This window comes from Microvirga yunnanensis (assembly GCF_025460875.1).
Window position 1 is genome coordinate 1 of sequence record NZ_JAMXFI010000037.1, and the last position, 57,671, is coordinate 57,671.

General features: G+C 59.4%; 51 protein-coding genes and 1 pseudogene (1 of these 52 running past the window's edge). 32 read left to right on the plus strand and 20 right to left on the minus strand.

Features of this window, described 5'->3' with window-relative positions:
* Positions 1 to 212: 212 nt before the first annotated feature.
* Positions 213 to 395 (minus strand): hypothetical protein, encoded by a 183-nt coding sequence (locus NF876_RS18810; protein ID WP_262270249.1) that lies wholly within the window; start codon positions 393 to 395, stop codon positions 213 to 215.
* A 42-nt stretch (positions 396 to 437) separates the two neighbouring features.
* On the opposite strand from NF876_RS18810, the gene NF876_RS18815 reads away from it, so the two are divergent.
* On the plus strand, positions 438 to 725 hold the full coding sequence (locus NF876_RS18815; RefSeq protein ID WP_262270245.1) for a peptidoglycan-binding domain-containing protein: 288 nt from the start codon (positions 438 to 440) through the stop codon (positions 723 to 725).
* Between the two features lie 53 nt (positions 726 to 778).
* Here NF876_RS18815 and vapC read toward each other — a convergent pair whose 3' ends face one another.
* A complete protein-coding gene (gene vapC, locus NF876_RS18820) occupies positions 779 to 1,192 on the minus strand; it encodes a type II toxin-antitoxin system tRNA(fMet)-specific endonuclease VapC (protein ID WP_262270192.1) in 414 nt (137 codons plus the stop codon).
* Entirely contained in the window at positions 1,192 to 1,410 is a 219-nt protein-coding gene (locus NF876_RS18825) for an antitoxin (protein ID WP_262270193.1), read from the minus strand. The genes vapC and NF876_RS18825 overlap by 1 nt, the downstream gene beginning before the upstream one ends.
* 170 nt (positions 1,411 to 1,580) lie before the next feature.
* On the opposite strand from NF876_RS18825, the gene NF876_RS18830 reads away from it, so the two are divergent.
* The 3 genes from NF876_RS18830 to NF876_RS18840 all read left to right on the plus strand — a co-directional run bounded on the left by NF876_RS18830 (position 1,581) and on the right by NF876_RS18840 (position 5,068).
* Positions 1,581 to 2,132 carry a calcium-binding protein gene (locus NF876_RS18830; protein ID WP_262270194.1) on the plus strand — a complete coding sequence of 184 codons (552 nt, stop codon included), beginning with the start codon at positions 1,581 to 1,583 and terminating at the stop codon, positions 2,130 to 2,132.
* Between the two features lie 263 nt (positions 2,133 to 2,395).
* A complete protein-coding gene (locus tag NF876_RS18835; RefSeq protein ID WP_262270195.1) occupies positions 2,396 to 3,763 on the plus strand; it encodes a calcium-binding protein in 1,368 nt (455 codons plus the stop codon).
* 630 nt (positions 3,764 to 4,393) lie between these two features.
* A complete protein-coding gene (locus NF876_RS18840; protein ID WP_262270196.1) occupies positions 4,394 to 5,068 on the plus strand; it encodes an NUDIX hydrolase in 675 nt (224 codons plus the stop codon).
* On the opposite strand, the gene NF876_RS18845 is transcribed toward NF876_RS18840, so the two are convergent.
* Positions 5,037 to 6,458 (minus strand): mannose-1-phosphate guanylyltransferase/mannose-6-phosphate isomerase, encoded by a 1,422-nt coding sequence (locus NF876_RS18845; RefSeq protein ID WP_262270246.1) that lies wholly within the window; start codon positions 6,456 to 6,458, stop codon positions 5,037 to 5,039. The two genes, NF876_RS18840 and NF876_RS18845, sit on opposite strands and share 32 nt — an antisense overlap.
* A gap of 328 nt (positions 6,459 to 6,786) precedes the next feature.
* Here NF876_RS18845 and NF876_RS18850 point away from each other — a divergent pair, with 328 nt between their 5' ends.
* The 5 genes from NF876_RS18850 (at position 6,787) to NF876_RS18870 (ending at position 12,518) form a co-directional block, all read left to right on the plus strand.
* Positions 6,787 to 7,887: a glycosyltransferase family 4 protein gene (locus tag NF876_RS18850; protein WP_262270197.1), complete on the plus strand. Its 1,101-nt coding sequence runs from the start codon at positions 6,787 to 6,789 to the stop codon at positions 7,885 to 7,887.
* Between the two features lie 107 nt (positions 7,888 to 7,994).
* Positions 7,995 to 9,401 carry a glycosyltransferase family 4 protein gene (locus NF876_RS18855; protein WP_262270198.1) on the plus strand — a complete coding sequence of 469 codons (1,407 nt, stop codon included), beginning with the start codon at positions 7,995 to 7,997 and terminating at the stop codon, positions 9,399 to 9,401.
* Between the two features lie 181 nt (positions 9,402 to 9,582).
* Positions 9,583 to 10,431 (plus strand): ABC transporter permease, encoded by an 849-nt coding sequence (locus NF876_RS18860; protein WP_262270199.1) that lies wholly within the window; start codon positions 9,583 to 9,585, stop codon positions 10,429 to 10,431.
* Between the two features lie 5 nt (positions 10,432 to 10,436).
* A complete protein-coding gene (locus NF876_RS18865) occupies positions 10,437 to 11,243 on the plus strand; it encodes an ABC transporter ATP-binding protein (RefSeq protein WP_262270200.1) in 807 nt (268 codons plus the stop codon).
* 273 nt (positions 11,244 to 11,516) lie between these two features.
* Entirely contained in the window at positions 11,517 to 12,518 is a 1,002-nt protein-coding gene (locus NF876_RS18870; RefSeq protein WP_262270201.1) for a glycosyltransferase family 4 protein, read from the plus strand.
* Positions 12,519 to 12,636: 118 nt separating this feature from the next.
* On the opposite strand, the gene NF876_RS18875 is transcribed toward NF876_RS18870, so the two are convergent.
* Genes NF876_RS18875 through gmd form a run of 4 tightly spaced genes read right to left on the minus strand, consistent with a single transcriptional unit; the run spans position 12,637 to position 18,559 of the window.
* A complete protein-coding gene (locus NF876_RS18875; RefSeq protein WP_262270202.1) occupies positions 12,637 to 15,939 on the minus strand; it encodes a glycosyltransferase family 4 protein in 3,303 nt (1,100 codons plus the stop codon).
* Positions 15,940 to 15,956: 17 nt separating this feature from the next.
* Positions 15,957 to 16,541, minus strand: a complete 585-nt coding sequence (locus tag NF876_RS18880) for a hypothetical protein (protein ID WP_262270203.1) — start codon at positions 16,539 to 16,541, stop codon at positions 15,957 to 15,959.
* 36 nt (positions 16,542 to 16,577) lie between these two features.
* Positions 16,578 to 17,573, minus strand: a complete 996-nt coding sequence (locus NF876_RS18885) for an NAD-dependent epimerase/dehydratase family protein (protein ID WP_262270204.1) — start codon at positions 17,571 to 17,573, stop codon at positions 16,578 to 16,580.
* Complete coding sequence (gene gmd / locus NF876_RS18890; protein ID WP_262270205.1) at positions 17,570 to 18,559, minus strand: GDP-mannose 4,6-dehydratase; 990 nt, start codon at positions 18,557 to 18,559, stop codon at positions 17,570 to 17,572. The genes NF876_RS18885 and gmd overlap by 4 nt, the downstream gene beginning before the upstream one ends.
* Positions 18,560 to 18,925: 366 nt before the next feature.
* Between gmd and NF876_RS18895 the strand changes: the two genes are divergently transcribed.
* From NF876_RS18895 to rfbA, 7 genes are all read left to right on the plus strand, one after another.
* The gene (locus NF876_RS18895; protein WP_262270206.1) at positions 18,926 to 20,341 is read left to right on the plus strand and encodes an FkbM family methyltransferase; all 1,416 of its coding nucleotides are present in this window, start codon (positions 18,926 to 18,928) and stop codon (positions 20,339 to 20,341) included.
* Positions 20,338 to 20,961, plus strand: a complete 624-nt coding sequence (locus NF876_RS18900) for an acetyltransferase (RefSeq protein WP_262270207.1) — start codon at positions 20,338 to 20,340, stop codon at positions 20,959 to 20,961. Before NF876_RS18895 ends, NF876_RS18900 begins: the two co-directional genes overlap by 4 nt.
* A gap of 19 nt (positions 20,962 to 20,980) precedes the next feature.
* Positions 20,981 to 22,081: a DegT/DnrJ/EryC1/StrS family aminotransferase gene (locus tag NF876_RS18905; protein WP_262270208.1), complete on the plus strand. Its 1,101-nt coding sequence runs from the start codon at positions 20,981 to 20,983 to the stop codon at positions 22,079 to 22,081.
* Positions 22,082 to 22,084: 3 nt separating this feature from the next.
* On the plus strand, positions 22,085 to 23,119 hold the full coding sequence (locus NF876_RS18910; protein ID WP_262270209.1) for a glycosyltransferase family 4 protein: 1,035 nt from the start codon (positions 22,085 to 22,087) through the stop codon (positions 23,117 to 23,119).
* On the plus strand, positions 23,116 to 24,153 hold the full coding sequence (locus NF876_RS18915) for a glycosyltransferase family 4 protein (protein ID WP_262270210.1): 1,038 nt from the start codon (positions 23,116 to 23,118) through the stop codon (positions 24,151 to 24,153). Before NF876_RS18910 ends, NF876_RS18915 begins: the two co-directional genes overlap by 4 nt.
* Before the next feature lie 47 nt (positions 24,154 to 24,200).
* Positions 24,201 to 25,475: a glycosyltransferase family 4 protein gene (locus tag NF876_RS18920; RefSeq protein WP_262270211.1), complete on the plus strand. Its 1,275-nt coding sequence runs from the start codon at positions 24,201 to 24,203 to the stop codon at positions 25,473 to 25,475.
* 143 nt (positions 25,476 to 25,618) lie between these two features.
* Positions 25,619 to 26,500, plus strand: coding sequence for a glucose-1-phosphate thymidylyltransferase RfbA (gene rfbA / locus NF876_RS18925; protein WP_262270212.1), 882 nt, complete (start codon positions 25,619 to 25,621; stop codon positions 26,498 to 26,500).
* Between the two features lie 371 nt (positions 26,501 to 26,871).
* On the opposite strand, the gene NF876_RS43485 is transcribed toward rfbA, so the two are convergent.
* From NF876_RS43485 to NF876_RS18945, 5 genes are all read right to left on the minus strand, one after another.
* Positions 26,872 to 27,210 carry a GtrA family protein gene (locus tag NF876_RS43485; RefSeq protein ID WP_373696686.1) on the minus strand — a complete coding sequence of 113 codons (339 nt, stop codon included), beginning with the start codon at positions 27,208 to 27,210 and terminating at the stop codon, positions 26,872 to 26,874.
* A 44-nt stretch (positions 27,211 to 27,254) separates the two neighbouring features.
* Positions 27,255 to 28,190, minus strand: coding sequence for a WxcM-like domain-containing protein (locus NF876_RS18930; RefSeq protein WP_262270213.1), 936 nt, complete (start codon positions 28,188 to 28,190; stop codon positions 27,255 to 27,257).
* Complete coding sequence (locus NF876_RS18935; RefSeq protein WP_262270214.1) at positions 28,187 to 29,170, minus strand: glycosyltransferase family 2 protein; 984 nt, start codon at positions 29,168 to 29,170, stop codon at positions 28,187 to 28,189. The genes NF876_RS18930 and NF876_RS18935 overlap by 4 nt, the downstream gene beginning before the upstream one ends.
* A 4-nt stretch (positions 29,171 to 29,174) precedes the next feature.
* Complete coding sequence (locus NF876_RS18940; protein ID WP_262270215.1) at positions 29,175 to 30,272, minus strand: DegT/DnrJ/EryC1/StrS family aminotransferase; 1,098 nt, start codon at positions 30,270 to 30,272, stop codon at positions 29,175 to 29,177.
* Positions 30,273 to 30,359: 87 nt separating this feature from the next.
* Positions 30,360 to 32,333, minus strand: a complete 1,974-nt coding sequence (locus NF876_RS18945; RefSeq protein WP_262270216.1) for a hypothetical protein — start codon at positions 32,331 to 32,333, stop codon at positions 30,360 to 30,362.
* A gap of 1,267 nt (positions 32,334 to 33,600) precedes the next feature.
* Here NF876_RS18945 and NF876_RS18950 point away from each other — a divergent pair.
* Both NF876_RS18950 and NF876_RS18955 read left to right on the plus strand, forming a co-directional pair.
* A complete protein-coding gene (locus NF876_RS18950; RefSeq protein ID WP_262270217.1) occupies positions 33,601 to 34,275 on the plus strand; it encodes a hypothetical protein in 675 nt (224 codons plus the stop codon).
* Positions 34,276 to 34,784: 509 nt separating this feature from the next.
* Positions 34,785 to 36,111: pseudogene (locus tag NF876_RS18955) on the plus strand (IS5 family transposase).
* A 385-nt stretch (positions 36,112 to 36,496) separates the two neighbouring features.
* On the opposite strand, the gene NF876_RS18960 reads toward NF876_RS18955, so the two are convergent.
* Entirely contained in the window at positions 36,497 to 36,622 is a 126-nt protein-coding gene (locus tag NF876_RS18960) for a hypothetical protein (protein ID WP_262270218.1), read from the minus strand.
* A 477-nt stretch (positions 36,623 to 37,099) separates the two neighbouring features.
* Between NF876_RS18960 and NF876_RS18965 the strand changes: the two genes are divergently transcribed.
* The 4 genes from NF876_RS18965 to NF876_RS18980 all read left to right on the plus strand — a co-directional run bounded on the left by NF876_RS18965 (position 37,100) and on the right by NF876_RS18980 (position 40,891).
* A protein-coding gene (locus NF876_RS18965; RefSeq protein WP_262270247.1) for an IS5 family transposase occupies positions 37,100 to 37,809 on the plus strand; the annotation gives its coding sequence in 2 pieces (ribosomal slippage) (positions 37,100 to 37,379 and positions 37,379 to 37,809; 711 coding nt in all).
* Between the two features lie 320 nt (positions 37,810 to 38,129).
* On the plus strand, positions 38,130 to 39,095 hold the full coding sequence (locus NF876_RS18970; protein WP_262270219.1) for an FkbM family methyltransferase: 966 nt from the start codon (positions 38,130 to 38,132) through the stop codon (positions 39,093 to 39,095).
* Between the two features lie 148 nt (positions 39,096 to 39,243).
* Entirely contained in the window at positions 39,244 to 40,602 is a 1,359-nt protein-coding gene (locus NF876_RS18975; RefSeq protein ID WP_262270220.1) for an FAD-dependent oxidoreductase, read from the plus strand.
* Positions 40,603 to 40,651: 49 nt separating this feature from the next.
* Complete coding sequence (locus NF876_RS18980) at positions 40,652 to 40,891, plus strand: hypothetical protein (protein WP_262270221.1); 240 nt, start codon at positions 40,652 to 40,654, stop codon at positions 40,889 to 40,891.
* Here NF876_RS18980 and NF876_RS18985 read toward each other — a convergent pair.
* The 3 genes from NF876_RS18985 to rfbB form a co-directional block, all read right to left on the minus strand.
* Positions 40,852 to 41,832 (minus strand): FkbM family methyltransferase, encoded by a 981-nt coding sequence (locus tag NF876_RS18985; RefSeq protein WP_262270222.1) that lies wholly within the window; start codon positions 41,830 to 41,832, stop codon positions 40,852 to 40,854. The genes NF876_RS18980 and NF876_RS18985 overlap by 40 nt on opposite strands.
* A 195-nt stretch (positions 41,833 to 42,027) precedes the next feature.
* Entirely contained in the window at positions 42,028 to 42,585 is a 558-nt protein-coding gene (rfbC, locus tag NF876_RS18990) for a dTDP-4-dehydrorhamnose 3,5-epimerase (RefSeq protein ID WP_262270223.1), read from the minus strand.
* A 20-nt stretch (positions 42,586 to 42,605) separates the two neighbouring features.
* On the minus strand, positions 42,606 to 43,667 hold the full coding sequence (gene rfbB / locus NF876_RS18995; protein ID WP_262270224.1) for a dTDP-glucose 4,6-dehydratase: 1,062 nt from the start codon (positions 43,665 to 43,667) through the stop codon (positions 42,606 to 42,608).
* A 285-nt stretch (positions 43,668 to 43,952) separates the two neighbouring features.
* Between rfbB and NF876_RS19000 the strand changes: the two genes are divergently transcribed.
* Together NF876_RS19000 and NF876_RS19005 are read left to right on the plus strand one after the other, a co-directional pair.
* A complete protein-coding gene (locus NF876_RS19000) occupies positions 43,953 to 45,314 on the plus strand; it encodes a nucleotide sugar dehydrogenase (RefSeq protein WP_315975051.1) in 1,362 nt (453 codons plus the stop codon).
* Between the two features lie 493 nt (positions 45,315 to 45,807).
* A complete protein-coding gene (locus NF876_RS19005) occupies positions 45,808 to 46,227 on the plus strand; it encodes a hypothetical protein (RefSeq protein WP_262270225.1) in 420 nt (139 codons plus the stop codon).
* A gap of 225 nt (positions 46,228 to 46,452) precedes the next feature.
* Here the strand turns inward: NF876_RS19005 and NF876_RS19010 are convergent, their stop codons facing one another.
* From NF876_RS19010 to NF876_RS19020, 3 genes are all read right to left on the minus strand, one after another.
* Positions 46,453 to 47,910, minus strand: a complete 1,458-nt coding sequence (locus NF876_RS19010; RefSeq protein WP_262270226.1) for a phosphomannomutase — start codon at positions 47,908 to 47,910, stop codon at positions 46,453 to 46,455.
* Positions 47,911 to 48,203: 293 nt separating this feature from the next.
* On the minus strand, positions 48,204 to 49,217 hold the full coding sequence (locus NF876_RS19015; RefSeq protein WP_262270227.1) for a Gfo/Idh/MocA family protein: 1,014 nt from the start codon (positions 49,215 to 49,217) through the stop codon (positions 48,204 to 48,206).
* A gap of 40 nt (positions 49,218 to 49,257) precedes the next feature.
* Positions 49,258 to 50,328, minus strand: coding sequence for a LacI family DNA-binding transcriptional regulator (locus NF876_RS19020; RefSeq protein ID WP_262270228.1), 1,071 nt, complete (start codon positions 50,326 to 50,328; stop codon positions 49,258 to 49,260).
* A gap of 162 nt (positions 50,329 to 50,490) precedes the next feature.
* Here NF876_RS19020 and NF876_RS19025 point away from each other — a divergent pair, with 162 nt between their 5' ends.
* From NF876_RS19025 to NF876_RS19060, 8 genes are all read left to right on the plus strand, one after another.
* Positions 50,491 to 51,726, plus strand: a complete 1,236-nt coding sequence (locus tag NF876_RS19025; protein WP_262270229.1) for an ABC transporter substrate-binding protein — start codon at positions 50,491 to 50,493, stop codon at positions 51,724 to 51,726.
* A 118-nt stretch (positions 51,727 to 51,844) separates the two neighbouring features.
* Complete coding sequence (locus NF876_RS19030) at positions 51,845 to 52,765, plus strand: carbohydrate ABC transporter permease (protein WP_373696687.1); 921 nt, start codon at positions 51,845 to 51,847, stop codon at positions 52,763 to 52,765.
* The gene (locus tag NF876_RS19035) at positions 52,762 to 53,646 is read left to right on the plus strand and encodes a carbohydrate ABC transporter permease (RefSeq protein WP_262270231.1); all 885 of its coding nucleotides are present in this window, start codon (positions 52,762 to 52,764) and stop codon (positions 53,644 to 53,646) included. Before NF876_RS19030 ends, NF876_RS19035 begins: the two co-directional genes overlap by 4 nt.
* Positions 53,647 to 53,649: 3 nt before the next feature.
* Positions 53,650 to 54,729, plus strand: a complete 1,080-nt coding sequence (locus NF876_RS19040; RefSeq protein ID WP_262270232.1) for an ABC transporter ATP-binding protein — start codon at positions 53,650 to 53,652, stop codon at positions 54,727 to 54,729.
* 69 nt (positions 54,730 to 54,798) lie between these two features.
* Positions 54,799 to 55,566, plus strand: coding sequence for a sugar phosphate isomerase/epimerase family protein (locus NF876_RS19045; RefSeq protein WP_262270233.1), 768 nt, complete (start codon positions 54,799 to 54,801; stop codon positions 55,564 to 55,566).
* Between the two features lie 5 nt (positions 55,567 to 55,571).
* Entirely contained in the window at positions 55,572 to 56,747 is a 1,176-nt protein-coding gene (locus NF876_RS19050; RefSeq protein WP_262270234.1) for a Gfo/Idh/MocA family protein, read from the plus strand.
* 30 nt (positions 56,748 to 56,777) lie between these two features.
* Positions 56,778 to 57,422: a ThuA domain-containing protein gene (locus tag NF876_RS19055; protein WP_262270235.1), complete on the plus strand. Its 645-nt coding sequence runs from the start codon at positions 56,778 to 56,780 to the stop codon at positions 57,420 to 57,422.
* Between the two features lie 104 nt (positions 57,423 to 57,526).
* Positions 57,527 to 57,671 carry the 5' end (the start) of a ketopantoate reductase family protein gene (locus NF876_RS19060; RefSeq protein WP_262270236.1) on the plus strand. Its footprint extends 845 nt past the window's final position, so the window shows 145 of its 990 coding nt (coding positions 1–145); it begins with the start codon at positions 57,527 to 57,529; its stop codon lies off the right edge, out of view.

A 57,671-nucleotide genomic window follows, 5' to 3' on the forward strand; every position in this document is an offset into this window, starting at 1 on the left:
GTCAGTTGCTGATCTACACCGTCTGGCCCGACGTGAATTCTGTCGCTTGCAAGGTCAACCCGAGATGATTGTCAGCTTCTTTCGCCACGCAGGCCTCTCTGTTGCAGGCCTTCCGTGAAGATCATTAGTAAGATGAGACCGAGGCCAGCGTGACGAACCGTCTGATCATAGCCGCGGCGGTGGCAGGGTGGGTTCTCTTCGGCTATTCGGTCCTAGGGCCGGGATCCTCTGGCGCTGATGTGCAGACTGAGATTGGACGTCTGCGTCATGCTGCTGAAACGAACACCGCAGACCGTGATGCTCTTGCTGCCGAACTGGAGAGGTTCAAGGATGAGTACAAGGATCTGCAGCACATTCAAAGGCAGGTCGCTGCTGCCATCCAGGAACTGAAGCATCTTGAGTATCTTCGAGCTCGCGTCAGCGGCGAGATCGATACGATGCGCCCTCAGCCTTCAAGAGCGACATCCCAAGCATCACCCCCAGTCGAGGCACCCGAACCTCCTGCTGTAGAGAGCCTCCCTCTGACAAAGGAGGACATCAGCAACGCGCAGGAGGCGCTGACAAGGCTAGGATACGGGGTCTTGAAGGCGGATGGCGTACTTGGGCTTGGGACACGCCGAGCCATCGAAGCCTTCCAGCAAAGGCGGGGGTTACCCGTGACGGGACGGCTTGGGGCCGATACTCTGAGAGCAATCAGAGACAACCGAGCGTCCGCGCAGCCATGATCTCCGGAATGGTCCGGTTGGCTTAACTGGCTCTTGCCGAGCCATCGTTTGGACTAAGGCTGTGCCCAGTTCTCGATCGTGAGCCCCTCCACACGCCTGAATTCGCGCTCGTTGTTAGTAACAAGTGTCAGTCCGAGGCTTTGCGCGTGGGCAGCGATCCAGAGATCATTGTTTCCGATCAACTCGCCTCGGGCAGCCAAGTCCGATCGGATGGTGCCGTAGGACTGCGCCACTTCAATCGCCATAGGGATAACCGGGATCAAGGCTGTCAGCTCGTCCAAAATCAATATGGCACTGTGTCGGTCAGGGCTCTTATGAACGCCATAGGCCAACTCACCGTAGGTGATAACCGAAATGGCAGTCGAGCCTGGAGGCAGAAGCTTAAAGCGGTCCAGCACGGTTTGAGGACGCTGGCGGCGGATGTAGATGCAGATATTCGTGTCGAGGAGATACCTGGGCTGGTCCATCAGAGTCCCTCGCGCTCCTGCGGCGGACCATCCTCGCGCTCAATGTCTGGGAGATCACATAGGAGTTCAAATGCCCGGGCCAGCGTCTTGGGCTTCTCTCGCAACACAATCTCATCGCCGCGGCGGAAGATCTCGACCTCGTCACTGTTGAGGCGAAACTGCTTGGGCAGTCGGACGGCCTGGCTGTTGCCAGACCGAAAAACTTTGGCAGTGGCCATCGCGCCCTCCGTATATACTAGATTGTATATACGATACCCGCCTCAGACTTCAAGTCGGATCACCGTTAGTGGGAGGCCAACAGAGCTTGGCCCCACTGCTCTCGATTGTCTCCTTTTTGGGACGCCTCCATGCGGGACAACACTGCACATTAGGGACACGTCTCACGGCCGTGACACTCTACCGTGAAGGCGAGAATGACCGGATCTACGGAGACGATGGGAATGATGCCATCGGCGGGAATGACGGCCATGACAGGATTGACGGCGGATTAGGCAATGATCGGATCTATGGAGACGCCGGCAAGGATCAACTCCGCGGGAACGAGGGTAAGGACCAGATCAGCAGCCTTGCTGACAATGATCGCCTGTATGGCGGTGCAGGAAACCACGTGTTGAGCGGCGACTCCGGCAGGGATTTGTTCTACTTCACGGAGGCACTTGACGGACGCAGGAATGTTGATCGTATCTCCGACTTCAACGTGGCGGACGATACGGTCAGGCTCGACGATGCCGTGCTGACGGGTTTCGCCCGGGGCGTGTTAAGCGCGGACGCCTTCACGAGCGGCGGCCAAGCAACGGATGCCGCCGATCGGATCATCCACGACAGTCGGTCGGTCAATCTCTACTACGACAGCGATGGCGCCGGATCCGCAGCCCAGATCCGCTTCGCGAACCTTGGAGCGCACGTCCAGCTGACGAACAGCGACTTCGACATCGTTTGATCGGGCCAGTCCCAAGCTGAGCGGAATGGGCGGACGAGGCTCCGGCCATTCTTCTTCAGGTCCGATCTCTGTCCCTTTCGTCTCCTGCATGACCGGATCGGGCTCCATGCGCCGGATGCGCCTCCTGGCTCCGGATCCGCTCAGTTCAACCCCCGGGATGCCGATGGGCGCTCGGGTGACGGCGGGTCGCACGCGGAACATCATTGAACCCACTACGTTTTCGTCCTGCAACCGTCCAGCCACGGCTCACTTGGAGCACATCCATGCCAACAATCATCGCAATCGAGTCGACCGAAGCAACGGCTCGGGGTGTAGCGACACCCTTCCAGCACCTCTATCTGGTCAAGCGTGTCACGGACGACGCCGGCAATGTCGTCGAAGAGAAAGTCATTCGTGGCGGGCCGGGGTCGGGCGATCAACTGGTCACGATCGCGGATGTCGATCTGGCAAGGTCGCCGGATGCCCGCGGTTCGGACACCTTGGCTCAGCGGCATCATACCGTGCTCGACTTGCAGGGCCGGGATCCTGATGCGGTTTGGAACCTGATGGTGCAGCATGCCAACAACATCAACCGGGCCGATCTCGATTACAGCTTCGACATCATCGACGCCGTGAGTGGACCGGATCTCAACAGCAACACCGTGGTGGCTTCGGCCCTCCATACCATCGGCATCGATCTGGCGACCAATCTTCCGGACAACGTCTCGAGGCGGGAGGTCCCCCTGTATGATCAGGTCCGCGACATGCGCGTCGATGACCTCCTCGTGGGCGGGAGCCAACCCGATGTCATCTACGGAGGCGCCGGCCGAGATCGGATAGAGGCCGGGGACGGCGACAACCGCCTCTTCGGCGAGGCCGACAACGATGTGCTCATCGGCGGGTCCGGAAATGATGTTCTGGACGGCGGGAGCGGCACCGACCGCATGAAGGGCGGTCTCGGCGACGACCGCTATTACGTCGATGTGAGCACCGATAGGGTGATCGAAAAGGACGTCTCCCTGGCCGGCGGGATTGACCGTGTGGTGAGCGCCATCGGTCTAAACCTTCTTAAGATCGCGGATCTGGCCGGCGTGGAGCAGCTCGCCCTGCGCGGATCCGACGACGTCGATGGGCGCGGAAACCTTCTTGATAACACTCTCATCGGCAACCGAGGCGACAACGTTTTGTCCGGCAATGCCGGCGACGACATCCTGTCAGCCCACGCCGGCAATGACGATCTGCGGGGCGGCGACGGCAATGACAACCTTCGCGGCGGAGACGGGAAGGATATCCTCAACGGCGGCGGCGGCCGGGACATCCTGTCAGGGGATGCCGGCCGGGACACGTTCGTGTTCGCAAACGTTTCCGACAGCCGACCCGGTCCTGTCTCGAGCGATGTCATCCTTGATTTCAGCACCGCCGACACCATCGATCTGCATGGGATCGATGCCAGCACGGCGGCGTCCGGAAACCAGGCCTTCGCGTTCATAGGGTCCGCCGCCTTTTCGGGGGCAGGTCAGCTTCGCTACGAGCTCGATGGATTCGGCAACACGATCGTCCAAGCCGACGTGAACGGAGACCTCACAGCGGACTTCCAGGTCGTTCTGCAGGGTTATACCCGGCCGCTCTCGGGCGGCGACTTCATCCTGTGATCCTGGCCGCCTCTGGTCTGATCAGATCCACCCATCGGCTTCCGATGAGGTCGTTCTGATCAGACACCCGGAATAGCACGATCGTCGTTGCTGGGTTGAAATGCCGTTGCATCGACTGCCCGCTTGAGCGCTCCATCGGTCGAGCAAGGGCGGTTGATTCATATTCTTTGACCAGAGGTGTGATGCGAGGCGGATGCTGGATTGCCGCCAACGTTTGCCTTATCGAGCCGAGGGCGCGGATGCTCAAGCAGAACGGTGACGACCCGAGGAGCCCTCGCTCCGCCCAGCAACCGGATGATGGCGACCGAGCCGACAGGGCCGTGCGGCAGAACACCGACCCCATCGCCGTTCATGGCTCCACGCCCCACGACCGTAAGGGAAAGTAAGATCCTGAAGGGGTCTGACGTCGGATGGGATCGCTTGCGGCTGGAAGGGTTCCGTATCCGATCGGCTCGGCGACCGTGCCCTGGTGGTTTGAACGTCCGCTCGTCCATGTCCTCATGGCTGACGTAGACACACGAGCGTGACCTTGGAATGGATTCGCGTCTTGTGTTGATCGCACGGTTGACGCTAAGCCTTTCAGTCATTTGCCCCGCTGAAAGACAGCCTTCAACCTTCGAGGCGACAGCCATGAAATGGACGGTAACCCGGTCCCGCAGAATCCTTCACGATCGGTGGATATCGCTTCGGGCGGACGACTGCGTCACGCCTTCAGGCGTCGAGATCGCACCGTTCTACGTGCTTGAATACCCGGATTGGGTTCATGTCGTGGCGATCGATGCCGAGGATCACGTCCTTCTCGTACGGCAATATCGGCACGGCTATGGCGATTCCACCCTCGAGCTTCCCGGCGGCGTGATGGACGCGGCCGACAAGGATCCGGTCACGGCGGCCGCTCGCGAGCTGATGGAGGAAACCGGCTACAGCGCTGAGAACCTCCGGCTTCTGGCGAGCCTCTCGCCGAACCCTGCGACCCACACGAACCGCGTTCACGTTGTTCTGGCGCAACCTGCTCGTCATGTCGGACCGGCGACCCCGGAGCCCAGCGAGAATATCACTCTCGTCCGCGTCCCCGCGGCCGAGGCGGCCGCAATGGCCCTACGAGGGGAACTTGGCCCATGCCCAGCATGTGGGGCTCCTGCTCATCGCGTTGCAAGCGGCCGATCTGCTCTAGCGACTCGCCTGCGACCGCCCCCGCGACGAAAAGCAAGGCGCCACCGCGCTTCCAGCTCCGCACGGACATCTGCGCGGAGCTGCCAACAGCGCAATCGTGCTATCGCCCGTAGACGTCTTCAACGCGGATGATATCGTCCTCGCCCGTGTAGCTGCCGACCTGAACTTCGATGAGCTCGAGCGGAATGCGGCCCGGGTTTGTGAGACGGTGGACCGCGCCGATCGGGATGTACACGGACTCGTTTTCGTGGAGCATCACCACATCCTGATTGACCACGACTTCGGCGGTGCCGCGCACCACCACCCAGTGCTCGGCGCGATGATGATGCTTCTGCAGCGACAGGCGTCCGCCGGGCTGAACCATGATGCGTTTGACCTGGAAGCGGTCCCCCCTGTCGATTCGCTGATACCATCCCCAAGGGCGGTACATGCGGATGTGCTCGGATGCCTCCGGACGCTGCTTGGCGCGCATGGAGACAACCAGCTCCTTCACCATCTCCGAGCGGTTGCGGGAGGTGACGAGCACAGCATCAGGCTTCGCGACTACGACAATGTCATCGATCCCGACCACGGTCGTGAGAATGTCGTCGCTGTGCACGAGGCTGTTGCGCGCCTCAACCACTTCCACATTCCCCCGCAGAGCATTTCCCGCCTCATCCCGCGGCGAAGCGTCCCACAGAGCTCCCCACGAGCCGATATCGGACCAGGAGAACGAAACCGGCAGGACCCCTGCTCGCTCGGTACGCTCCATGACCGCATAGTCGATCGAAGTCTTAGGGGCCCGCTTGAATGCTTCTTCGTTCAGACGGACGAAGTCGAGGTCGGTGGCTGCGCTCTCGAGTGCCTGCCGCGCGGCCGCCAGGATATCCGGCTGGAAGCGCTCCAGCTCCTCGAGCATGACGTCTGCCCTGAACATGAAGTTTCCACTGTTCCAGAGGAAACCTTGGTCGATATAGCTCTGTGCCGTTTCCGAGTTCGGCTTTTCGACAAAGCGGTCGACCCGGAATGCCTCAGTGCCCTTGAGGGCCTTGCCGGGCTGGATGTACCCATAGCTCGTTGCAGGGTACTGAGGGACTACGCCCAGGGTCATGATATAGCCTTGGCGAGCTGGCTCGAAGGCGGCCCGGCAGGACGCCGCGAAGGCGGCCGGATCGTCGATGACGTGATCGGCCGCGATGACCAGAACGACCGTCTCCGGATGGATCCGTGCTGCATGGCAGGCCGCAACCGCGATAGCGGCCGCTGAATCCCGCTGAATGGGCTCAAGAATGATGTCGGCTTTAGCGCCAATCTGCGCCAGCTGCTCGGCGGCAATGAACCGGACGTCGTTGCTGGAGACGATGGCGGGGCGAAGGAAAAGATCCGGGGAGGTCACCCGCTCAACAGCAGTCTGGAAGGTGGAGTGCTCCCCCAGCAGGTTGATGAACTGCTTGGGCATGCTGTCGCGCGACGCCGGCCACAGCCGCGTTCCGGAGCCACCGCACATAATTACGGGTAGGATGTGATTGCTGCCCTCGCTCATCGTTAGTCCTTCTTCCTGCATATTGCGCCTCCTAAACAGCCGGTGCGCTGGCGTCAACTCGGCAGATACGCTATTGCAGATTTGGTCGCAGGGGATCGGAAGCTCCTCGTGAGCCTCGAGTAAAACCCCATGGAAGGAAGATACAGCCCATTGAGGGCCGTCACTCTGGGAAATACCATTTTACCATAGAAGCGCGAGGAGAATTCTACTTGCCAATTACTTGCTATAGGATTGTGATCTCAATAATGTTGATTGTATTCTTCCTGAGAGCTCTCACTGTACAATGATGAATAAGTCTCAAAGCATATCTCCTAAGACGGATTTTAGAGTGGCTCTTCATTACTGGGGCCGCCGGGGAGGAGGATCACAAGTAACGTTACATCTTGCTCGCCACCTTGTTTCGCGGACATCTGACCTTAAAGTCTTCCTAGCACTAGCGCAGCACAACAGTGAGATGAACAGATTCAGAGCGAGCGGGCTTCACATTTTAAGCTTCTCGCGCCCGGATCTGCGCAATCTTTGGCGGAAGGCCTGGGCTCTGCCGCGGGAGTTAAGTCGCCAGGCCGACGCAATGGCAGCGCTCAAGCCGGATGCGGTGATCATGACGATGAACTCGCCTTTCGCATGGCCCTTCATCCACCTACTGCGGAGGCGACAGCTCAGAGTAATCTATGTCGCTCATGACGCCGAACCCCATCCGGGCGACTACGCCCAGCTCTGGCAGCGCGTGACGCAGGCCCTGCTGATCAAAAATGCCGACCGGGTTGTCGCCCTGTCGGGCAATGTCTCGCGACGCCTTGCGGAGAGGGATCCGGCGTCGGCGAGCAAGACGTCCACGATCCCGCTTGAAGCCTTCTATCCCACCAGACGATCCCTGCTGTCGGAGCGGCGATCGACCGAGGGACCCGTGCGTCTCCTTTTTTATGGCCGCCTCCTCCCATACAAGGGCCTAGACCTGCTCATCCAAGCGTTGGGTCCTTTGAAAGGCGATTCTCGGTGGCGATTAACCCTTGCCGGCTCCGGCCCTCTGGAGTCCGAGGTGAGACGAGCGTTCGCCGAATGGCCTCAGGTTGATCTGGAGCTTGGGTGGATCCCAGACCAGCGAATGGACGAACTCTTCTCAAGCCATCATCTGCTGCTCTGCCCTTATAAAGAGGCCAGCCAGTCGGGGGTCATCGCCGAAGCCCTGTCCTGGGCCTTACCAAGCCTTGTCATGCCGGCAGGTGCCTTGCCTGAACAAATCGGCTATGGAATTGCCGGGCTCGTCGCGCGGACCGGGGACGCAGAGGGCTTCCGTGACGCCCTAACGTCTGTTCTTGACGCACCGGAGGTGCTGGCTCCCCTATCCCAAGGGTCCGTCGCGCTTCTGGCTGAGCGCCAGAGCCAGGACGATTGGCTCAAGCTGATCAAAGCCACTGCTCATCGATAAACATCGTCCGGGGGCGCCGTTCGACTGACGCGGAGCCGCGGCCTGGAGCCGGGGGCCCGCAGATCAGCTCGATAAAGGCGATGGCGCTCCGGATGCTCATACGATAGATGACCGGAAATATTCAACGAAATGGCTTGAGCGGGATTTGGAAGCATATGGCGGGACAGGGCGTACTAATCGACGGTTCACAGTTTCTCAGCAAGACCGCCACCGGAATTGGTTCCTATGGGCGGACACTGACCCGAACTTTACGGACGCTGGGCATGCCTGTGACCGTGCTCTATGGTCGGAGCACACATGTGTCACGCCGAGCTTCGCCGCAAAACCTTGCTACCCAAGTCTTCGGAAGCGAGCTGCCCCCTGAGCGGCGATTGATCCGGGCGCTTCGGAATGCGCCGTTTCTTGCCCGTTCCCTTGTCGGGCTGACCCGAGCCGTCCGCCCGGATAGGGTTTCGACTGAGGGCGTCGATCTCGAGGCCTTTGAGCCCCCCCTGCCGACGGTTGACCATGTTCTCAATGCCTCCCGGATCTATGATCGTGCACATCTGCACTTCACGCTGAAGGAGCGACTTCTGGAAGTGGTGGCACCGGGAGGAATCGAGCTGGCCCATTGGACGGGGCCGATGGCGCTGAAAGCCAAGGGCATACCCAACGTCTACACGCTGCACGACCTCATTCCGATCCAGTTCCCCTATTTCATTGTCGACCGGGGCGGTCTCTCTTATCGGCTTCACACCGCCATTGCACGGGAAGCCGACCACATTATTACGGTGTCAGAGGCTTCCAAGCACCATATCGTCGACCTGCTAAAAATCCCGGAAGATCGTGTGAGCGTGACCTACCAGCCGGCTCCAAGTCTGGCCAGGCTTGAAAGGCCCGATGCAGAACGTTTGGTCGAGACGATCTATGGGGCCGAGCCCGGCAACTATGCTCTCTTCCTGGGAGCGATCGAGCCCAAGAAGAACCTGAAGCGCCTGATTGAGGCGTTCCTGATGGCCAATCCGGGCATCCCGCTGCTCCTTGCAGGACCAAAAGGCTGGCTCAACAAGGACGACTTAGAGCTTATTCAAACCGTCAGTGCTCGCCAGTCACTGGTGCGGCAGCTCGGCTATCTGCCGAGACGGCACGTGACAGCCTTGTTGCAATGTGCACGGTTTTTCGCCTTTCCTTCCATTTACGAAGGCTTTGGGCTACCGGTGCTGGAGGCTATGCAGCTTGGCGTTCCAGTGCTGACCTCCAACACGAGCTCGCTTCCTGAAGTCGCGGGTGACGCGGCAGTGCTGGTCAATCCACTGGACATCAATCAGCTGACGAAGGGCATCCGTGCCCTGAGCAACGACCCGGACCTGCGAAGCGAGCTCACGTTACGCGGTCCACAGCAAGCCGCTAAATTCTCCGACGAGATATACCGACATAGATTGACTGAGGCTTACAGAAAAGTTGGCATTTCCCTGCCCCGAACGGCGCAACAGCCCCAAGTTGTGCAATCGGCGGGGGCGCACGTCCCCGTCTGAGGTACGGTGTATGATCCTACGGCAGGCATGAGGCGGGTGGTTAGTGTTCCTGTTTCGAACTCCGGTGAGTCAACATTTTGGGGAACCATTCCAACACCGCTGCGACCATTTTATGGTTGACTCCGGAACGTGAGGGGGCGCATCTGCGGCCCCTACAGACCCGAAATTCAGCCCTGAGACAATGAGCGCCAATCCGGCCCTACGAATGATGGACAAAACAGTTGCAGGCCCGGCCGCCGGTCGGACAATGGGGCAGCGTGCTCTCGACGACCTGATGATTGGGATTAAAAGCTGGTGGCTCTGGAACACCATGGCCTGGCAAGACATCCGGCAGGCCTATCGTGGATCCGTCCTCGGCCCCTTCTGGCTCACGATCAGCATGGGCATCATGGTGGGTGCTCTTGGCGTTCTCTATTCCGCCATCTTCAAGATGGAGATCACGATATTCCTGCCCTATCTCGCCCTTGGCTTTCTGTTTTGGGGCCTGATCTCATCTCTCATCACGGACGGGACGTCAGCGTTCGTGAAAGCCGAGGGCATCCTCCTCCAGGTGCGGATGCCCATGACGGTGCATGTGCTTCGGAGCGTGGCGCGGAACTTCATCATCTTCCTGCACAACTGCATCATTGGTTTCGCAGTCTTACTTCTCTTCTCTGTACCTCAATCACTTTATAGTTTTGTCAGCCTCGTCGGGTTAGCTTTCATCCTACTGAACGGCTTCTGGGTCACGCTGCTCTTTGGAATGTTCTGCACCCGATTCCGAGACATCGGGCCGATCGTCTCAAGCCTCGTCCAGATTGTTTTCTTCATGACCCCTATCATCTGGATGCCGGAAGCCTTGGGTGAGTACTTCTGGGTGATGTACCTGAATCCGGCTTACGCCTTTATCGAGATTGCCCGCGGCCCCCTGCTCGGCCACACGGTACCTCTGCCGGTTTGGGCAATGGCGGTTGGCGTCACGCTGCTCGGCTACCTCGTCACATTCTTGTTCTTTGCCCGGTTCCGTGCTCGTATTCCGTTCTGGGTCTAACCACAATGTCCTCCATCACCCTCTCGAATGTCAGTCTGCAGTTCCCGCTCTACCGCGACAGTAGCCGCTCGTTGAAGCGCAGCCTGCTCGCAGCCGGAAGGGCCATGTCGCGGGCGCGGAACATTTCCACCGAAGGGTCCCATGCCGTCATCAAGGCATTGAGCAATGTATCCTGCCGTATTGAGCACGGAGAGCGGATTGGTCTGATTGGCACCAATGGTGCCGGAAAGAGCACTCTCCTGCGGTTGCTTGCTGGGATCTATGAACCTACTGAGGGCAGTGTCGAGATCGACGGGCGCGTGAACGCTCTGCTGAATATCGGGATCGGCTCGGACCTGGACGCCACAGGCTATGAGAACATCCTCTTGCGTGGCCTCTACATGGGTCTATCCCCTGCCGAAACCAGGAAACTCGCGCCGTCGATTGCAGAGTTCACCGAACTGGGGGACTTTTTGCACGTTCCAGTTCGCACCTACTCGGCCGGCATGGCCATGCGACTGTCCTTCGCAATTGCAACGGCGTCTCACCCGGACATCCTGCTTATGGACGAGTGGATTATGGCAGGCGACAAGCGCTTTCTCGACAAGGCTCGGGAGCGGATCGACAGCTTTGTATCCCGCTCGCAGATCCTCGTTCTTGCCTCCCACTCGCCAGCCATCCTTGCCCAATGGTGCACTCGTCTGATCTGGATGGACAGCGGATCCATCGTCATGGAAGGAGAAACGGACGCAGTTCTGAAGCGGTACGAGATGGAAGAAGCGCCCGCTTCTGCTCAGCCAGACCTGCAATCCGCTGAACCGTTGGTCTCTTAGCTCGCTTGGAGTGATCAAGACGCACCTCTTCCTGCGGTAAGTGGAGTACGGATGCGAAATCCCCTCTTGCGCTTCGCCCATCGCCAGATCTGGCAACGCCTGCCGCGGAGCACGAGGCGGGCGGCCCTGGTGCAGGGATCGAAATGGCTCGCGCCGAGGATCACGCCACAAGCCAAGCCTGGGGCGCCCATCATCGTGGTCGGCCCTCTGCGAGCCGCCTCGGGCTTGGGAGAAGGCGCACGAGTATGCCATGAGGCTATCCGGATGGCAGGGTTGCCCGTCTACGGCATTGATCTGTCCCGCGCACTTCTCAACGATGTGGCCTACAAGGACTTTGCCTTTGAGGACGGGCGAAAGGTTCTTGGCTCCGGCACGATCTTCCTCCATGTGGGCGGGCCGTTCGTACCACTCGCCCTTCTTCATCTCGGTCGGAAACTGATCAGAGACAAATGGATCGTGGCCCACTGGGTTTGGGAATTGCCCCAAGTCCCTTCTGAATGGCGCCAGGGTCTACCGTTCGTGCATGAGTTATGGGCTCCAAGCCGGTTTGCCGCCGAAGCCTTTCGAACGATTGCGAGCGACCGCCCTATTCACGTGCTTCACCATCCTATGAACCCTCCTCCCAGGTGGCCCCGCAACCCGGATCCGGACGGAAAGTCTCCTTTCACGGTACTTGTCATCCTCAACATAGCTTCGAGCTTTGAGCGTAAGAACCCCTGCGCCGCGATCAAGGCCTTCCGACGAGCATTCGGCGACGACCCGGGAGCACATCTTATTGTAAAGTACGTAAATTCCTTCGCTTATCCTGAAGCCGTCGACCTCATGAACCAGGCGGCAGAGGGCGCGGAGAACATCACCTTCCTGGGCGCCACGCTGGATGCAGCCGGAGTCGACGATCTGTACGCCCAGGCCGACGTCGTGCTGTCCCTGCATCGCGCGGAGGGATTCGGACTGGTCGTAGCCGAGGGCATGTTAAGAGGAATCCCCGTCGTTGCGACCGACTGGTCAGGCAGCACGGATTTTCTGACCCCTGACACCGGCATGCCAGTGGGCTACACATTGGTCCCTGCACATGATCCTCAGGATACCTATGAGTATCCCGGGATCCACTGGGCAGACGCCGATATTGGCCAAGCCGCCGAGGCTCTCAAGGCGCTGCGGGCGGATCCTGATCTCCGTTTCCGCCTCGGGATGGCTGCACGATCTCGTGCGATAAAGCTTTTTTCCCCCAAGAGTTATGCCGAGCGAGCGAAGAAGCTCCTCGCGTTGAGGTAATCTGGGATCGCAAACAAGCCGCTCGCGCATGACCCTGCGAGCCTCGAATATTCCACGCATAGAGCCGCAGTAGCGGAGTAGTCCGTGCCTCGCTTCGCGACTGAGTGGATCAACGGGACTAGGCCCGGGCTTCAGTACGCACCTGATGGTGACTTGGATCCTGCTCACTCGTCCTTTGGGTGCCCACAGGTCTCCTCTCGTCAGGCCAAGACGCGTACCAGTTCCGCCGCACCAGAAGATCCTTCAAGCCCTCGGCACTTTGAGCCCAGGTGAGCCACGGCATCTCATCGGATCGCGGGTGGCGGCTCTCACGGTATAAAACAAGCCAAGCCTTCACGGCACCAGCAAGGTCGCCCGGCTCACGTCCGGCGAAATAGCTCGCATGCTCGCCGGCCACTTCATGGAACACCGGGATATCCCGCGCCAGGATGGGAATCCGGTGCCGCGCAGCCTCGATCAGGGGAAGGCCGAAGCCCTCGCCCTCTGAGGCGGCAATCAAACAGGCCGAAGCAGCGTAGATCTTCTCCAGATACTCATCGCTGATACCATCCAGCCACAGCAACCGCTTGTTGAACTCAGGGTGCCCTCGCAGTGCCGCGGCAGTCTCGTCGACATTCCATCCCTGTTTTCCGACAATGGTCAGGTTGACGTCTGCCCCATCTCTCCAGAGCTGATCGAATGCTTTCAAGAGTTGAACGTAACCCTTCCGCGGCTCGACAGTGCCAACCGAGAGGAAACTGGGACGTGCAGCGAGTGAGGCGAGAACCTCGTCGCCCCGCTCCGGAATACCTCGGGTTGGAACACTCATGTCGATGTCGGCTCCGAGGTGGAACCAACCTATGCGTAATGGGCGCATGCGCGATGCCGCGCCATTTGCGTTCAACCACTCGACCAGTTCATCGGCGACAGAACGAGATATGCAGATGATGCCGTCCGAATGCCTCGCCAGAACCGATAGCCACCGGGTGTGCTGCTCCAGCGTCGATTTGGGGAATGCATGTGGGAGGAAAATCGGCAACAGATCATAGATGACGAAGTAGACCGTACCTCCGATCCTTCGCAGAGAAGAATAGAAATCCTGCTGACCGGCAGCGACGTCTCGCTGCAGATCAAGGCCGAGAAAGATATCGCCCGGTCTTGTCTCCACGACCGCATCATCTAAATGCTCAGTTGTCCGATTGAGGAACCGCAAGGTAAATTTTCTAGCGTAGCGATATCCGGGCTTGTTCGGGTAGGCGTATACCGGTTCCACCCGGTACCCGTTCGGCGGATTTGTCAGCAACTCCTTTAAGATGCTGCGTGTCACGCGCTGAATGCCAGTGCCCACGTCGCGCTGAACCAATTCTGAGATGTCAACGAGTATACGGCGTGTGCGGTCTGAAGATGGCGTGTTGTGGGCGATGGCCCGAGCGGCAGACAGCCAGTCTCTCTCGCTTTCGTAATCAGGATCGACGGCAGTGATCGCAGCTACAGCCCGGAGTCTGAGTGCTTCGACGCTGCTCCTTGCGAAAGACTCGATGGCCGCAAAGTATCGATCAGCTCGTTCCGGCGGCGCTATGGAACAATTCGTCTCTCCCGACCCGCTCTCGGCGGGAATGACTACCCACCCATCGGCAAGATGGTCGCCAAGGTACTGACGTGCCTGTTTCATGGTCTCGTCAGTGCAGCAGATGACTCCGATCGCATTCCGGAAAACCGAGACGCCAATTGGATGCTTCCATGGGAGGCGGGACGCCTCGATGGTTTGAGCCTCGTCACTCAGCGCCGTATAGCCGCGCGCGTAGTAGAGGTCCTCCTCAGGATATTGCGGATGGGCATCATTCGGACGCTGATCTTCGGGCGTTTCGGCACGCCAACAATCATGCAGAGCGATAACACCCGGATGCCGGAGTGCCAGATCGATGATCTGAGCATAAGCCTGGGGATCTCCGAAGTCATAGAGGATCCGATCGTACTGGCCTGCATTCTTGTCGAACCAACCCATGCTTCTGATCGGGCCATTCTCCTCGACCCAGGGGGGGGCACCGCCTGGTTGATCTGTCACGACATCGATCTCGTAATGACGAGCCAGGCCAGCCACGAGGTCGGAGTTCCGATTGTGACCTTCCTTCTCAGCGAGCGAAGGCGACACATAGGCAAGACGCAGCCGCTTCAGATCCGGCGTTTCCGAGACGCCCCTCCTCTCGGCACCTTCTTGACTGGCATTCCTTCGATCATACGCGGCTTCAAAAGCATCCCACGTCCGGCTGGCGCATTCCCTCCAGGTGAACTTCTGCGCCTGTGTCAGCCCATGCCCCGAAAGGCTTCTGCGATAGTCTTCGTCGGTGAGGGCCTGATGCAGCCGGCCGGCGAGATCCCTCTCGTCCCTGGGATCGAACAGCGCATCGGAGCGGCCGATGATCTCGGATATACCCGGCAGGTTGGCGCCCACTGTCGCAGTGCCACACTGCATTGCCTCTAGCCCGGCCATCCCGAAACCGGAGCTCAGCCCAGGAAGGCAGAATGCGCTGGCGAGATTGTACAGTTCACAGAGATCGCTATTCCGAACAAGCGGTGCAACAACAATGGAGTCGTGGGCCAGACCCAGTTGCTCCATCTGCTGGCGCAATTGCAGGGATATCTCGTTCCGACTGATGCCAGTGACCAGGACCTGGTAGGAACGGCGCACTGCCTCATCCAACCTGGCATATGCCTTCAACAACGTTTCCAGCCCCTCTTGGGACGCAGCCGATCCCGCGCATAATAGGAACTGGCGGGTCACACCATACTGGTGGCGGACTGCCGGAGCGCGATTCTCGCTCAATCGCATTGGACGCAGATACTCTGGCGCCGCCATGGAAATGTTGACGACAGACTCCGAGGGCAGCGAAAGCCAACTCGCGCACTGCCGACGCGAGGCCTCCGATGGAGCAAGCCAGAGCCCCGCCTGACGGACAAAGCTCAACCTCGACTCAAGCCAGGCTTTGCGGTTCGTCTCGAGACCAGCCTGTTCATAAAATGGAACCACATCATGAAGCGCGAGAGCAGTGACAGGACTATCCGTCCGTGAAGCACCAGACACGATGACATCGTCATCGTAGCCCTGCATGAGGCTGGGTACGTACACCATGTCGGCCTTCAGTCCTGAGAGGAATGTCTCCCGCAGGATCTCTCCAGCTTTGTGTCGCCAACCATTCGCTGGGTCCATTTCAGCCATCGGGGTCGGAGCCTCCCAGACGACGATCTGCTCTTGCGGGAGCAAGCTGTCGAATGTCGCACGCAAAGCTTCGATAGTGTCCGGAAAAGCGCCGCTAAGTGCAATCAGAACCTCATGATCGCCGCCGCGTCGCACCAGGGCCTCAGTCATAGCCAGTGCATTACGACCGATTTCGCTGTGCTGGCTCGCGCCCTGTGCCACTTGCAAATCGATGACGAGCTTCATGCAAATTGCCTCACAACTTACCTGTTTTCCAAAGCCTGTTTACGGGCTCGCGTAAACTGCCGGTAAATGCGCTGCACCAGCTCCGGCTCCTCACTCGTGTTCAATTGATCAACGACAACCAGCTTTGTCATGACTGGGGCAACGCTTTTGGGCGAAGGTTTGCCCTCTATGGACGAGTACAGCGGCGAATGGCCTTCGACCGATTGCTGAAGGACCGACAATGATCCATTATCGCTGCTGGCGCGGCGTGAATGTTGCGAGCTGGCTGCATGTCCGTTTTTGGACCTCCTCGACCAAAGGTTGCTCAGATGCTCGATCGCCGAGCGCAACGGGGCAGTGAGTCTCCATGAACTGGAGGCGTAAATGGCCTCCAGCTCCAGCTTGAGAGACTTGATCTCCAGCTCTCGCGAAGCGATGATCTGCTGTTGAGCAGCGATTTCACGCGTGAGTGCGGCAGCAGTTCTCTCCCACTCACTCGCAGCTTGTGCAAACTCTCGATGCCGTGTTGCCGCACTGGCCTGTGTCGCCTCTAGGAGCTGTGACAACCGGGCAAGTTCTTCGAACTGCGCAGACCGTTCAGGCGGAAAGGGGTCTATAGTCATCACAGGCATCCCTTCAGGTTTCGAAGCGGAACCGGGTCATGATCCTTGCTTGCAATGTTCGAGTATCTGAGTTCGCGCGTCACTGAGGACCGCTCCCAGCGTATCCTCAAAGCTATGCTCCGGTACCCATCCCAAGCGCTCCCGTGCGCGCCCAGCATCACCAATCACTCGTGGCAGGTCGCTTGGGCGAAGACGTTCCGGATCCCTCTCGATCGTAATCCTGACGTTGCTCTGAGCCAGAAGCCAGGCCAGAATGTCTTCCATCTTCCGGGGCGTTCCAGACGCAATGTTGAGAATCATCCCTGGATCGAGGGTCGCTGAGGTCTGCACGGCTAAAGCGTAGGCATTTGCGACGTCCCGAACATCAAGAAAATCGCGCTCTGCATCAAGGTTACCCACCCTGACGACGGGCGGAGAGAAGCCTTCCTCGATCCTTGCAATTTGCTTCGCGAAAGCCGGAACCGCAAATGCATCTGTCTGCCCGGCTCCTGTGTGATTGAAGGGCCGGAATCGAACGCTTTTCAGCCCTCGGCGGGTGAGTGCACCAAGCGCGAGATCAGCCGCCGCCTTTGTCACGGAGTACTCATCCACCGGACACAGCAGGGTTTCCTCGTTCAGGGGAAGTCCCAGCTTTGCACTCTCCCCATAGACGAGCCCCGATCCTACGTTGAGGAGCCAGCAATCCGGCGCGCGCTCCAGAACTGCATGTGCCAAGTTTAGGGGCCCCTGCACATGGACCCGCCAAGACATTTGCGGATCAGTGCTCGCCGCAGAAGGCGATGCAATTCCGGCCAAATGAATGACATGGGTCGGAGAATGATGGGCAATGGCAGTGGCGACAGCCGCTCGGTCCGTTACGTCAAGCGCCTCGACTGAACCCAAAATCGGGTGCTCGCCAGCCTCCTTGGCAGTCAGGATCAGCTTGACATTCGCACCGAGTCTGTGGCGCAGCGCCTCAGCGACGTAGGGGCCGACAAAGCCCCGCGCCCCTGTGATCAAGACCCGCATATCGACCTGACCAGCTGCCGTCAAAGGTGCTCGTGCTGCTTGAGTCGCGCTAGGTCTGCTTCGACCATCTCGGCAACCAGCTGCTCCAACGTGGTTTCAGCTGTCCAGCCAAGCTTGTCTTTGGCTTTGGCAGGATCGCCGAGAAGCACGTCGACTTCGGCCGGGCGAAGGTAGCGCTCATCAACAGTAACGTGGCTTTCCATATCGAGGCCGACATGCTCGAAGGCGAGCTTGCAGAAATCGCGCACGGAAACGGTGCGGCCGGTCGCGACAACGTAGTCGTCCGGTGTTTCCTGCTGCAGCATCAGCCACATGGCCTTAACGTAATCACGCGCGTGTCCCCAATCGCGCTTCGCATCCATGTTACCAAGCGCAAGGGTCTCCTGCATACCGAGTTTGATGCGTGCCACGCCGTCGGTGATTTTCCGCGTTACGAATTCGATGCCACGCAGCGGCGACTCGTGGTTGAACAGAATGCCGCTGGAGGCATGGAGCCCAAAGCTTTCACGGTAATTGACTGTCATCCAATGCGCATAAAGCTTGGCCGCCGCGTAGGGCGAACGCGGGTAGAAGGGCGTTTTCTCGGATTGGACCGGCTCCTGAATGAGACCGTACATTTCCGATGAGGATGCTTGGTAGAAGCGCGCCTCCGGACAGACAATGCGAACGGCCTCGAGCATGTTCGCGGCACCAAGACCCGTGACAGTGCCCGTCAGGAGCGGCTGCTGCCACGAAGATTTCACAAAGGACTGGGCGGCAAGGTTGTAGACCTCACTTGGCCTGACCTCTTGAAGAACCCTGATCAACCCGGAAAGGTCCGTGAGGTTGCCGTCATGGAGATTGATCTGGCCGGCAACGCCGATCCACTTCAAGCGTGTGCCAATGACATCCGCGGAGGCACTTCGACGGAGCAGTCCATGAACTTCATAGCCCTTGTCGAGGAGGAACTTCGAAAGGTAGGCACCATCCTGCCCGGTCACTCCAGTAATCAGTGCGCGCTTCGAACTCATAATAAGGTACATCTCCAGTTGTAGCATCACGATTGAGCCGTGAGCACACATCAGCCAGGCTTGAAGAACCAGTCCTGCAATCGACAATGGTCACAGATAGGCGACAATTTGGCTCAATCGGAGAACCATGTTTATCAGCAAAACGATTACCGCCGTCGGAGACCGGGACCCAAATACAATGTCGCGTTGAGTTCCGTCAACGGCTTAAGACGAGCAAAAACCGCTTACCCATAGTAAGGGACGTACCCCCACGCCCACCCCTCAAGGAGACGAGGTAAAATGCCTCTGGACGCCCTCCGTCACTCAGATATAACACCACACCCAAGGGTGGGGGCAACCTTCAGCTGATCGAGCTTGCAGAAACTGATGGACAAAATCTACAGAAACTCCGTTAGCGTTGATGTGGCCCTTTCCTCATCGGCCAAAATATTAGCCGGCAAAGCCATCAACATTGCCAACCCCAGGAGTTCAGCTGAGGCCCCCCTTTACCAGGATGAGGCTCACGAACCCTCAGTTGGATTGAACAAGCCGAAAGCACTCGCTCGGCCATTTGCGAGATTTATATTTCGTTTGTCCAAACCATTCCTCAAGCCATTTGCTTTCAGATTGAGACAGTACATGGCACGGACCCTGGTCGAGGAGCTTGAAACAGCCAGGCAATCACTTAAACATGATATCATGAGCGCGAACGCAGAGGCTCAGCAGACACTCAAGCATGTGTCGCGATCTCTGCTGACACTGGAGCGCCTGTCGATATCGTTGAGGGAAGAGGTACGGGAAGCGCGGGAGGTGCTGAACCAGGCGACGGCGCGCGTTTCCGAGGAAGCGCGAGAAGAGCGGGAACTGCTGAACCAAGCGGCGGCGCGCGTTTCCGAGGAAGCGCGAGAAGCGCGGGAATTGCTGAACCAGGCGACGGCGCACGTATCGAGAGCACGACCTATTCTGGAACGGGTCGAACAATACAGTTTGGCAGCGGCACGCCGGTTTGCCGTTCCTTGCGGCGACGGCGAGACCTTGGTTCGAACCAGCGTAGGCTACGTTCTCTGCCCTTCCACTGATCACGCACTACTGGCGCAACTTATAGATACAGGCGAACTTGAGCCAGGAACACGCCAGATCATCCAGCGCTTTCTGAGCCCCGGCGACATGTTTGTTGATGTCGGCGCAAATGTAGGCCTCCATACTATTGCAGCCGCGAGGGCGATGCACGGCGCTGGAAAGATTGTCGCGTTTGAACCTTTCGAAGGGACAAAACGCCTGCTTGAGAAAACAGTCTGGATCAATGGATTCTCGGACATAGTGAAGATTCATCAGGCTGCCGTATCTTGGCGGAGCGGGGATGAAGACTTCTTCTTAGGGGCGACCAGTGGCCATCACTCTCTCCTCTTCTCGGGAGGTTTAGATGGGTCTCCATCCGTCCGCGTATCGACTGTCAAGCTCGATGATGTGATCGACAAGGATGAAGCTGTCAGCTTGTTGAAGATCGATGTCGAAGGCGCCGAACTGGATGTTGTCAAAGGCGCTGCCGAACTCATCAAGACCAATCGCGACCTCGCTCTGATCATGGAGTTTGGAGCCTCACATCTGGAGCACAGTGGCCATTCTCCCCATGAGTGGATCTCGGCACTGACAGATCTTGGATTCGTCTACCGTGCAATAAACGAGGTTACAGGAGTTCTGGAAGACATCACACTCGACCAGCTGGAACGCGTGGAGTCGGTGAATATTTTCTTTGCGCGTCCCGAATCGCAATCCTGGAGCAAAGCGGGAAGCCATCAATGACCGACGGAATTATTGTCGTCGGCGCCGGGGGCCACGCGAAAGTTTGTATTGAGTTGCTCGAAGCGAACAATGAACACGTCGCATATTGTGTGGGTGGGCAGGATAGTCCCAATGAATGTGTAGGCATCCCTGTTCTCAAAGGCGACGAGAACCTTGAACGATTGCGGGACGCCGGTTATTCCCGGATTTTCGTCGCAATAGGCTCGAATCCGCTCAGGCAAAGGTTGGCGGCCACTGCCATTGAATTGGGCTTTCGGCTCGTCAACGCGATCAGCCCGCAAGCTATTATTTCCCCCACTGCCCGCTTAGGGACAGGCATCGCCGTCATGGCGGGTGCAACGATCAACGCGGAGGCGACAATTGCCGATCTGGCCATTATCAATACCGGCGCGACGGTGGACCATGACTGCAAGATCGGCCATGCCGCTCACATCGCACCACAATGCGGCTTAGCGGGAGGCGTCACCGTCGGCGCTCTAAGTTTCTTGGGTATTGGCTCTAAGGTCATACCCGAAATTACGATCGGAGATCACGTGACCGTCGGGGCTGGCGGGGTTGTAATCAGCAACATCGGTCACGGAGCGACTGCGGTTGGCATGCCAGCCCGCGTAATCAAATAGCAATCAGGAAGACAGAACCATGGATCGTATTTCCGTCGCGCAGCCAAAGCTGGCTGGGAACGAGAGAAAGTATGTGCTCGATTGTCTTGATACGAATTGGATTTCGTCAAACGGCAAGTACATCACCGCATTCGAGAAAAGCTTCGCAGAGTTCTGTGGGGTGAAGCATGCCATCGCCACCAACAATGGTACGACCGCACTCCATCTTGCCCTGGTTGCATTGGGCTTGGAGCCCGGCGATGAAGTCATCGTTCCAACTGTCACGTACATCGCAACCGCCAACGCCGTTCGCTATTGCGGAGCAACGCCAGTCCTGGTGGATGTTTGCCAGGAAACGATGAACATCGACCCACGAGACATTGAGCGCAAGATTACTTCTCGTACACGTGGGATTATCCCTGTTCATCTCTATGGTCACCCCGCCGACATGGAAGCTGTCAACCGAGTCGCATCCAAGCATGGTCTTTGGGTCGTGGAAGACGCTGCGGAAGCTCACGGCGCTGAAGTTCTCGGACGAAAGGTTGGTGGGCTCGGCACTTGTGCAACGTTCAGCTTCTTCGGCAATAAGATCGTGACCACCGGCGAGGGCGGAATGGTGACGACCAATAACGATGAACTAGCAGCCAAACTCCGCCTCTTGCGTGGCCAAGGGATGGATCCTCAGCGCCGCTATTGGTTTCCGGTCGTCGGCTACAACTACCGTATGACAAACATCCAGGCGGCAATTGGCCTGGCTCAGATGGAAATGATCGATAAGGCCCTCTCCGACCGAGGGACCCTCGCCAACTGGTACAATGACGCCTTGGCTGGAATGCAGAACAAAATTCTTCTTCCTCGTCAGGAGCCCTGGGCTAAGCAAGTTTACTGGATGTACACAATTTTCCTGCGCTACGGCGACGGTGCTGACCGCGACGCAGTCATGGGAGCCCTTGACGAGGCGGGTATCGAAACGCGCCCAGTCTTCCATCCTATGCATGTGCTTCCGCCATACAAGGAGGATGCCGCCTATCCAACTGCGGACCTGTGGGCCCAGCGTGGGATCAACCTACCCACCCACCAGGACCTCACACGCGATGACGTGCAAAGGATCGCCGCTAGCTTGGAACGAGCGCTCGCCTGAGACATGAAAATCGCCCTTTGCTCCTCATTTGTTCCGTTCATCAGTGGCGGTTACAGGAACATTGTCGAATGGCTAGAACCTCAGCTCCGGGAGGCCGGGCACCACGTTGAACGGATCTACCTCCCGGAGGTTGATGCGCCCGATCTGCTGTTTCGGCAGATGGCAGCGTACCGTTGGGTTGATCTAAGCTCAGCGGACCGTATCATCTGCTTTAGGCCCCAGGCGCACCTCATACCGCATCCACACAAGATCGTGTGGTTCATCCATCACATCCGGGCGTTCTATGATCTGTGGGACAGCCCGTATCGCAGCTTTCCGGATGATGCAAAACACCGGGAGATCCGCGATGCGCTCCGTGCCGCTGACACTGCGGCCTTGCGTGAAGCAAGAAACGTGTTTACCAATTCTCAGGTAGTGTCCGATCGCCTGAGGACCTACAACAACGTTGCGAGCGAAGTTCTATACCCGCCCGTGCTCACGCCGGAGCGTTTTTATTGCCGCGGGCACAACAACGAGATCGTTTATATTTGCCGCTTGGAGCATCACAAGCGCCAGCATCTGCTGATCGAGGCAATGCGCTTTACGAAGACGCCAGTCGAAGTACGGCTGAGCGGCACCAGCTCCGGTCCTGAGTACCCGGAAGCCTTACGGAGGCAGATCTTTGAACACGGGCTCCAGGATCGTGTCACCCTCGAAGATCGCTGGATTACCGAAGACGAGAAGGCACAACGCTTAGCCGACTGCTTGGCGGCGGCATACCTCCCGTTGGACGAGGACTCTTACGGCTATCCAAGTGTGGAAGCCGGTTATGCCTCAAAGGCAGTTCTTACGACGGTGGACTCTGGCGGCGTTCTCGAGCTGGTGCAGCACGGGATCAATGGCTCCGTGACGGATCCATCTCCCCAAGCTCTGGCCGAGGCCATGGATAAGCTATACACCGATCGGCAGACAACGAAATCGATGGGCCAGAATGCGCGTGTTCGGCTGGATGAGCTGAACATATCGTGGCCACACGTCCTGCAAAGGCTCTTGGCATGAAGGTCCTCATTGTCAACAATATGGCGCCTTTCGTCTGGGGTGGCGCCGAAGAGTTGGCGATTCACCTGCAAAGGAATCTCGTAATCGCTGGGCATGACGCGGAAGTGCTGCGCGTCCCCTTTCAGTGGGAGCCTTCGACGAGAATTCCATCTCAGATGATGATGGTGCGGGCGTTCGAGCTCTGGAACGTGGATCGCGTCATTGCATTGAAGTTCCCCGCATACCTCATTCGGCACCCACACAAGACACTATGGTTGTTGCACCAATACCGACAGGCTTACGATCTCTTCGACGCCGGACAGTCCAACTTGCCTCAGGGGCAGCTTGGGGATGATCTTCGCACGTTGATCAGAAATGCCGACAACGAGAGCTTCGCCGAAAGCAGGCATATCTTCACGAACTCAGAGGTGACACGTCAGCGCCTCCGTAAGCACAATGGCTTCGATGCTGAGGTCCTGCTCCCGCCAATCAATGATCCCGAGCTCTTTCAGGGCGGAGCGGCGGGCGACTATATTTTCGCAGGCGGCCGGGTAAATGCGACAAAGAGGCAATATTTGCTTCTCGAAGCATTGGCTCTTTGCAACACGGATGTAAAGCTCGTCATCGCAGGCCCACCGGATACGCCGGAGGAAGCGGAACGGTTAGAACAAGCCGTTGATCGTCTCGGACTTGCCCCTCGGGTCAAGCTCGACTTGCGTTTCTTGCCGCGTCAGACCTATGCGGACTATGTGAATGGCTCAGCGGCAGTTGCCTACCTCCCCTTTGATGAGGATTCGTTAGGTTACGTCGCGATGGAAGCAGCAACCTCTGGGAAAGCAATCATCACGACAGATGACAGCGGCGGCATCTTAGGCTTGGCCAAGCACGCGCAAACAGGATGGGTCGCCGAACCCACGGCGGCAGCTCTCGCGGAAGCGATGACAGCCGCTTTGTCGGATCCAATGCGTGCTCGACGGTATGGTGATGATGCCAGGGAGCTCTGGCTCAGCCTCAAGATCAACTGGCACGAAACGGTCCAAAAGCTCCTGCGATGAAGCTAATCATATTCACCCCCGCGGTCAAAATATCGGCGATCGGCCGTATGACCAGCCTCGTGACGCGAGCCCTTGTCGCTGCAGGCCACGAGGTCACGGTCGTGCGTGCGGAAAGCCCACACCTGCTCGCCAGGGAAGCGCACGATTTTCATGCCGCAGCAATCCCATGGACTGAGAGCAATGTCGTCGCCGATCTCGCAACCCAGGCCGACTCCATCATTTATCAGATCGGCAACAGCTTTGAGATGCACCAAGGCTGCCTCGATTGGATCGGCAAACTGCCTGGCACTGTGTGTCTGCATGACTTCTATCTCGGCCATCTCTTTTATGAGTGGGCGCAGGCGCATCGAGATCTTGCCGATGAGGCGATCCGCACGTGGTACGGCGAGGAGGTACAGACTCGCTTTTTCAGCCACTCGAATGGAGAGGACTTCCTCGAGGACACGCGCGATGCGGCACCGATGACTGAGTGGATCTGCTCACTGGCGCGAGGAGTGATTACGCATAGCAGTTGGGCTATCAGCCGGGTACTCAGTTCCTGTCCAGGACCGGTCCACGTTGTCCCGTTAGCCTACGATGCTCCTCAGCATTTGGCTGCACCGGGCAATATGGACCATGAAGCATTCAGGATACTCACGATCGGCCATGTCAATCCGAACAAGCGGATTGGCAGCGTCGTTCAGGCGATCGGCGACAGTGCCCTCCTCCGCGAGCGCGCCGTCTATCATGTGGTCGGTAAGATACAGCCCGAGACAGAAGCCGAGCTGACAGCCCTTGCAGAACGGCATAGCGTGAGATTAGTCATGTCCGGTGAGGTCGATGACAACACCCTGGCCCAGGCGGTTAGACAATCCGACGTGATTAGTTGTCTCCGCTGGCCGAGCCTTGAGGCTGCCTCGGCCTCTGCGATCGAAGCAATGCTGTATGGCAAACCTATCATCGTGACGGATACAGGCTTCTACAGCGAGATACCTGATTTCTGCGCAATGAAAATTGATCCTTATACCGAGGTTGCGAACATACGATCCGCACTCGAGGCGTTATGCACCGACCAGGGCCTCAGGGCGAGATTAGGTGATGAGGCCCATCGGTGGGCTAACGATACATTCCGTGCCGACAAGTACGCCCAGAGACTGGTCGAGGTCGCCATCCAGGCAAGACAGACTGGTCCCGTCGCTTCGGCAGTGAATTATATCTTCGATCAAATGTCTCGCTGGGGTGGGACGAACAGCCTGCTTCGACTCAACTGCACTACGGAACCCCTGCAGTCGCTTTGTGATAGGATGACGCCGGGGTCGCAACTTTCAAATCCAATGAGCTGACAATGGACAGAAAGCTCGACCACTTGAAGCATCCATACGGCCCCGTGGTTGGTGCGGGGCGGTTGGAAGTCGGCGCATGACTGTTCATCTCTGACTTAGGCTTGTCGATCCAATAGAGCCCAATCGAGAGGCAGGAGAATTACATGGAACGAAAAGGGATTATCCTTGCGGGGGGCTCCGGAACGCGGCTGCACCCTTTGACGCTCGTAACGTCAAAGCAGCTGTTGCCAATCTACGACAAGCCCATGATCTACTATCCCTTAACGTCACTGATGCTAGCGGGAATCCGGGATATACTTGTCATCACGACTCCCGACGATGCGGCGGCCTTTAAGAGGCTCCTAAGCACGGGGGCGCAATGGGGTGTCCGATTCGAATACGCAGTTCAGCCGAACCCCGATGGTTTGGCTCAAGCATTCATAATTGGGGAAGACTTTCTTAAGGGCCACCCGTCCTGCTTGGTCCTCGGGGATAATCTCATCCACGGGCACGGATTGTCCGAAGTCCTTAAGCGAGCGAGTGTTCAGAGAGAGGGTGCAACTGTCTTCGGGTACAATGTCGAGGATCCCGAGCGTTACGGTGTCGTTACATATGACGAGCAAGGCTTCGTGACATCAATCGAAGAGAAGCCTCGCGCACCTAAGTCTCGTTGGGCGGTGATAGGGCTATACTTCTACGATGAGCATGTTGTCGATTTCGCCAAGAGTTTGGAACCATCCGCCCGCGGCGAGTTGGAGATCACGGATCTCAACAATCTCTACCTGAAACGGAACGGGCTTCGCGTGGAGCGCCTTGGACGCGGCTTCACTTGGCTCGATGCTGGAACACACGAATCTCTGCTCGAGGCTTCAGAGTTCGTTCACGTTCTTCAATCGCGCCAAGGCCAGTTGATCGCATCGCCGGAGGAGATCGCATACAGAGAACGTTGGATCTCGCGCGACGAATTCCAGGAATCCGCGAATAAGCTTACAAAAACCAAGTATGGTCGTGCACTTCTGGCGCAGCTCGAAGCTGACGAATTATGATTGTTGTTTCCTCGTCGGAAGGCTGGCTTGAACGGCTTCCGCCGCGCGACGGTCATGCAGGTAGGCTGGGTGGACTAGCACGTGCAGGATCAGCCTTGGATGTCGACTCCGGCATCTGGCGTGGGAGCGGCCGCCTTCGGTCGAGGCGGTCGAGCAATGGTCCGTCTCGCGACGGCGGCATCCGCAGCGCGCTCGCGAATGGCGCTGGCGCAAACGCACCCGCCGCCGATAGATCTCGGCTGTAGGACTGAGAGGCTGCTTGTCAGGACAGAACGACCTCAAGCCGACGGGTCACTTTCGTCATACGTAAGCACCGCCTGTATCGCGATGAGGCACTCGCAAACTGACGTTGGATCAAGCCACAGATCTCGTCAAGAAGAGCGCTTCAACACGAAACGGCTCAAAACGAACGTGAGTGGCACGCTTACAGCAATAACCACGAGCATTGCAATTCGGCTGTCAAGACCGAAGTAAGTCAGAATTGATAGAATAGCCAGTCCGACAAAATATTGGGCTATATATACAAATGGAAACTTGAGCGCTGATCTAACGGATCTTCTCTGCCGAAACACAAAGGTTGTATTGATCAAGTAGGAAAATACGATCCCGAGCACGTAAGCTGCCGAGTATGCGGCTGTGGGTTTCATGAACTGTTGGAGGAGCAGGAACACAGCGTAGGACAAAGCTGTATTCGCCGCTCCCCCGAGCACAAACCGGGCAAATTGCTGTCGCGAGTGATTCAAGTCTTGTTCAGCTATTCTCTAACAGCCGCAATGAATTCATTATAGGACCGAATATAATCGTTCGGGTCATAGCCATGCGATGCAAAAACAAGCAAAACAGCATCGGGTGAGTAATGATACTGCGTGCCCCATATCATTGCCGGCATGTAAAGACCAAGATCCGGGCGGTCGAGCGTCACTTCTATTCTCTTCTCTCCATCATCGAGTAGAACCCCGCAGGAGCCACGAACGCAGATGAGGAACTGCTCGCACTCCTTGTGCGCGTGCTCGCCCCGGACCTCGCGGCTAGGTACGTTGTAGACAAGAAAGTAGCGCTTTGGAGCGAACGGAATGTCAGATTCGAACTCCCCGACAGACAACTCGCCACGCATATCCTTGGCGATTTTCAAATTGTGAAGGCTTGCTCCGCCGACCTGTAGCGGCGAGAGCTGAAGCTCTCCGGAGGAACCGGCGACGTGTGCCGCATCGACCTGATCGTCGCTCGTGACATACCCCTTAATACGGGCAGGATTGCCGACGACAATAGCATTGGGCGGGACCGATCGCGTGACGACGGCCCCGGCGCCAACCATGGCGCCGACACCAATCTCAATTCCTGGCAGGATCGTTGCGTTCGCCCCGATGGAAGCCCCCTGCCGCACAATCGTCCGCGAAAACTTGCTCGGGTAAACCTTGCTCCGAGGAAATGGATCGTTCGTAAACGTGACGTTTGGGCCGATGAAGACATCGTCCTCAATCGAAATGCCATCCCAGATCTGAACGCCGCACTTCACCGTGACCCGGTCGCCCAGAACCACGTCGTTCTCGACGAAGACACCGTCGCAGATATTGCACTCGGCACCGATGCGAGCACCTGGTAGCACGTGCGCGAACGCCCAAATTCGGGTTCCAGGTCCGACAGCGTCGGTCTCGCAAATTCCCTGAGGATGCACGAAAGGTTCGGTCATAACTGATGTCTCTGAACTGCAAGGCTCGTGGCTTCACTGACGCCGTCGAAGCAACGGCTGTCCCGAACGAGAGCGAGAGGGCGCCGCTTCGTGTTCTCGTAGCCTCTCCATGCATATGCGCCGACGAGGCCAAGACCGAGTGTATTGAGAGCACCAAAAAATGTGATCACTACAATCGTTGCAGTATAGCCGGCGATGTCGATCTCACCAGCAAGCCGCATGGCAATGACGCCGATGGCGAGCACGACAGCCACCACGATGCCGACCACACCGAGGAATGTCAGAATACGAACAGGCAGATCTGTAAAGGCAAAGATGCTGTCGAGGAGGTAGTTGACCTTCTTACCAAGCGTCCACGCGCTCTTTCCGTATTGGCGCGCTCTTCGACGATAAGGAACCTGGCTCCGCTTAAAACCGAGCCAGTATACAAGACCAACGAGCGAACTGTTGGCTTCCTCGAGCGAAAGAAGCTCATCGCGGATTCGGCGATTGCAGCCAAAGACGTCGACACCCCCTGGCGGGATGTCGCGTACGATCAGTCGGCGATAGAGTCCCCAGAACATGTTGGCCGATAAACGCGTTATGGCAGGATCATCGCGGCCCTCGCGTACTCCAACGACGATATCTGCGGCTTCGTCGCGCAGTTCACGAAGAAATTCGATCAATAGATCAGGCGGCTCCTGAAGATCAGCAGCAATCACCGCGAAGAATTGACCGCGTGCTGCGCGAAGCCCTGTTCTGATTGCCGCGAATGACCCGAAGTTACGGGCATGAAGGATCAACTGGGACCGGAAGGGGGCGTCGGCAAGCCCCTTTTCCAAAAGCGCAAAGCTATTGTCCGGGCTCGCATCGACCACGAACACAAATTCTGTATCGAGACCAAAGCGCTCCCGCACCAAGCTGCTGATGCGGGAAAACTCACCAATCAGCTGAGGGATGAACTCCTCGTTACGGTATACGGGAATGATAACCGAGTACATCGACTTACCATTCATTTATAGCCGCAACAACGCGCGTGACCTCGTGGTCCGTGAGCTCGGGATAACAGGGGAGCGTCAGGATCTTGTCGGCCAGTTCTTCAGTTATCGGCAGACGGATTGCGGAATTGGCCTCCGAAACCGCGGCCTGACGATGATCGGGGACCGGATAGTGGATATCTGTTCCGATACCCATGGCTGATAGATGCCCAGCCAGACCCTGGCGATCGTCACAGGTCACGACGTACAGATGCCCGACGTACTCCTCCCCGAGACTCTGTGGGCAGCCGACACGCGGATTTCTGATCTCCGTCGAGTAGCGAGTGGCAATCTCTCGCCGCTTGGAGTTCCACGAATCGACAAAGGGAAGCTTCGCACGCAGAATGGCTGCCTGCATCTCGTCAAGGCGGCTGTTCCGCGCTCCGGAAGTGGAGACCCTATACTTCGCCTCCCAGCCATATTGACGCAACCGTCGGATCGACTGGGCAATATCGGAATTCTGAGTAACGACCGCTCCTCCGTCTCCCAGCGCACCTAGATTTTTAGTGGGATAGAAGCTGAAGCTTGCTGCGGCTCCAAAGCTGCCTGCCCGGCGACCTCCACGGCTTGCCCCATGAGCTTGCGCACAATCCTCGAGAACAGGGATTCCGGCGGGGTCGGTGATCCGCAGAACCGCCTCCATGTCGTGGAGGAGGCCGAACAGATGGGTTATCACGACAGCATCGATCCCACCGGCAGCAATCAAATCTGCAAGGTGGGTGAGGTCCATGAGGCGTGTCTTGCCGTCAACGTCTGCATAGACGGGAATAGCCCCAATCGAACCAAGCGCAGTCGCCGTATAGTAACCGGCATTTGCTACGGTGACGACGCGGCTCCCCTCCCTTACGGACAGGGCTCGAAGACCGAGCTCAATCGCGTCGGTTCCATTGGCGACACCGATGCAATGACGCGTCCCACAAAATCGAGCGAACTCCTCCTCAAAGGCCTCGTTCTCGCGCCCCAAGACGTACCAGCCACTCTCAAGGACGCGATCGACCGCCTCGCGAACTGCCGCCTCGGTGGAAGCAGCGTGTCGTTTCAGGTCATTGATTCCGATATGACTCATTGTAGTCCAGTCCTGAGAGAAGATTGGGGTTCTAACGGGAAGCACTCGGCGGATCAAGGCGTTTCCAGGCAGTTCCGCGCCGGACCATCAGTGGGTGACCGGTCGAACTTTGATCTGTCGGACGGCGACCCCAAGCTCTCGGGTTCCTCCAGAGGGTCGATCAAGGCTGGGAACTGACAGGACGAGGTTCAAAGGTTTGCCGCCGGTGCCTGCAACAGAGTTCCCCATGAAGGATAAGCCATCAGAAGTATTGCTTTTCTTGAGGGGAATGGACGCGCCATTCGCCGTCAGGGCGAAACCAGTGATGTTCGCCTCCGAAAGAGCGAAAGCGATTTTGACATCGACCCGGAAGGGTTGGTCGCAGGCTGGCAGAGTCACCTGAGCCTCTTTGCCAATGGTCCATCGAAACGCACCGTGGGTGTCTTTTTCAGGCACATCGAATCCAACCGCAGGAATCTGCTTGGTCGGATTCCAGTCATACGAGCATGTTGATTTGGCAGCGGCGTCCGTCGGCCTATCACTGGGAAGTGGACGATCCCGCTTCCAAGCGACCGCCAAGCCGGCAAATTCGTTGGCGGCCGCGCCCTGCAGCGAACGCAGTTTCGAACCATCAAAGGCAAGAACGCGGGTCTCTGCGTAGGGGACACTCCCTCCGCCGATCATAGCATTCGCGACTCCCTCGTCATCATCCTGGAATACGATGTCCCACCAGGGCCCCCAAGCCGGATCGAGAGGTGGCTCGGATGGAATGATCCGAAGCGTAACGTCCCTCTTCGGAAAGAAGGTCTTGATGTAGACAGGGCTCATTGTGTCCTTGGAGATCCAATAGGCTCCTGGATCAAGCTTAACAATGAAATGCCCAATGTTCGGTTCGCGCGCAACGATCTCGGCGAGCGAGTTCTTGAGGTTCCTTTCACTGATCGTTGCCGCTACCTGCTCCTTGTTATGCCCGAAATTGATGGCGACGATGCCTGCGGCAGCTATGCCCACAAGCCCAGCCCACAGTCGACCTTCAGCGAACCTATGGCGAGACAGATGCGAGATCGCGAAGTATGCCCCAGCGAGGACTACTGTCACATATAGGGGCACCCAAAACTGATGCACCATTCGCCAGCGTGTACCAGGAACCCAGACAGACGAGGAGGCTTCTACCAAGATCGTGGGGATGACCAAGCAGACAGCAACAACTGCGAGATCGAAGGCGGAGCGCGCAGAAAGCACGCTAAAGCGTGTCCGCGCCTCGTCTGAGCGCGCAGCCAGCCTTGTCACGAGGAAAGTAGCCAAGGCAAATAGGGCAACTGCGATGACTCCTGATATCGAAGACAGTGTCCGACCTGCCCAGACAGAGTAAGTGGGAAAGTCCACATGCCAGACCGCCATGGACAAGGATGTGATCGCCTGATCGAATGAGAATTCAGTGGAGTAGTATTTAGCCATTCCGGGTGCTGCCGTCGTCTTCCAAATCAGCAGGAAAATCCCGAACACGCCGACATAGACGAGAGAGTCACAAATCGCGCGGCCGAATCTTGCGACCGGTGCGGTTAGCAGGTTCCTCGAGCCATCCTGCGGACTTGAAAAGGCCAAGTACGCAATCGCTAGTACCGCACCACTCTGGAGCGTGTAGGTCGACAGCGCGAAGAACCACAACACCAGCGAGATCCCGTACCACACGACAGCGGTCCGGCCGCTCTGAAGGTAAAGAGTATAGGCCCAGATGCACAGCAGCGACATAGAAAGAGCGCCGATGAAGTTCCAATAAATATTGTCGATATATCCATTGGCCGTGAAAACAGCACAGAGAATGCCTGTCGCCAGAGCAAACCAACGCGCATCATCCCCACCGACCGCCCGAATACACACGTAAGACGCGACTGCGCAAAGCAGACTCATGAGATAACGCGCAATCAGGATTCCATTGTCCAAACCTATGATTAGGGGCTTGAACGCAATGTACCACCAAGGCGAAAGGGGATTCCGGTCGTTCATCTGCCAGAAGAGCTGCGCGATACGGGATCCCCTAGCCGCCTGCAACCAAGACAGCCAGTTCCGGTCCTCACCCATAGGCCAAACGTCGAATCCGACAGGGAAGCCAGACATCTGAAGAACACGGAGGAAGGCAAGAAATACTATCCACGCAAGAACTATAGTGGCAATATCTCGTCCCAACTTGTCGTGCTTTGTAGCCTGCATAAGCGCCCCATTGTCCTGAATTGTGTTGCTGTTTAGTCGCTTCGCGCCAACCGAGCAATAGCATGCACCCGCTGTGGCTTCCTGACGCACAGGCGTTCTTCAGTTTACCGTAAGGACGGAGTCACCGCGTCGGTTGTCATCAGCCACAGCACGCAATGCTGATAGATTGAAGACGGGGAGCTTTTTTGCAGCTTAGACATCAGGTAAGTCCGGCACACCAGTAGAAGTGATGCTCCTGGCGGCGAAATTATATATCAAAGGCAAATGATAGTATCACGACAGCGTCATCAAGAAACATGAAGCGAGCACGATTGATTGAGCCCCTTTGGCGACGACAGGGCCTTCAGTATTCTTGACCATCAACAGTCTTAACAATGCACTTCCATGAAGGGGTCAATGATGTTACACGCCCGCTCGCATCTGTACACGGTTGATGCTGGAGACAAGGATGAGTCTAAATAAGATAAGCTGGGATTGGCGGTATGGAGCAATTCTGATTTACATTTCTAGTTGCGCGACCTTCTACATTCACGCCAAGCTATATCCAAGTCTGTCCGATGCAAAGAACTACGTAGACATAGCAATTATTTTCCGCAGACAGGGATTCCTGAGTAATTTTGAAGGACTTAGAACGTACCTTTACCCATCTTTTCTATATTTACTCTCATTCATTAGAGGGTGGAGACTAACTGCGGACGTCGCTGCTATCGTGCAGTGCGTTTTGTATTTATTGTTGACCCTAGGTATTAGCAAAGAAATAACGTATTATTGCGCTAGACTTGGAGCCGCTGCTTTCTTAGGGCTCATATTAAATGCACTTGCAATAGTATTGCTAGTCGATACATTAACAGAAGGCCCAACCATCATTTTGACCTTGGCCATGATCTGGACGATCTTTAGGGCAGTCCGAGAGACTGGTCCAAAGGCGATTGCGTGGCTGATCACAGGTGCCGCCTTCGCAGCTGCCGCTCTCATGGTACGACCCGCTAACGTTGCATTGCTGATAGCTTGGCATTGCACTGCTCTCTTTCAGTGCCTGCAATCGCGACCGGAACTAAGGTCTCGCTTCCTTGCATGTTACGGCTTAGGAGCACTTGCTCTAACTGCAGTCATAACGGGCCCGCAGCTATATTACAATATGAAGTTCCACAACAAAGCCAGCATTTTCCCCGCTGCGGATCTCGGCTCGCATCAAGTGGAATGGGGTATAATGATGATGAAATATGCAACGGTTGTTACGCCCGGCGGTGCAGAGCCTGTTATTTACAAGAACCCGTTCTATGGTTCGGAGGATTTGTCAAGCGGAGCTTTACGTTGGTACTTTGATCATCCTGTAGCGGGAATTAAGACTGTTGCTGCGCATATCTTTAATAGCTTCAGCTGGGATTATCCATTCGTCTATATTTATGACCTCGCTCCAAGTTATTCTGTGGCACTCCCGTTTCTAGTCTGGGTTCTTCAGATTTTGGGCGCTTACACACTCGTGCATTCCAGCATGATGTTTCTCCGAAAGCGAAAATATCGGGCGCCCATCGCCGCGCCAGTCCTGTTCATCGCATGTGCGACCGGCGCAATTATTGCGCTCAACAGTCTCGTTGCAGTTGAGAACCGGTTTAACATTCTACCAACGACGCTTCTTTTCGTCTTTGCAGCGAATTTCATTCAACTACGTCTCCGCCGTGTTAATAGAAAAGATATTATTGTCTTAGCCGGAACTGTGATGCTGGCGAGCGCGGCAACAATCGGGACAATCAGAGCCAAGGATTTCGCCGACCCCATTGTTAGGGCAGCGGAAATCACATCTAAGCAGTAAGGGCTGCAATGAGGCGGTAAGATTGCTGGAACAGATTAACGTCAACTTCAATCAATACCTGCTTGGGCGGAGAGGGTGCCTCCGTCTGAACATCAGCCTCCCCTCCGGAAGCCAGCGGGTTGTGGCAATTTCGTGATGCGCCGGAGAAAAGACTGCTCGATCATAAATAGGTCTCGCTTTGATAACACCCTACGTCAGAGGCCATTTGACGCTGGCTCTTCTAGCCCTTGTTGGGAGCGCCCTTGTCTTCTTTGCCCTGCCGAATGCCTACGCCATTGGAGGATCAACTATACTGCTGTTCCCAGCCGCAGCCGTCATGTGCGGCGCTGTGCTATGGCTCACGCTGAACACTTCTTGGCTGGCAAAACTCCTCGGCAGTCACGAATTGGTCTACTTAGTCGGCCCTGAACAACCCACAAATGATTGAGGCAAAAGGATTCTTCGCCGTCACGAAGCGTTGTAAAATGCCAGCATCTTGGGACGGACCCGCTCAAACCTGGTGTTTCGCCATGGGACCCAAGCCGACGCTGCCGAATTCCGGCGACCTCTACCGCAGCCGCCTCGACCAGATCCTCGATCCCCGCCACGCGTTGTTCCGCCTGGCTGCTTTGATCGACTGGTGTAGATTTGATGAGGAGTTCGGACGCTTCTATCGCCCCTTGGGGCGACCCGCCAAGCCCACGCGTCTGATGGTCGGTGTCGTATCTCCAGCATACCTTCAACCTGTCCGATGAAGCCGTGGTGCAGCGCTGGATCGAGAACCCGTACCGGCAGTGGTTCTGTGGCTGTGAGTACTTCCAGCATGAGCTGCCGTGCGATCCCAGCTCGCTGACGCGCTGGCGCAAACGGCTCGGACCCGAGGGACTGGAGACGCTGCTGGCGGCCACCATCCAAGCCGGGCTGGAAAGCGGCGCGGCGCGGCCCTCCAGTCTGGAGCGGATCAGCGTAGACACCACCGTGCAGCCCAAGGCCATCACTCATCCCACCGACGCCAAGCTCTATCTCAAGGCATTGCAGGCTTTGGTGCGGCAGGCCAAGCGGCACGGCCTCGAGCTGCGCCAGGCCTACACCCGCCTGGCCAAACGCGCTGCCGTGCAGGTCGGTCGCTATGCCTATGTCCGTCAGATGTGCCGCATGCGGAGCGAGTTGAAGCGGCTGAAGACCTATCTCGGACGCGTGTACCGCGATGTCGCCCGCAAAGCCGCCGGTGATGAGGTTCTCTCACGCCGGTTTGCTCCTCTGCTCGGCCTCATTGAGCGTCTTCTAACCCAGGAGCGCACGAGCAAGAACAAACTTTACAGCCTGTACGCACCCGAGGTGGTGTGTATCGCCAAGGGCAAGGCGCATCGCCCGTACGAGTTTGGCTCCAAGGTCGCACTGGCGGTGACCAACCGCGAACGCTTCGTGCTCGGGTCCAAGGCGCTGGAGGGCAATCCGTATGACGGCCACACGCTCGGCACGACGATCGATCAGCTCGTGGCCATGACGGGCGTCGAGCCGGAGCGGACTTATGTCGACCAAGGCTATCGTGGGCATGATTATGCCAAGACGGATCGGGTGTTCATCACGCGACAGCGGCGGGGTCTGACGCCGACGATCAAGCGCGAACTGCGACGCCGGTCTGCGATCGCGCCGATAATCGGGCACATGAAGGCGGACGGGCGGCTGGGACGCAATCACCTACTCGGAGCAGCCGGCGACGCCATCAATGCGCTCCTCGTGGCCGCCGGCCACAATCTGCGGCTGATCCTGAACTGGCTCAGGCTTTTTGTGGCCTGGCTCATGGAGGCTCTGATCATCTCATCCGCGCAACCGGATACTTCGCAAGCCGCCTGAAATCCAACGCCCGCCTCGTGCCGCCGCATTATTCAGGGCCGCCTACCTAAGCAAGCGGTCGTTCGGTCTGTACGTCTTCCATTTAGAGCATTATCGACTTACACGGGTTCATAGCCGCTGTTGGTGAGATAGTTCTGGCACTCCTCGGGCGAGAACTCATCGAGCAGTTCGCCAATGGTGGCCCAGACGGCGCAGGGTCAGCAGGATAGTGGAGAGAGCCGCCACCACGATCCCGTGGGCTTCCAATTCGGCCCGGATCTCGGGCCAAGGTGATCCCGGGCTTGGCCGCAACTAAGCTGCGGAGCAGGTCCTCATGGGGTTCCAGCACCGGGCGACGATGCCCACCAACCCGGTCAGGGACGAGCGAGCCAGTCCTGCGGACCCGCTACATCAGCTTCACGGCCGTCGACGGGCAGACCTCGTAACGTGCGGCAGCCTGGCGGATCGAGCTGCCCGTCTCAACAGCCCGGGCAATACGCCGGCGCAGATCCTGTGATAGCGGTGTGGTCATGGTGAGCCTCGCTGCTCACGCCCCACTCACTACGGAATCAGGCACCTCGATTCCGTTCAACCCCAAATTGCTCTAGCCGCGTTTGCGTTCGGCAATACCTATATCCTGCCCCGGCTCCCGTGGGCTCCACGGAGCCCATCAAGCCTATTTTATACCCAACTTCTTGTGACGTCTGTTGTAACAACCGAAATGGCGGCCCGCAGTTACCGCATCTTCGAACGCCCATTTCTTCGACTGAAGGACAAACGAGCAGTCATTCTTTCCCGCCCTGTCTAGAGCGATTTGACGGAACGCATGCACCGTGCGGGCGAGAAGCGCCACTGGGTTCCGCCGCACCTTCGGGGAATGAAGCGATGCTAGAGCGCGTTGACATTCAGGATTCCCGCGGGCTCGCAAGTCTGATTCAAGCTCCTTTTCGGAGCGGAGGTTCGGGTGAGCGGAGTGCGTCTGATTTTGAAGGATCACCAGTGGGATCGGATGGAGCCGCATTTGCCAGGCAAACGTATGGATCCCGGCCGAACGGCGGTCGATAGCCGGTTGTTCGTGGAAGCCGTGCTCTGGTTGGCCCGAACCGGGTCGCCGTGGCGGGATCTGCCGGACCTCTTCGGCAACTGGAACAGCGCCTTTGTTCGCTTCTCGCGCTGGTCCAAGAGGGGCGTCTGGGACCGGCTTTTTGCCGCCATGGCCGATGAGCCCGACTTCGAATACATCATGATCGACTCAACCATTGTCCGGACGCACCAGCATGCGGCAGGCAAAAAGGGGGGTGTGAGGCTCGTGCGATCGGACGCTCCCGTGGCGGGCTGACCACCAAGATCCATGCCGTCGTCGATGCTTTGGGCAATCCGCTCCGCTTCATCCTGACGCCGGGACAGGCGAGCGATATCACTCAGGCTGAAGCCTTGATCGCTGATCTTCCCGCCGACCATGTCTTGGGCGACAAGGGCTACGACGCCAAGCCGTTGCGCGAGGCCATCGAGAGCCAGGATGCCGTGCCGGTCATCCCGCCCAGGACAACCTCGCCACAAGTCCCCTGCGACTACGCCCTTTATTGCGAGCGCAACCTCGTCGAGCGCTTCTTCTTGAAAATCAAGCATTTCAGGCGCATCGCCACCCGCTACGAACAGACCCCACGGGCGTTCCTGTCAATCCTTTGCCTCGTCAGCGCGTTCATCTGGACCAAATGAATGTCAACGCGCTCTAGAAGCTGACCGCTACTCTGCCGCGACAACCGCCCTTCATCCGGCTGCGATGGACCGACATCAACCGGCGCCTAGTTTCCGGACAGTGTCACTGCGGCGCTCTGAAGTCTGGTTACAGAAAAATCTGATCAGCTCGGCAGCGGTCAAGGTCTAGCGACGCGGCTTGAACACCCATTCACCAATTACCTTGTGAGCAAGCTTCTGGAAGCACTGGCCATCCGCGTCCGCCTTCATCTTGACCGATGCCGGACTGAGGGCTATCCGGTCCCTTTACGAACTCGAATTTCGGGATTGAGAGCATCGTAATGACTTTGCCGACGAAGGAGGTCCAGATCGCGGACAGAACCTATACCGTCGCCGGTGTGGATGTCTCCGATCCTTACTTCAGTGCCATTACCGACAACTTCGAGCCTGACTTCCAGGAATTCTGCCGGTTTTTCCTTCAAAGCGACGATGTCTGCCTCGACATCGGGGCCAATATCGGCATGAAGAGCCTCATGCTCTCTCGGTTCGTCCGCAATGGACGGGTCATTGCCGTTGAGGCGGCACCAACAGTGGGGGAGGCCCTAACACTCAACATCGAGAAAAGTGGAGAGCCAAACATCACGGTCAGCCGTTGCGCGATCAGCGACACCGACGGCGAAGTGGGCTTCGCCGACAACTCAGCTTATGGGCACATCGCGCCGAGCGGCGTCCGGGTGCCCGCCAAGCGCCTAACTACTCTCCTTGGGGAACAAGGAGTCTCCCGCCTCGACTTCATCAAAATCGATGTCGAAGGGTTCGAGTATCCGATCCTGAAAGACTCACTCGACATTATCAACAGGCACAAGTCGCTCGTCTTGTTCGAGTTCAACTCCTGGTGCCAGCTGGCCTTCGCCCATGTCTCTCCGCTGGAGTTCGCCCGTTGGATCGTGGCATCCTTCTCCCATGTCTTCATGGTGCGCCGGGTCCAGTCGGGCGGGCTTGCCCTGGAGCGGGTGTCGCCGGATGGATCTCTCGGGCTGCTCCACACGAACCTAGTCGAGGACCGGACCCTTACTGACATTTTAGTCACCAACGCACCGGAACGCTGGTCATCGTCCTTCGCGACACTTGAACACCGGATCGCGGCCTCCTCGTTCTACGAGCCGAGCTTGGCCGCACAGCTTGCGGAAGCCCGGGCGGAAATCGAGCGACTAACCCTCGAACGGAATGCTCTCCTATCGTCAACGTCCTGGCGGCTTTCAAAGCCTCTTCGGGTCGCCGGTAGGATCCTGAAAGGTCGAGACTAGGGCGGGAGCGCTTCTGTGCGCCTCCCGCGTCCTAGAACGACCTATACCCGCCCCTGCGGCCAAGTGTGCCAAAATTACCTTTGAACTTGCGTCTCGGTGATGGTACCAGCCGGTCCTGCTTCGAATGTTACGGTGGAAGGGCCTTCTTTTGGCAAGTATCTGCATTATCGGCGGCGGCATGGTCGGTTTGGCCCTTGCGACGGAAGCGGTACGCCGCGGCCACAAGGTCCGCGTCTACGAGGCCGGTGGCGAGATGCCAGGGGAGTCGAACCTGGAAACCGGCGGCGTGAACGCCGAAGGCACGAAATACTTCGATATCAGCCAGACGCGGGTCTCGGCCCTCGGCGGCACCTCCCATATCTGGGGCGGAAACTGCCGGTTCTTCGAGGCAGAGGATTTCGAGCCCCTGGCGGAGAACGCCCCGAGCTGGCTCATCAACCGGTCGGACATCGAGCCCTATTTCACGACGGCCGAGACTCTGCTGCACTTAGGCGGAACCTGGGACCCCGCGGATTATTTCAATCCGGCGCCGCCAGTGGGACCGTATTTCAAGCCCAGCATCTACAAGCTGTCGCCTGTGTTGATGCCGGAAGAGGGCCCACGGCGCCGGGGAAGCTCCTACATCTATCTGAAGGACAAACTCAAAGGCGTCGAGATCTTCCCTCTGCACATGTTCAGCCGCTTCGTTCATCGCGGCGAGAAGATCACGTCCGCCCAGTTTCTAACGAACGACGGACGGGTGGTCGAGGACAACGCGGATCACTTTATTCTGGCGTGCGGTGGTCTTGAGAACAATCGGCAATTGCTCATCCAAGCCCAGAACACCGCGGACCTATTCTCACGCGTCGCCGACAATGTCGGGCATTTCTGGTCCGAACACCCGCACCCGTTCCTGGCCCAGGCGCTGTTCTCCGATGGGAACTTCAAGGAATATGCCGGCTCGTATCGTGAACCGACCTACGATTTCGTGTTTACGACCAAGTTCTCTCTGGCCGACCGGCGCAGCATTGACGGCCCTGCCCTCTCCCACACCATGCAGCTCGTGTATCGGGGAGAGGAGAAACCGCAGTATCTGACTGCTATCAACGAGCAGTTGCCCTTGCGGGAGAACCGGATCGAGCTCTCATCCGAGATCTCGATCTTTGATAAATTGCCGCTTCTGCGTCTGCATTACAATTCCGACGTGACGACACGATCGCGGATTTGGAATGCCATGATGCTCTTTGCCGCCTACGCGGGTTCGCATGACGAAACACGGCTGAAGCTCGCCCTCGATCAGGCGACATTCCTGAATCCGGAACTGGGACTCGGCGGGGGCCATCACCACATGGGCGGGACCTGCATGGGCAGCCTTGAAAGTGGTGGTGTGATCGATCGGGATTGCCGGGTCTACGGCACAGAGAATCTCTATATGGCGGGCAGTTCCGTCTTCCCGCGGGGTGGATCCGTCAACCCGACCATGAACGCGATTGCGATCGGCCTTCGCACCGTCCATCAGCTGTCATAACCCAGGGAAGCAAGATCAAATGGATAGAAGGTCGTTCAACAAACTCCTGATGGGTGGCACAGCCGTGGTAGCCCTGGCCAGCGGCGCCGGCGTTGCCTTCGTTCACTTCCGAAGCAACGCTCGACAGCTGAAAAATCCAGATCCGAGCCAGCGGGCTCGGATCTATCGAGAGGAATTCCGTCAACAGAAGATCAAAATCGTTGATGGTTTCATTGTCGCGCAAAGTGAAACAGCCGACGAGATCAAGGATTACGCGACCCGTCTTCTCAAGATCAAATCAACGCACTGATCGGACTGCATGATGTCTTCGACGGTGTTGCTTGAAACGACCCGCTCGGTGGAGTCATGCTGGAGGACCGAGAGCGTAAACCCGGAATCGACCATTTCCTTAACAAAATCCGATCCATTTTGACCAAGTGAGCCATATCGGATCGGTGCGAATTCAAGCAGGATCGTAAGGTCGCGGCACTCTGTCAGAACCTTCTTCATCCCCTTCCATACGTTGAACTCATAGCCTTCAACATCGATCTTCATGACAGTCGGCACCACTGGCCGGCCCGCACTCTGGGCAGCGTCCGCAAGAGCAAGATCAAGTGGACGGACCTTCACTTGGTCCGCTGCCGTGGTCCCATCCCCAAACCCTGGGGTCAGCGATGCCGACCCACGAAGCGTCCCGACATGTCCTAGCGTCGCCTCGCCCACCTCCTCACCGATCGCAACCGTCTGGACGCGGGAGTAGGAATCGAAGCCGTTGATCATCAAGCTGTTTGACACCAGCGTGGCCAGCCTGTTCTGCGGCTCAAACGCAACCACAAATCCCGTGGGCCCGACCAAATGCGCCGCCAGGATGGAGAAGAAGCCACAATTAGCCCCGATATCGATGAAGACATCTCCTGGACCGACTTCTCGGATGAAGAACTCCGTCACCCAAGGTTCCCACCGCCCTTCATAAGCAATATGGGGCGTCAGGCTGAGGTCTTCGCTGTCGAGGTAAATCTTCCGCCCGAAATAAGTCTCTGTCAGCAGAGTATTGTTGCCCATATACTGGCAAAATCTCGGCTTCATTTGCTGAGGTTGGGGCTTGTCTTCATTGGCGATTCGGTGAGCCTGTTTAAGAACTGAACGGATAGCACCTTTCAAATACTTACGGGCAGCAGACATTCCGCCCGTTGAAGAGCGCTGCACGCTTGACATCGCGCCTGACGCTTCCTGCCCATTTGAATTGTTCATCTTTCCAACCCCTGCAACAACAACGTTGCATTGTTCCGACGGAGACCTGTGGCTTAGACAGGATCGTTGTGAATAGCAATAATGCCTCTTCCCGAAAAGCACCCGGTCCGTAGGCTGAACCTGCCGGATCGGGCCGCAGTGGGGATCGACAAGCGGCGGGTTGCTCTGAACCAATGAATAAACTGACCAATCTCGCTAACCGAAATGGGCCGGGAGGTCCGCAAGCCTTGGATTCGCTCGATCCTTCTCCGACACCACCGCTTCAGCCTGCGCGACAGGCCATTTGATCTTCAAAGCCGGATCATCGAATGCCAGACCTCGATCATGCTCGGCTGAGTAATAACCGGTTGCTTTGTAGAATACTTCCGTGTCCGGCTCCAGAGTGCAGAAGCCGTGAGCAAAACCTGCCGGGATCATGAGCTGTCGCCAGTTCTCGGCGGAGAGTTCTACCGCTACGTGTTGACCGAAGGTCGGCGAGGATCTCCGCAGATCCACAGCCACGTCAAAGATCCGGCCGTGTACCACGCGAACGAGCTTGTCCTGCGCAAAGGGCGGCGTTTGGAAATGCAGCCCCCGGATTGTCCCCGCTTTTGCGGACAGAGAATGATTATCCTGCACGAAGTCGAGTCGGAGGCCAGCCTCTTCAAAACGCTGTCGGTTGTACACCTCCGAGAAGAAACCGCGTCCGTCGTAGAATCGCCTCGGTGTCAGGATTTTCACATCGGGAATAGCCGTTGGCTCAATCTCCAGCATGCTCTTCGTCCAACAATTGCTCAGACAATCATGCCAAGCCGCTCGCCCCGATACACCCCGGAACGAACGCCTTCCCACCAGGACCGGTTGTCCAGATACCACGCCACCGTTTTACGAAGACCGCTCTCGAAGTTCTCAGCCGGTGTCCAGCCGAGATCGCGCTTGATCTTGGACGCGTCGATTGCATAGCGCAGATCGTGCCCCGGCCGGTCGGGAACGTACGTGATCAGGCTTTCGCGGCGCCCGATCGAAGGATCGGGAGCGAGTTCATCCACAAGAGCACATATGGCCTTCACCACGTCGATGTTCCGGCGTTCATTCCACCCGCCGACATTGTAGCTCTCGCCGACCTGCCCCTTCTCGGCGACAAGGATCAGGGCCTCAGCGTGATCCTCAACATAGAGCCAATCCCGCACATTGTCGCCGCGGCCATAGACCGGCAACGGCTTGCCCTCCAGGGCATTCAGGATCATCAGCGGGATCAGCTTCTCAGGGAAATGGTAAGGTCCATAATTGTTGGAGCAGTTCGTAATGATGGTAGGTAGGCCGTAAGTATGGTGCCACGCCCGCACAAAATGGTCTGACGCTGCCTTGGAGGCAGAATAGGGAGAGTTGGGCTGGTAAGGATAGCTCTCGTGGAAGAAGCCCTCCTCCCCCAACGATCCGAAGACCTCATCCGTGGAGATGTGGTGGAAGCGGAAACTGTCGCGACGGTCGGCGTCGAGGCTTCGCCAATAGCGCAGGCTCTCCTGCAACAGGGCTACGGTTCCTACCACGTTTGTTTGAACGAACGCTCCGGGCCCTTCAATCGAGCGGTCCACGTGGCTTTCGGCCGCAAGGTGCATGACGACATCCGGCGCGAAGCGCTCAATGATTGCGCGCATGCGTTCGGAATCGGAAATATCGCCGCGCTCAAATGCGTAGCGGGCATCCCTGGAGACGGGCGCCAGAGAATCGAGGTTGCCAGCATAGGTGAGTGCGTCCACCACCAGGACCTGGTGGGGTGTCTCACGAATGAGGCGACGGACCACGGCTGAGCCAATGAACCCGGCTCCCCCGGTCACCAAGAAGCGCTTTGCCATTATGTTACCTTATATAGCATATTTCCCGCAGGGTCCCTGCCTGATTGTCACCCGTAGTGCTTAAGGCGGAGCAGCATGTCAACTTTGGAGAAAATGCGGAAGCTATCCGTGGGATCGGACCCTGCGGAAGGAAGAAGACCTTATACGTTCATTGTGGAACTCAGATAGTTTCCCTCGCCGATACTACGCCTATGGCACAGCAAGGGATAAACTACCTATAGTTTGGCTTAGTAACCAGGATCGTGTAATTGGCTCGAGCGAATACGGGATGGGCCGAGAGTTACAATGGTCTCCAATCAAGCGATGCCGCCTGGGCTGACGATCGTTGCCGAGGAACTGCTGGAGCGTTTCCAAAGTCGCACGGCAACCGTCGGCATCATCGGTCTCGGCTATGTCGGCCTGCCGCTGGCCCTCACCGCGGCTCAAGCGGGCTATTCCGTGCTCGGCTTCGATATCAACGGCTCGTATGTCGATCGCCTCAACCGCGGTGAGAGCTACATCAAGCACATCCCGTCCGATCAGATCTCTCGCACGGCAGCCACGGGGCGCCTCGAAGCGACAACCGATTTCGGCCGCCTCGGCGAGGCCGACGCTCTTCTGATCTGCGTGCCGACCCCGCTGACGCGGCACCGCGAGCCGGACCTGTCCTTCGTGCGGGACACAGCGACGACGATCGCGTCGCGCCTGCGCCCGGGCCAACTCATCGTTCTCGAATCCACGACCTATCCCGGAACGACCGACGATGTGCTCAAGCCCATCTTCGAAGCCACAGGCTTGAAAAGCGGAGAAGATTTCTTCCTGGCCTATTCGCCGGAACGGGAAGACCCGGGCAATGCGAATTTCGGAACCTCGACGATCCCGAAGGTCGTCGGTGGCGACGGGCCCGAGGCCCTCGCCCTCGCAGAGGCCCTCTACCGGCAGCTTGTCGTCGAGACCGTCCCGGTCTCCACGGCCGCAACGGCGGAGGCGGTCAAGCTGACCGAAAACATCTTCAGGGCGGTCAACATTGCCCTCGTCAACGAGTTGAAGGTGGTCTACGCGGCCATGGGCATCGATATCTGGGAGGTGATCGATGCCGCCAAGACCAAGCCCTTCGGCTTCATGCCCTTCTATCCCGGTCCTGGGCTCGGAGGGCACTGCATTCCCATCGACCCGTTCTACCTCACGTGGAAGGCACGGGAATACGACATCACCACGCGGTTCATCGAACTCGCCGGGCAGGTGAACACCCACATGCCCTACTACGTCGTTGAGCGGCTGGTCGAGGCCGTCGACCGGAGCGGGCGCCCTTTCAGCGGCTCGCGGATTCTGGTGTTGGGAGCCGCCTACAAGAAGAATGTCGACGACATGCGAGAGAGCCCGTCCCTCAAACTGATGGAATTGATCGAAGCGCGCGGCGCAAGTGCGGATTACCACGACCCGCATGTTCCCGCATTGCCGCCAACCCGCCAGCATGGGGCCCTGATGGGCCGGCTTTCCGTTTCGATCGATCCCGAAACCGTGAGCCGCTACGACGCCGTCCTGATCGCGACGGACCACGACGATGTGGATTACCGCCTGGTCGTGGACCATGCGAAGCTTGTCCTGGATACCCGGAACGTCTGCGCGAGGGCCGGGATCACCGACCCCCGCATCATCAAAGCTTGAGGGATGAACCCTGCATCGGGCGCCCGCAGGCCCCGCTCGGGGACGGCGACCCTCGCGCATCGTGCGGACGAGAGCGCCCCCCCCCGAACGATGCGCCGCGTCAGGGTGTGAGCCTCGGACAATCGGGATGACCGGCGAGAGGCGAGCGATGACCGGCCGGCCATGACGGGGAGAGGGTCTCATCACCGGGTCACACCACCCTCGCACGTCATCACCGGGCTTGTCCCGGTGATCCCGATACGAGAGGCGCCGCGCCTCAAGCAATCGGGATGGACGAGCCATGCCGGCCATGACGTGGGATAGGCCCACAACAGGCGTCGCCCCGCCCCGGACCATGCCGACCGTTCGATCGACCTGGGATCGGCACGCTCCCCGCTCGAGGTCGTTGGAACTAGACGGATTACGCCCTGTTTACCTAAAAGGAGGTAAGCCTATCGTCATGCTTCGGAGAGTTCCTGAGGCACGGCGCGTGACCGGAGAGATGAGGTTGTCCATGACCGACCTGGAGGAGATCAAGAAGGCGATCGGTGATCGGATCCGCGATGAAGAACTGGCCACGTCCGCCTGTTACGAAGTCGAGGCCTATGCCAAGAGTTGGCCGTCCATTTTTCTGATCAACGATTGGGATGTCTGGAACGAGAGCAAGAAGGCGCTCAAGCTTCAGGTCGTCCGCTGGCTCGAGGCCAACGGCACCCCTTACGACTTTTATCAGTTCCGCACCGGCTGGGGTCTGATCGGATTCAAGAGCCGAGATGCCGCCCGCCGCTTCGAAACGCGGTGGTCCGGACAGAGTGACAGCCTTTCCATGCCCGATGAGGACTGGAACCCGCATCCTCTGAAGAGCACCTTCGAACCGACATATATGGGCAAGGCAACCGGCCAGGAGCGCTTTGGGCAACGGGCGATGCGCTAAAGCATCGGACGTGAAAAGTGGACTTGCCCTTTTGGGATCCATCCGATGCTTTCTTCTTGAATGAGAGCATCGGTCAGAACGGACCCAGCGGGCCGCGCCAGCGAAAACCGGATCCACTTTTCACGGGCGTGGCCCTTCGGGTCGCTGACGCGGCCCTCTGGGTCCGTCCGACGCTCTAGGTTCCGCCGTTCACAACCGCCCCATCGTCAGCACCAGTGGATGCTCTCAGGCCACCTGCTTGCCTGCGACGGACAGCCCCCAGGCCAGAAGGTCATCCGCCCGTTCCTGGGTCACCGCCTCGACGTAGACGCGCAACTCCGGCGCGTTGCCGGAGGGGCGGAAGTGCACGACCTCGCCGTTCTTCGCAGTCATCCGCAATCCATCGCGGGAGTTGATCCCGGCCACGCCGCCCAAGGGAGCCATCAGCTCGGCCAGGAACGTCTCTTCCTGCTGCAATCGCGCAACGAAAGCTGCGCTCCGGTCCGTCGCGACGTTCTGCAGACGATTGCTGGCCGCCGCCTTGAAGGCGAAGGCCGCCCCGATATCGGCCAGCGACCGGCCTTGAGCGACGATTTCGCCGAGAGCGCAGAGGATGGGCAGCATCGCGTCCCGGGTTGGAAGAGCGGCAAGACGGCGCCCGTCCCGCACGACGTCGGAACCGAGCAGCACGCCCCCATTGGCCTCGAACCCGACGACAGCCTGCGCCCCGGACGCGATGGCCTCCGCCATGCCCGCGATGACGTAGGGTGACCCCACCCGGGTGCGGAGCACCGTCCCGAAGGCGCCGGACTCCTCGAGAGCGGAGTTGGACGTCACCGGCGTGACGATCGCGTCCGCCCCCAGCGCCTTGGCCGTGATCGCTCCCACGAGGTCTCCGCGCAGGAACATGCCCCGTGCATCCGAGATCAGAGGGCGATCCGCATCGCCGTCGGTCGACACGATGGCATCGAGAGATTGCTCGCCGGCCCATTGCCGGGCCAGAACCTCGTCCTCGTCCCGCAGGGCTTCGGTGTCGACCGGGATGAAGCTGGTGGCCCGCCCCAGGGGCACGGCCCGCGCCCCTAAGGCCTCGAGCATCGCGACGATGACGTCCCGGGCCACCGACGAATGCTGATAGACCCCGACCGTGAGGCCCTTCAAGGCCCCATCCCCGAAGAAGTCGCTGTAGCGGGCCTTGTAGGCGGCCACGAGATCGATGTCCGGCGTCCGGGCGCGGATCGTCCGGGCGGCCTCCGGCACCGAGACGATTCCCAGCCTGCCATGCCAGGCCAGGATGCTCGCCTCGTCGTTCTTGTCGATCTCGCCCTGAGCCCGGTAGAATTTCAGGCCGTTGCGATCCTCCGGGATGTGGCTTCCCGTCACCATGATGGCCGGAATCCCGAATCGCATCCCGTGATAGGCCAGCGCCGGAGTGGGAAGAGCGCCGCAATCGAGCGGCTCGAGGCCGGCTTCGTGCAGGGCCGCGCAGCAGAGCTGGGCAATGCTCGGGCTGCTCTCCCGCAGATCCCGCCCGACCAGCACGACGTTGCGGGACGCTGCCGCCGAGCCGTCCTCCTTGAGCATTTCGGCGAAAGCGCGGGTATAGGCGAAAGCCGGGCTGCCGTTCAATTCGACCACCAGCCCCCTGAGACCGCTCGTACCGAACTTGAGAGACGATGGTGCGGCTGCTGGTTTGCTCTGCATAAGGATTGCCTGTCTGATCTCGGGACCTGATGCCGTGGCTCTACCAGAACGCGCCCTTCGACGGAACTCCGCCAGGAGGACATTTTCGAGCGCTTCGGCATGGGTCGAGGCGCTCAGTCGGAGGTCGAGCGTTCATCCGGACAGGGAGACGGACATCCGGGCTACTACGATCGCATAGGAGGCCCGATCCCTCGGGCCGGACCGGGCTCCGGGGCTAGAGCTGCTTCCCCTCACGTGGAATCATCTCTTGTCTTTGCCGAGCCGCATTTTTTTGACGGTGAACCGGATCCCCTTCACCGAAAAATGCTCTCAATCCGCTCCCAGGCGGCGGACTCGTCCGACCGTCGCAAGGCATCCAGGATGCGCATGTTCAGGATGGCGTCCTCCAAGCCGTATTCGAGCGGTGCCGCGCCTCTGACCGCCCGGCTGAAGGCCTCGCCCTGGAGCTGGTACTGGTCCACCACGGGACACTCGAGGGCTCGCGCGGAACGGTTGCCATGCTGGCTGCCGTCGTCGACGAAGATCCGGGTGGGGCTGTCCGGTGGCGCGTTGAAGGGGATCTCGATCTCGATTCGCCCCTTCGTTCCGAGAATCTGCACCCTCTGATAGGGCACCGCCTGGGTCGAGACCGTAAAGGCCAGCTGCCGCCCTCCACCGAAGTCCATGAGGGCGCTGGTGGTCCGGTCGACGCCGAAGGCCGGGTCACGGTCCACGAGCGTCACGACCCGCAGGGGCTCGGCCTCGAAGGCAAAACGCCCTGCCACGACCGCATAGCAGCCGATATCGAGGAGCCCTCCCCCGCCGATATCGGGCTTGTTGCGGATGTTGGCCGGATCGACGTTGAAATAGGAGAAGATGACGTGGATCGCGCGCAGATCTCCGATCTCGCCGCTCCGGATCACGTCCCGGGCCCGATGCCATTGCGGGTGATGGCGGACCATGAAGGCCTCCGCGATCATGACCTGCGCCGCGGCGCGCTCGAGCTGCTCCGCCTCGTTGGCCGTGATGGCGATCGGCTTCTCGCACAGGACATGCTTGCCGGCGGCGGCGGCCGCCAAGGTCATCGGCACATGAAGGTGATTGGGCAGCGGGTTGTAGATTGCTTCGATATCCGGGTCGGCGAGAAGCGCCTCATAGGAGCCGTAGGCTTTCGGGATCCCGAGTTCCGCCGCCATGTCCCGCGCCGATGCCTCGTCTCGTGATGCAACGGCAACGACCTCGCAGAGCGGGCTCTTCATCATGCCGGGCACGACCTTCAACCGGCCGATCTTCGCGGTGCTCAGAATTCCCCAACGGACGGGCTGCATGGCGTTCTCCTCGGTTGCTCTCTCGTGGGCGGGTTCGATCTCACATCGCCGATCGGCGCAGCGACGTGTAGTCCTTGTGCAGAACAGGACCCGTGGTGTCCCGCTCCAGGAGCGTCAGCGGCAATCGGACGTTCCAATCTCCCGCCCTCATCTCGCCCCTGATCAGCTTCATGAGAACATCGGCCCCGACGCACCCCAGTTCGTGCAAGGGCTGACGAAAGGTGGTGAGCGTCGGCACGGTGTAATCCGCGAACTCGATCCCGTCGAAGCCGATGACGGAGACATCCTGCGGGACCCGGATGCGCTCGGCTCTGACCCGCTTGATGAAGCCGATGGCGCTCTCGTCGCAGGCCGCGAAAATCCCGGTCGGGCGGTCCTTCATGGCCAGGAAGGACTCGGCCGCGGCGACGCCTGTCGCGAAGACGAAGGGTCCCTCCCAGCGAACGATCTCGTCCTGCCGGAACCCGGCCGCGGCAATTCCCTCGCAAAATCCCCGGAACCGCTCGTGTTCGATGATCGAACCCGGTGTTCCGGAGATGTAGCCGAAACGGCGATGCCCGAGCTCCGCCAGATATTCCACCGCCCTGCGGGACGCTTCGCGGTCCTGAACGACCACGCTCGGGATCGCGTCGTCCTCGATGGCGGCGCACAAGGCCACGATGGGCAATCCGGCCTCCCTCATGTCGCGGGTGCCGTCCGCGGGAATGTAGCCGGTCAGCAGAAGAACGCCGTCCACCTGCCGGGAGAGGGCGAGGTCCACATACCGGGCCTCCCGCTCCCTGCGGTTGTCCAGGTTGCCGATGATGATCCCGTAGCCCGACTGCGTCAGTTCGTCGTCCACCCCGCGCAGGATCTCGGCAAAGACCGGATTGGTGAGCCGGGGCGCAACCACCAGCACGGTCATGGTGCGGCGCGTGCGCAGTTTGCGCGCCGTGCTGTCGGGAATGTAGCCGCTGCGGCGCACCGCCTCCATCACGAGATCGTGCGTCTTCTGCCTGACCTTGCCCGGCTCCGACAGGACGCGACTGACGGTCGCCGTCGATACTCCTGCGAGACGAGCCACGTCGGCGATGCGGATCTCCTTGACGGAATGCCACCTTTTCCGACTCATTGAGGTTTCCCCGCCCCTCGGCAAGACATGTTACCTTCTCTCACAGGATATGACTGACCTCAACGAGTGTCTTGACTAATCTAAAAAGTCTCTACAACCTATATCTCAAGATGTAATCGATTACAAAAATCGATAAAACGCTTCTGGGAGGAAGCCATGAGCATGACGACACGCGTTTCCGCATATACCCTTTCCATCGCCCTGATCTGGAGCACCGGCGCGTTCGCGCAGCAGATGAAAGCCGAGGTTCTGCACTGGTGGACCTCGGCCGGTGAATCCGCCTCGGTCAAGGTCTTCGCCGATCAGTTCACCAAGGCCGGAGGCACCTGGGTCGACAATGCCATTGCGGGCGGGGCCAATGCCCGGACGGCCGGCATCAACCGCATGGTGGGCGGCAACCCCCCGACCATGATGCAGTTCAACACCGGCAAGCAGTTCGACGAGCTGGTCAGCAACGATCTCGTCCGTGACGTCGATCAGCAGGCGCAGGCAGGCAAGTGGCGGCAGATCATGCCCAAGCCGATCGTCGATGCGACTGTGCGCGAAGGCAAGTTCTTCGCTGTTCCGGTCAATATTCACGGCCAGAACTGGATGTTCTACAACACGAAGATCTTCGCCGATGCCGGTCTCGAGCCTCCGAAGACCTTCCCTGAGCTGGTCGAGAGCGGCGAGAAGCTGAAGGCCAAGGGCATCATTCCGCTGGCTCTCGGCGGCCAGCCGACCTGGGAGCACAACCTGTTCCGGGCCGTCGTCGTCGGACACGGCGGAGCGGACATGTTCCGCCAGCTCTACGGCACCCGCAAACCGGACGTTGTGAAGACCCCCAAGTTCAAGGAAACCGTGGAGCTCTTCGGCAAGATGCGCGGCCTCGTCGACCCGGGCAGCCCGGGCCGCAACTGGAACGACGCGACGGCTCTCGTCATCACCAACAAGGCCGCGATGCACTTCAACGGCGACTGGGCCAAGGGTGAGTTCATCGCGGCAGGCCAGACCGCGGGCAAGGAGTACGGCTGCACGGTCGTCGGGCAGGAGCCCAAGCTGGTCATCGGCGGCGACGTCTTCGTCTTCCCGGCCACGAAGGACAAGGCGGCGCTCGCCACTCAGGACAAGCTGATCCAGGTCCTGCTCGATCCCGCCACGCAGATCGAGTTCAACAAGAAGAAGGGCTCCATCCCGGTCCGCATGGATGTCGACGTCTCGTCCATGGATATCTGCGCCCAGAAGTCCCACGCCATCCTGAGCGACCCCGCCAACCAGGTGGAGAGCATGGAGATCCTGAGCCCGCCGAACTTCTCGGGCGCCATGCAGGATGCGGTCACGCAGTACTGGAACAACCCGAACATGTCGGCCGACGCCTTCATCGAGAAGATCGTCAGCGCCATGCGCGACGCCACCTGAGTCACTCCACCTCGCCCCGGTGCCCCGGGGCGAGGTCTCCATCACTGAGTCTTGCACTGAGTCTTGCACTGAGTCTTGACGCACTCGCAGTGGAGCCTTCCCGGTGGAAACGATCTCGATTCGCGCACCCTCTGCCCCGTCGAGCGCCACGAAAGCCCGACGCGGCGCGCGCACGCGCCTGCCTGCAGCCATCGCCCTCCTGCCGACGGCGCTCGTTGTCCTCGTCGTCTACATCGGCTGCATGCTCTGGACCGTGCGGCTCTCCTTCACGAGTTCGACCCTCCTGCCCAAGCTCGACTGGTTCGGCCTGACGCAGTACATGCGTCTCTTCGCCAATGACCGGTTCGTCACCTCGGCCGAGAACATCGTCATCTTCGGCGTCCTGTTCATCTCGGGCTGCCTGATCATCGGCTTTCTCATGGCCGTGTTCATCGACCAGAACGTGCGCGGCGAGGGTCTTTTCCGGACCGTGTTCCTTTATCCCTATTCCATGTCCTTCGTGGTCACCGGCGTCGCATGGCAATGGTTCCTCAATCCGGGGCTCGGCCTGCAGAAGCTTGTCCGCGACATGGGCTTCGAGAGCTTCACGTTCGACTGGCTCGTGAACCAGAGGATGGCGATCTACACCATCGTGATCGCCGGCCTCTGGCACGGCTCGGGCCTCACCATGGCGATCATGCTCGCCGGCTTGCGCGGCGTGGACAAGGATCTGTGGAAGGCCGCGAAGGTGGACGGCATTCCGACCTGGCGCGTCTACACCTCCGTCGTTCTGCCGCTGCTGCGCCCCATGGTCGTCACCGCCACCGTGCTGCTCGCGACCGGCGTCGTGAAGCTCTACGACCTGGTCGTGGCCATGACCCTCGGCGGTCCCGGGATCGCCACGGAGGTGCCGGCCAAGTTCGTCATGGATCATCTGTTCGAGCGCAACAATATCGGCCTCGGAACGGCTGCCGCGACCATCATGCTGATCACCGTGGTGATCGTCCTGGCTCCCTGGGTCTATGCCCGCTACGTTCGTCCGCAAGGGAGGCATGCATGAGCACCGCCGTGCCCCAGGGTCGCCGCCCCCGTCACCTCACCGTCGGCCGCATCGGAGTCTACGCCTTCCTGGTGACGGCGGCCCTGTTCTTCCTGCTGCCGCTCTGGATCATGGTGGTGACGTCGCTCAAGCCCATGGACGAGATCCGGCTCGGCAACATCCTCGCCCTGCCCGCCGCCATGACCGTCGATGCCTGGTCCAAGGCCTGGTCTTCCGCCTGCACGGGCCTGGAATGCAACGGCATCAGCGTCGGGTTCTGGAATTCCGTGCGCATCCTGATCCCGTCGGTGATCCTCTCGATCATCGCGGGTGCCATCAACGGCTATGCGCTGTCGTTCTGGCGGGTCAGGGGTGCGAACGTCATGTTCGGCATCCTGCTGCTCGGGGCCTTCATCCCCTACCAGGTGTTTCTCTACCCCCTGGTGCGCATCTTCTCGATGACCGGGATCTACAATTCGCTCACCTGCATCGTCCTGGTTCACGTGATCTTCGGCCTGCCGACCATGACCCTGCTGTTCCGCAACTATTATGCGGGCCTGCCGATCGAGCTCTTCAAGGCGGCGCGCATCGACGGGGGCGGGTTCTGGTCGATCTTCTTCCGGGTGATCCTGCCGATGTCCACGCCCATCCTGGTGGTCGCGACCATCCTGCAGGTCACCGGCATCTGGAACGACTTCATCTTCGGTCTGACCTTCGCAGGGCGCGAGAACCTGCCGATGACCGTGCAGCTCAACAACATCGTCAACTCGACGCAGGGCGAGCGCGCCTACAACGTGGACATGGCGGCGACCATGCTGGCCGCCCTCGTTCCCCTCGTGGTCTATTTCGTCTCCGGACGCTGGTTCGTCCGCGGCATCGCCGCCGGCGCTGTGAAGGGATAAGGCATGTCGACCGTTTCCGTTCGTGATGTGACCGTCGCATTCGAGTCCGTTCAGGTCTTCGATGGGCTGTCCCTCGACATCGACGAGGGTGAGTTCATCGTCCTGCTCGGTCCGTCGGGATGCGGCAAGTCCACCCTGCTCAACGCCATCGCGGGCCTGCTCGACGTGGCGGAGGGGCAGATCTGGATCAACGGCAAGAACGTGACCTGGGAGGAGCCCAAGGATCGCGGCATCGCCATGGTGTTCCAGTCCTACGCTCTCTATCCCCGGATGAGCGTGCGCGAGAACATGTCCTTCGGGCTCAAGATGGCGAAGACGCCGCGCCCCGAAATCGAGAAGCGGGTCGCCAAGGCGGCCGAACTCCTTCAGATCACCCCCCTGCTCGACCGGCGCCCGGACCAGCTCTCCGGAGGCCAGCGCCAGCGCGTCGCCATCGGCCGCGCGCTGGTGCGCGACGCCGCCGTCTTCCTGTTCGACGAGCCGCTCTCCAACCTCGACGCCAAGCTGAGGAACGAGCTGCGCGTCGAGATCAAGCGGCTGCACGCACGGCTCGGCAAGACCACGATGGTCTACGTCACCCACGATCAGATCGAGGCCATGACGCTCGCCGACCGCATCGTGGTCATGCGGGAGCAGAAGATCCAGCAGATCGGCACGCCCGACGAGATCTATCACCGGCCCGCCAACCTGTTCGTGGCCGGTTTCGTCGGCTCGCCGCAAATGAACTTCATCAAGGGCCGGATCGAGAACACCGGAGAAGGACTGAGCTTCCTTTCGGGCGACCGCCGCCTGGCCCTGTCGGCCTACCCGTTCGCCACCGCCCCGTCGGCGGGTCAGGATGTCGTGCTCGGCGTGCGCCCCGAACATCTGGAGATCGCGGGCAACGGCATCTGGCCGGGCTTCAAGGTCGACATCGTCGAGCCCATGGGCGCCGACACCATCATCTGGTGCAGCGACCCGGTCGGCTCGGTCCAGGTGCGCACCACCGGCTCTCGCCGGGCCGCGCCGGGCGAGAGCCTGACGCTCCATGCCGATCCCTCGCAGGTATCGCTCTTCTCCGCAGAGACCGGCGAACGCCTGTGACCACCCCCCATCGCGATCGGCCCTACTGCCTGGCGGGTCGCGCCTGTCGTCACGAACCCCGAGGATTCCATGAGCGTCACGGACAGTCTTTCCATCCAACTCTACACCTTGCGATCGCTGGAGGATCTCGACCTGATCCTCGACACGGTGGCCGATGCCGGCTACCGCAATGTGGAAGCGATCGGCTCGCATCTCGATAAAGCCGCCGAGGTCCGCGCGAAGCTCGATGCGCGGGGTCTCAAGGCCTCGTCCAGCCATGTCGGCATGGCGGCCCTGCGCGAAAAGCCCGATGCCATTGTCGAGGCATGCCGGACGCTTGGCCTCACCGACCTCTACATGCCGGCCGTTCCGCCGGACGAGCGCGACATGGCGGCCGACGGCTGGCGCTCGCTCGGCCGCGAGCTCGGGCAGATCGCGGAGCGCTTTCAGGAGCAAGGGATCCGTCTCGGCTACCACAACCATCACTGGGAGCTGAAGCCGAAGGACGGAGACAAGACGGCCCTCGAGCTGATCTTCGAGGCCGCCGGATCGAGCCCGCTCACCTGGCAGGTCGACGTGGCCTGGCTCGTGCGCGGCAATGCCGACCCGAAGCAGTGGATCGACCGCTACCGCAGCCGGATCACGGCCGCCCACGTGAAGGATATCGCCCCCGCCGGGCAGAACGAGGACCAGGACGGCTGGGCCGATGTGGGCTCGGGCACCTTGGACTGGCGCGACCTGTGGCGGGTTTGCCGTGCGGCGGGCGCGAAATGGATGGTCGTCGAGCACGACAAGCCCGCGGACCCGGGGCAGACCGCCCGCAACAGCTTCGCCTTCCTGCGCACGATCGAGGATTAAGGACCATGAACTCCCTCAACGTCGGCATCATCGGATGCGGCAACATTTCAGGCATCTATCTCCAGAACATCCCCGCCTATCGCGGCCTCACCCTGCGGGCCTGCGCGGACATGAAGCCGGAAGTGGCCCAGGCACAGGCGAGCCGGCACGGCATCGAGGCCCTGACGGTCGACGAACTGCTCGCCCATGACGACATCGACCTGGTGGTCAACCTCACCGTCCCGGCGGCTCATTTCGGCGTCTCGCTCGCGGCGCTGAGCGCCGGCAAGCACGTCTTCTCGGAAAAGCCCCTGGCGGTCGATTTCGAGCAGGGCCGCCGGCTCGTGGACGAAGCGGAAGCGCGCGGCCTCCATCTCGGCTGCGCGCCCGACACCTTCCTCGGCGCGGGTGGGCGCCTCGCCCGCAACCTCGTCGATGAGGGCAAGGTCGGCCGCATCCTGTCCGGAACGGCCTTCCTGATGTCGCACGGCATGGAGCACTGGCATCCGGATCCGGAATTCTTCTTCAAGCCCGGCGGCGGACCGATCCTCGACATGGCGCCGTACTATCTGAGCACCCTCGTCAATCTGATCGGGCCCGTCCAGCGCGTCTTCGCCATGTCGAGCATCGGATTTGCCGAGCGCATCGTGACCGCCGAGTCGCCGCGCAAGGGTCACCGGATTCCGGTCGAGACGCCGACCCATGTGATGTCGCTTCTCGAATTCGCCTCCGGGGCGCAGGTGACGTTCTGCATGAGCTGGGACGTGTGGAAGCACAGCCATCCGGCGATCGAGATCTACGGCTCTGAGGGCTCGCTGCGCGTTCCGGATCCGAACTTCTTCGGCGGCCACGTGGAGATCACAGAGCGCGGCGGCGATTGGCGCGCCGTCGATTCGAGCGAGATGCCGCTGGGCTCCCCCAACTGGCGCTCGCCCAACTGGGCTCCCGAGGTTCCGAGCAAGGCCAACTACCGTGCGCTCGGCCTCGCCGATCTGGCGAGCTCCGTTCTGAACGGCACCCCGCACCGCTCCAGCGGTCGCCTCGGTCTGCACGTCCTCGAGGTCATGCACAGCATCCTCGAAGGAGCGGCGACCGGGCAGCCTCGGGCGATCACCACGGCGCTCGAGCGGCCGGCGGTCCTGGAGGATGCCGATGCGGCGCTGCTCTGGAAGGGTCAGCCCCAGACGGCGTCCGCGGCCTGAGATCGATCACAGCGACAGAAAGAAAGAACGATGCGCGAAGCACTCATCGTGTGGGGCGGCTGGCACGGCCATGAGCCGGAGCAATGCGCCACCATCGTGGCCGGCCTGCTGAGGGACGAGGGCTTTCAGGTTCACCTGGAGACCTCGACCCGTGCCTTTGCCAGCCCTCGGCTCTCCACGATGAGCCTCGTCGTGCCGATCTACACCATGTCGAAGATCGAGAAGGACGAGGTGGCCAATCTGTCCAAGGCCGTCCGCGACGGCACGGGCCTCGCGGGCTTTCACGGCGGCATGGGCGATGCCTTCCGTGAGGCGGTCGAGTACCAGTTCATGTGCGGCGGACAATGGGTGGCCCATCCCGGCAACATCATCGACTACCGCGTGAACGTCACGCGCCCCGACGATCCGGTCATGCAGGGCATCCGGGACTTCGACTACCGTTCCGAGCAGTACTACATGCATGTGGACCCGTCGAACGAGGTCCTCGCCACGACCACCTTCTCGGGCGAGCACGCCCCCTGGATCGACGGCGTCGTCATGCCGGTGGTCTGGAAGCGCCGTCACGGCCAGGGCCGGGTCTTCTACAGCTCCCTCGGCCATGTGGCGAAGGAGTTCGACGTGCCGGAGATGCGCACCATCCTGCAACGCGGCATGGCCTGGGCGGCGCGGGACTGATTTGGAAAAGCCCGCCCCCCAGGCTGGTCGAAGCGAGGGATCGGGCTTGAAGGGAACACCCGAACGACCCATCCCTATCGACCAGCTCTCACGCGAGGATCATCATGCGGATCATTGTCTATGGCGTCGGCGCGATCGGCGGAACCGTGGCCGCGGCCCTCGCAGCGTCGGGGCAGGAGGTGATCGGCATCGCTCGCGGCACCCAGCTAGAGGCCATCCGGTCCCATGGGCTGCTTCTGCGGACGCCGG

Coding starts and splice junctions, on each gene's coding strand:
- NF876_RS18810 (WP_262270249.1), bottom strand. CDS start 395: ATGCTTCAGTTCCTGGATGGCAGCAGCGACCTGCCTTTGAATGTGCTG.
- NF876_RS18815 (WP_262270245.1), top strand. CDS start 438: ATGCGCCCTCAGCCTTCAAGAGCGACATCCCAAGCATCACCCCCAGTC.
- vapC (WP_262270192.1), bottom strand. CDS start 1,192: ATGGACCAGCCCAGGTATCTCCTCGACACGAATATCTGCATCTACATC.
- NF876_RS18825 (WP_262270193.1), bottom strand. CDS start 1,410: ATGGCCACTGCCAAAGTTTTTCGGTCTGGCAACAGCCAGGCCGTCCGA.
- NF876_RS18835 (WP_262270195.1), top strand. CDS start 2,396: ATGCCAACAATCATCGCAATCGAGTCGACCGAAGCAACGGCTCGGGGT.
- NF876_RS18840 (WP_262270196.1), top strand. CDS start 4,394: ATGAAATGGACGGTAACCCGGTCCCGCAGAATCCTTCACGATCGGTGG.
- NF876_RS18845 (WP_262270246.1), bottom strand. CDS start 6,458: ATGAGCGAGGGCAGCAATCACATCCTACCCGTAATTATGTGCGGTGGC.
- NF876_RS18855 (WP_262270198.1), top strand. CDS start 7,995: ATGACCGGAAATATTCAACGAAATGGCTTGAGCGGGATTTGGAAGCAT.
- NF876_RS18860 (WP_262270199.1), top strand. CDS start 9,583: ATGAGCGCCAATCCGGCCCTACGAATGATGGACAAAACAGTTGCAGGC.
- NF876_RS18865 (WP_262270200.1), top strand. CDS start 10,437: ATGTCCTCCATCACCCTCTCGAATGTCAGTCTGCAGTTCCCGCTCTAC.
- NF876_RS18875 (WP_262270202.1), bottom strand. CDS start 15,939: ATGAAGCTCGTCATCGATTTGCAAGTGGCACAGGGCGCGAGCCAGCAC.
- NF876_RS18880 (WP_262270203.1), bottom strand. CDS start 16,541: ATGACTATAGACCCCTTTCCGCCTGAACGGTCTGCGCAGTTCGAAGAA.
- gmd (WP_262270205.1), bottom strand. CDS start 18,559: ATGAGTTCGAAGCGCGCACTGATTACTGGAGTGACCGGGCAGGATGGT.
- NF876_RS18895 (WP_262270206.1), top strand. CDS start 18,926: ATGGACAAAATCTACAGAAACTCCGTTAGCGTTGATGTGGCCCTTTCC.
- NF876_RS18900 (WP_262270207.1), top strand. CDS start 20,338: ATGACCGACGGAATTATTGTCGTCGGCGCCGGGGGCCACGCGAAAGTT.
- NF876_RS18905 (WP_262270208.1), top strand. CDS start 20,981: ATGGATCGTATTTCCGTCGCGCAGCCAAAGCTGGCTGGGAACGAGAGA.
- NF876_RS18910 (WP_262270209.1), top strand. CDS start 22,085: ATGAAAATCGCCCTTTGCTCCTCATTTGTTCCGTTCATCAGTGGCGGT.
- NF876_RS18915 (WP_262270210.1), top strand. CDS start 23,116: ATGAAGGTCCTCATTGTCAACAATATGGCGCCTTTCGTCTGGGGTGGC.
- NF876_RS18920 (WP_262270211.1), top strand. CDS start 24,201: ATGACCAGCCTCGTGACGCGAGCCCTTGTCGCTGCAGGCCACGAGGTC.
- rfbA (WP_262270212.1), top strand. CDS start 25,619: ATGGAACGAAAAGGGATTATCCTTGCGGGGGGCTCCGGAACGCGGCTG.
- NF876_RS18930 (WP_262270213.1), bottom strand. CDS start 28,190: ATGACCGAACCTTTCGTGCATCCTCAGGGAATTTGCGAGACCGACGCT.
- NF876_RS18935 (WP_262270214.1), bottom strand. CDS start 29,170: ATGTACTCGGTTATCATTCCCGTATACCGTAACGAGGAGTTCATCCCT.
- NF876_RS18940 (WP_262270215.1), bottom strand. CDS start 30,272: ATGAGTCATATCGGAATCAATGACCTGAAACGACACGCTGCTTCCACC.
- NF876_RS18945 (WP_262270216.1), bottom strand. CDS start 32,333: ATGGGTGAGGACCGGAACTGGCTGTCTTGGTTGCAGGCGGCTAGGGGA.
- NF876_RS18950 (WP_262270217.1), top strand. CDS start 33,601: ATGAAGTTCCACAACAAAGCCAGCATTTTCCCCGCTGCGGATCTCGGC.
- NF876_RS18960 (WP_262270218.1), bottom strand. CDS start 36,622: ATGACCACACCGCTATCACAGGATCTGCGCCGGCGTATTGCCCGGGCT.
- NF876_RS18970 (WP_262270219.1), top strand. CDS start 38,130: ATGACTTTGCCGACGAAGGAGGTCCAGATCGCGGACAGAACCTATACC.
- NF876_RS18980 (WP_262270221.1), top strand. CDS start 40,652: ATGGGTGGCACAGCCGTGGTAGCCCTGGCCAGCGGCGCCGGCGTTGCC.
- NF876_RS18985 (WP_262270222.1), bottom strand. CDS start 41,832: ATGAACAATTCAAATGGGCAGGAAGCGTCAGGCGCGATGTCAAGCGTG.
- rfbC (WP_262270223.1), bottom strand. CDS start 42,585: ATGCTGGAGATTGAGCCAACGGCTATTCCCGATGTGAAAATCCTGACA.
- rfbB (WP_262270224.1), bottom strand. CDS start 43,667: ATGGCAAAGCGCTTCTTGGTGACCGGGGGAGCCGGGTTCATTGGCTCA.
- NF876_RS19000 (WP_315975051.1), top strand. CDS start 43,953: ATGGTCTCCAATCAAGCGATGCCGCCTGGGCTGACGATCGTTGCCGAG.
- NF876_RS19005 (WP_262270225.1), top strand. CDS start 45,808: ATGACCGACCTGGAGGAGATCAAGAAGGCGATCGGTGATCGGATCCGC.
- NF876_RS19010 (WP_262270226.1), bottom strand. CDS start 47,910: ATGCAGAGCAAACCAGCAGCCGCACCATCGTCTCTCAAGTTCGGTACG.
- NF876_RS19015 (WP_262270227.1), bottom strand. CDS start 49,217: ATGCAGCCCGTCCGTTGGGGAATTCTGAGCACCGCGAAGATCGGCCGG.
- NF876_RS19020 (WP_262270228.1), bottom strand. CDS start 50,328: ATGAGTCGGAAAAGGTGGCATTCCGTCAAGGAGATCCGCATCGCCGAC.
- NF876_RS19025 (WP_262270229.1), top strand. CDS start 50,491: ATGACGACACGCGTTTCCGCATATACCCTTTCCATCGCCCTGATCTGG.
- NF876_RS19035 (WP_262270231.1), top strand. CDS start 52,762: ATGAGCACCGCCGTGCCCCAGGGTCGCCGCCCCCGTCACCTCACCGTC.
- NF876_RS19040 (WP_262270232.1), top strand. CDS start 53,650: ATGTCGACCGTTTCCGTTCGTGATGTGACCGTCGCATTCGAGTCCGTT.
- NF876_RS19045 (WP_262270233.1), top strand. CDS start 54,799: ATGAGCGTCACGGACAGTCTTTCCATCCAACTCTACACCTTGCGATCG.
- NF876_RS19050 (WP_262270234.1), top strand. CDS start 55,572: ATGAACTCCCTCAACGTCGGCATCATCGGATGCGGCAACATTTCAGGC.
- NF876_RS19055 (WP_262270235.1), top strand. CDS start 56,778: ATGCGCGAAGCACTCATCGTGTGGGGCGGCTGGCACGGCCATGAGCCG.